Source organism: Acidiluteibacter ferrifornacis, from assembly GCF_009909615.1.
Lineage (GTDB): Bacteria > Bacteroidota > Bacteroidia > Flavobacteriales_E > Vicingaceae > Acidiluteibacter > Acidiluteibacter ferrifornacis.
Window position 1 is genome coordinate 404,034 of the sequence record NZ_WWNE01000005.1, and the last position, 57,671, is coordinate 461,704.

General features: G+C 34.1%; 44 protein-coding genes (2 of these 44 cut by a window edge). 25 read left to right on the forward strand and 19 right to left on the reverse strand.

Going from position 1 to position 57,671, the window contains the following annotated elements:
* Window positions 1–158: the final stretch of an HvfC/BufC N-terminal domain-containing protein gene (locus tag GQN54_RS06135; RefSeq protein WP_160632633.1), read on the forward strand. It extends 589 nt beyond the left edge of the window; the window shows 158 of its 747 coding nt (coding positions 590–747); its start codon lies beyond the left edge, outside the window; the stop codon is at window positions 156–158.
* Between the two features lie 16 nt (window positions 159–174).
* Here GQN54_RS06135 and GQN54_RS06140 read toward each other — a convergent pair whose 3' ends face one another.
* Window positions 175–1,191 carry a helix-turn-helix transcriptional regulator gene (locus tag GQN54_RS06140; RefSeq protein ID WP_160632634.1) on the reverse strand — a complete coding sequence of 339 codons (1,017 nt, stop codon included), beginning with the start codon at window positions 1,189–1,191 and terminating at the stop codon, window positions 175–177.
* Window positions 1,192–1,273: 82 nt separating this feature from the next.
* Here GQN54_RS06140 and GQN54_RS06145 point away from each other — a divergent pair, with 82 nt between their 5' ends.
* The 13 genes from GQN54_RS06145 (at window position 1,274) to GQN54_RS06200 (ending at window position 14,537) form a co-directional block, all read left to right on the forward strand.
* Window positions 1,274–2,677 (forward strand): RtcB family protein, encoded by a 1,404-nt coding sequence (locus GQN54_RS06145; RefSeq protein WP_160632635.1) that lies wholly within the window; start codon window positions 1,274–1,276, stop codon window positions 2,675–2,677.
* A 212-nt stretch (window positions 2,678–2,889) separates the two neighbouring features.
* Window positions 2,890–3,453: an RNA polymerase sigma factor gene (locus GQN54_RS06150; protein WP_160632636.1), complete on the forward strand. Its 564-nt coding sequence runs from the start codon at window positions 2,890–2,892 to the stop codon at window positions 3,451–3,453.
* Window positions 3,440–4,069 (forward strand): hypothetical protein, encoded by a 630-nt coding sequence (locus GQN54_RS06155; protein WP_160632637.1) that lies wholly within the window; start codon window positions 3,440–3,442, stop codon window positions 4,067–4,069. The genes GQN54_RS06150 and GQN54_RS06155 overlap by 14 nt, the downstream gene beginning before the upstream one ends.
* A 20-nt stretch (window positions 4,070–4,089) precedes the next feature.
* On the forward strand, window positions 4,090–5,043 hold the full coding sequence (locus GQN54_RS06160; RefSeq protein ID WP_160632638.1) for a hypothetical protein: 954 nt from the start codon (window positions 4,090–4,092) through the stop codon (window positions 5,041–5,043).
* Window positions 5,044–5,073: 30 nt separating this feature from the next.
* Window positions 5,074–6,054: an oxidoreductase family protein gene (locus tag GQN54_RS06165; RefSeq protein ID WP_317163949.1), complete on the forward strand. Its 981-nt coding sequence runs from the start codon at window positions 5,074–5,076 to the stop codon at window positions 6,052–6,054.
* 132 nt (window positions 6,055–6,186) lie between these two features.
* Complete coding sequence (locus tag GQN54_RS06170) at window positions 6,187–8,640, forward strand: outer membrane beta-barrel family protein (RefSeq protein ID WP_235932982.1); 2,454 nt, start codon at window positions 6,187–6,189, stop codon at window positions 8,638–8,640.
* Window positions 8,641–8,720: 80 nt separating this feature from the next.
* A complete protein-coding gene (locus GQN54_RS06175; protein WP_160632639.1) occupies window positions 8,721–9,491 on the forward strand; it encodes a hypothetical protein in 771 nt (256 codons plus the stop codon).
* A gap of 55 nt (window positions 9,492–9,546) precedes the next feature.
* On the forward strand, window positions 9,547–9,816 hold the full coding sequence (locus GQN54_RS06180) for a hypothetical protein (protein WP_160632640.1): 270 nt from the start codon (window positions 9,547–9,549) through the stop codon (window positions 9,814–9,816).
* Window positions 9,817–9,846: 30 nt separating this feature from the next.
* Window positions 9,847–9,972 carry a hypothetical protein gene (locus GQN54_RS15510; RefSeq protein WP_262885858.1) on the forward strand — a complete coding sequence of 42 codons (126 nt, stop codon included), beginning with the start codon at window positions 9,847–9,849 and terminating at the stop codon, window positions 9,970–9,972.
* A gap of 112 nt (window positions 9,973–10,084) precedes the next feature.
* Window positions 10,085–11,017 carry a hypothetical protein gene (locus GQN54_RS06185; protein ID WP_160632641.1) on the forward strand — a complete coding sequence of 311 codons (933 nt, stop codon included), beginning with the start codon at window positions 10,085–10,087 and terminating at the stop codon, window positions 11,015–11,017.
* 11 nt (window positions 11,018–11,028) lie between these two features.
* Window positions 11,029–11,799 (forward strand): glycoside hydrolase family 25 protein, encoded by a 771-nt coding sequence (locus GQN54_RS06190; protein WP_160632642.1) that lies wholly within the window; start codon window positions 11,029–11,031, stop codon window positions 11,797–11,799.
* 25 nt (window positions 11,800–11,824) lie between these two features.
* Window positions 11,825–12,817 (forward strand): hypothetical protein, encoded by a 993-nt coding sequence (locus GQN54_RS06195; RefSeq protein ID WP_160632643.1) that lies wholly within the window; start codon window positions 11,825–11,827, stop codon window positions 12,815–12,817.
* 436 nt (window positions 12,818–13,253) lie between these two features.
* Window positions 13,254–14,537 carry a DUF885 family protein gene (locus tag GQN54_RS06200; RefSeq protein WP_160632644.1) on the forward strand — a complete coding sequence of 428 codons (1,284 nt, stop codon included), beginning with the start codon at window positions 13,254–13,256 and terminating at the stop codon, window positions 14,535–14,537.
* A gap of 23 nt (window positions 14,538–14,560) precedes the next feature.
* Here GQN54_RS06200 and GQN54_RS06205 read toward each other — a convergent pair whose 3' ends face one another.
* On the reverse strand, window positions 14,561–15,442 hold the full coding sequence (locus tag GQN54_RS06205) for a helix-turn-helix domain-containing protein (RefSeq protein WP_160632645.1): 882 nt from the start codon (window positions 15,440–15,442) through the stop codon (window positions 14,561–14,563).
* Window positions 15,443–15,577: 135 nt separating this feature from the next.
* Here GQN54_RS06205 and GQN54_RS06210 point away from each other — a divergent pair, with 135 nt between their 5' ends.
* The 4 genes from GQN54_RS06210 to GQN54_RS06225 are packed head-to-tail and all read left to right on the forward strand — an operon-like array spanning window position 15,578 to window position 19,727.
* A complete protein-coding gene (locus tag GQN54_RS06210) occupies window positions 15,578–16,681 on the forward strand; it encodes a DUF2911 domain-containing protein (RefSeq protein ID WP_160632646.1) in 1,104 nt (367 codons plus the stop codon).
* 10 nt (window positions 16,682–16,691) lie between these two features.
* A complete protein-coding gene (locus GQN54_RS06215; RefSeq protein ID WP_160632647.1) occupies window positions 16,692–18,071 on the forward strand; it encodes an alpha/beta hydrolase family protein in 1,380 nt (459 codons plus the stop codon).
* Between the two features lie 44 nt (window positions 18,072–18,115).
* Window positions 18,116–18,760 (forward strand): hypothetical protein, encoded by a 645-nt coding sequence (locus GQN54_RS06220; protein ID WP_160632648.1) that lies wholly within the window; start codon window positions 18,116–18,118, stop codon window positions 18,758–18,760.
* On the forward strand, window positions 18,753–19,727 hold the full coding sequence (locus tag GQN54_RS06225) for a hypothetical protein (RefSeq protein ID WP_160632649.1): 975 nt from the start codon (window positions 18,753–18,755) through the stop codon (window positions 19,725–19,727). The genes GQN54_RS06220 and GQN54_RS06225 overlap by 8 nt, the downstream gene beginning before the upstream one ends.
* A gap of 86 nt (window positions 19,728–19,813) precedes the next feature.
* On the opposite strand, the gene GQN54_RS06230 is transcribed toward GQN54_RS06225, so the two are convergent.
* Window positions 19,814–21,337 carry a S41 family peptidase gene (locus GQN54_RS06230; protein WP_160632650.1) on the reverse strand — a complete coding sequence of 508 codons (1,524 nt, stop codon included), beginning with the start codon at window positions 21,335–21,337 and terminating at the stop codon, window positions 19,814–19,816.
* 1,487 nt (window positions 21,338–22,824) lie between these two features.
* Here GQN54_RS06230 and GQN54_RS06235 point away from each other — a divergent pair.
* The 7 genes from GQN54_RS06235 to GQN54_RS06265 all read left to right on the forward strand — a co-directional run bounded on the left by GQN54_RS06235 (window position 22,825) and on the right by GQN54_RS06265 (window position 31,355).
* On the forward strand, window positions 22,825–23,565 hold the full coding sequence (locus GQN54_RS06235) for a hypothetical protein (RefSeq protein ID WP_160632651.1): 741 nt from the start codon (window positions 22,825–22,827) through the stop codon (window positions 23,563–23,565).
* Window positions 23,566–23,588: 23 nt separating this feature from the next.
* On the forward strand, window positions 23,589–24,239 hold the full coding sequence (locus tag GQN54_RS06240; protein ID WP_160632652.1) for a hypothetical protein: 651 nt from the start codon (window positions 23,589–23,591) through the stop codon (window positions 24,237–24,239).
* 21 nt (window positions 24,240–24,260) lie between these two features.
* A complete protein-coding gene (locus GQN54_RS06245; RefSeq protein ID WP_160632653.1) occupies window positions 24,261–26,138 on the forward strand; it encodes a T9SS type A sorting domain-containing protein in 1,878 nt (625 codons plus the stop codon).
* 106 nt (window positions 26,139–26,244) lie between these two features.
* On the forward strand, window positions 26,245–28,629 hold the full coding sequence (locus GQN54_RS06250) for a tetratricopeptide repeat protein (protein WP_160632654.1): 2,385 nt from the start codon (window positions 26,245–26,247) through the stop codon (window positions 28,627–28,629).
* On the forward strand, window positions 28,626–29,246 hold the full coding sequence (locus GQN54_RS06255) for a CAP domain-containing protein (protein WP_160632655.1): 621 nt from the start codon (window positions 28,626–28,628) through the stop codon (window positions 29,244–29,246). Before GQN54_RS06250 ends, GQN54_RS06255 begins: the two co-directional genes overlap by 4 nt.
* A gap of 83 nt (window positions 29,247–29,329) precedes the next feature.
* On the forward strand, window positions 29,330–30,418 hold the full coding sequence (locus GQN54_RS06260) for an outer membrane protein assembly factor BamB family protein (RefSeq protein ID WP_160632656.1): 1,089 nt from the start codon (window positions 29,330–29,332) through the stop codon (window positions 30,416–30,418).
* A 7-nt stretch (window positions 30,419–30,425) separates the two neighbouring features.
* A complete protein-coding gene (locus tag GQN54_RS06265) occupies window positions 30,426–31,355 on the forward strand; it encodes a hypothetical protein (RefSeq protein WP_160632657.1) in 930 nt (309 codons plus the stop codon).
* A 1,447-nt stretch (window positions 31,356–32,802) separates the two neighbouring features.
* Here GQN54_RS06265 and GQN54_RS06270 read toward each other — a convergent pair.
* The 16 genes from GQN54_RS06270 to GQN54_RS06345 form a co-directional block, all read right to left on the reverse strand.
* Window positions 32,803–33,600: a cation diffusion facilitator family transporter gene (locus tag GQN54_RS06270; protein ID WP_160632658.1), complete on the reverse strand. Its 798-nt coding sequence runs from the start codon at window positions 33,598–33,600 to the stop codon at window positions 32,803–32,805.
* A 5-nt stretch (window positions 33,601–33,605) separates the two neighbouring features.
* The gene (locus GQN54_RS06275; RefSeq protein ID WP_160632659.1) at window positions 33,606–33,983 is read right to left on the reverse strand and encodes a YkvA family protein; all 378 of its coding nucleotides are present in this window, start codon (window positions 33,981–33,983) and stop codon (window positions 33,606–33,608) included.
* 2 nt (window positions 33,984–33,985) lie between these two features.
* Window positions 33,986–34,858 carry a cation diffusion facilitator family transporter gene (locus tag GQN54_RS06280; RefSeq protein ID WP_160632660.1) on the reverse strand — a complete coding sequence of 291 codons (873 nt, stop codon included), beginning with the start codon at window positions 34,856–34,858 and terminating at the stop codon, window positions 33,986–33,988.
* A 2-nt stretch (window positions 34,859–34,860) separates the two neighbouring features.
* Window positions 34,861–35,211, reverse strand: a complete 351-nt coding sequence (locus tag GQN54_RS06285) for a SpoIIAA family protein (protein ID WP_160632661.1) — start codon at window positions 35,209–35,211, stop codon at window positions 34,861–34,863.
* Between the two features lie 12 nt (window positions 35,212–35,223).
* Entirely contained in the window at window positions 35,224–36,111 is an 888-nt protein-coding gene (locus GQN54_RS06290) for a cation diffusion facilitator family transporter (RefSeq protein ID WP_160632662.1), read from the reverse strand.
* A 47-nt stretch (window positions 36,112–36,158) separates the two neighbouring features.
* The gene (locus GQN54_RS06295; RefSeq protein ID WP_160632663.1) at window positions 36,159–37,373 is read right to left on the reverse strand and encodes an efflux RND transporter periplasmic adaptor subunit; all 1,215 of its coding nucleotides are present in this window, start codon (window positions 37,371–37,373) and stop codon (window positions 36,159–36,161) included.
* 90 nt (window positions 37,374–37,463) lie between these two features.
* Window positions 37,464–41,807 carry a CusA/CzcA family heavy metal efflux RND transporter gene (locus GQN54_RS06300; RefSeq protein WP_160632664.1) on the reverse strand — a complete coding sequence of 1,448 codons (4,344 nt, stop codon included), beginning with the start codon at window positions 41,805–41,807 and terminating at the stop codon, window positions 37,464–37,466.
* A 73-nt stretch (window positions 41,808–41,880) separates the two neighbouring features.
* A complete protein-coding gene (locus GQN54_RS06305; RefSeq protein ID WP_160632665.1) occupies window positions 41,881–42,186 on the reverse strand; it encodes a DUF6660 family protein in 306 nt (101 codons plus the stop codon).
* A 1,182-nt stretch (window positions 42,187–43,368) separates the two neighbouring features.
* The gene (locus tag GQN54_RS06310) at window positions 43,369–44,178 is read right to left on the reverse strand and encodes a hypothetical protein (RefSeq protein WP_160632666.1); all 810 of its coding nucleotides are present in this window, start codon (window positions 44,176–44,178) and stop codon (window positions 43,369–43,371) included.
* 228 nt (window positions 44,179–44,406) lie between these two features.
* Window positions 44,407–45,720: a TolC family protein gene (locus tag GQN54_RS06315; protein WP_160632667.1), complete on the reverse strand. Its 1,314-nt coding sequence runs from the start codon at window positions 45,718–45,720 to the stop codon at window positions 44,407–44,409.
* Window positions 45,701–48,778, reverse strand: a complete 3,078-nt coding sequence (locus tag GQN54_RS06320) for an efflux RND transporter permease subunit (RefSeq protein ID WP_160632668.1) — start codon at window positions 48,776–48,778, stop codon at window positions 45,701–45,703. Before GQN54_RS06320 ends, GQN54_RS06315 begins: the two co-directional genes overlap by 20 nt.
* 1 nt (window position 48,779) lies before the next feature.
* Window positions 48,780–49,814 (reverse strand): efflux RND transporter periplasmic adaptor subunit, encoded by a 1,035-nt coding sequence (locus tag GQN54_RS06325; protein WP_160632669.1) that lies wholly within the window; start codon window positions 49,812–49,814, stop codon window positions 48,780–48,782.
* Entirely contained in the window at window positions 49,811–50,278 is a 468-nt protein-coding gene (locus tag GQN54_RS06330) for a MarR family winged helix-turn-helix transcriptional regulator (RefSeq protein ID WP_160632670.1), read from the reverse strand. Before GQN54_RS06330 ends, GQN54_RS06325 begins: the two co-directional genes overlap by 4 nt.
* A 348-nt stretch (window positions 50,279–50,626) precedes the next feature.
* Complete coding sequence (locus tag GQN54_RS06335) at window positions 50,627–55,321, reverse strand: metallophosphoesterase (RefSeq protein WP_160632671.1); 4,695 nt, start codon at window positions 55,319–55,321, stop codon at window positions 50,627–50,629.
* A 534-nt stretch (window positions 55,322–55,855) separates the two neighbouring features.
* Complete coding sequence (locus GQN54_RS06340) at window positions 55,856–56,707, reverse strand: DUF4249 domain-containing protein (protein WP_160632672.1); 852 nt, start codon at window positions 56,705–56,707, stop codon at window positions 55,856–55,858.
* Between the two features lie 3 nt (window positions 56,708–56,710).
* Window positions 56,711–57,671, reverse strand: partial view of a TonB-dependent receptor gene (locus GQN54_RS06345; RefSeq protein ID WP_317163950.1) — the final stretch only. 1,409 nt of this gene lie beyond the right edge of the window; the window shows 961 of its 2,370 coding nt (coding positions 1,410–2,370); its start codon lies off the right edge, out of view; the stop codon is at window positions 56,711–56,713.

Sequence of the window (57,671 nt, forward strand, 5' to 3'; positions counted from 1 at the left end):
TTAGTCATTATGTCTTTACTCGTCAGAATTATATGGTAAAAGTATACCGTTTGGAAGATTCGGAGTATCAAATCTTGTTAGATTGGAAAAGTGGAGTGTTGGATTCTTGCCCCGATACGTTTCGTCAGAAATGGAAGGCGATTGGAGTAGGGTATTAATAAATGTTTCCAATATTTAATCTTGGTAATTTCTAAGAGCTTTCCTATAATGACTTCTCAATTTTCGTTTTAGGGAAGTTGGTGAAATGATTTTAATGTGCTTTCCAAAACCCAACAGCAAGCGCTCAAGTTCTAAATTGTGATGGACTTTCATCCTAAAAATAGAGCTGCCATCTTCATGAGTCCCCAATAACTCTTGACTTTTGTGAAACGGCTTAGTAATAACATATGGAGCATTTTCTCTTCCAATCTGAAATACGATTGTTTCTGGTGGTTGATTTTTTAAAACCGTCACACCAATGGTATCTTTATAAAATTCATCTGAATCAAAATCGATTACTTGATAATCTACTTTAGTATTGTATTCGATATCCACAATTCTATCTAGTGCCAAAGTTTGAATATTGTCTACTTTGTCACCAATAATTCCAAGAATGAACCACCTATTGTTGTACTCTTTTAATAAGTATGGGGATAAATTAATATTAGAAATTTCTCTTGCTTTAAAGGATTGATAGCTTAGTGAAAGTACAAGTTTTTTTTGAATAGCCTGGTATAAAGTATCTAAAAAATGAAATCCTTTTAAGTGTTCATTTCTATCAAAATGTATAATTGGAGATTGGTGAAGAATTTCTGTATTTACCTTTTCTTCCAAACGTTTAATGACATCTTGAAGGTCACTAAATAGAGAAAAGCCTTTGAATTGATTCAACATGGAAACTGTTTCAGAAAGTACATTTAGATCATTTTTAGTTAATGGTACTTTACTAATCGAATAATCAGGATCTTCATATCTGTAATACTTTTTTTCATATACTTTAATGGGTGCATTATAGCCTAATTTATCGCTTCTCATCAATTGAATATCAGATTGAATTGTACGTTTACTTATAGTTACATCTTTTCCTTCTAAGTCATATAGCGCATCCGAACAAGCTTCAATTAAATCATTTAATGTCCACTTTTTAAATGAATTCTGTAAACATTTATCAATGGTTTGAAATCGGATTAGAGCTTTTTTGTTGATAGGCATGGCATAAAATTATAATTATTTTTTTACTGCGCAAAAAGATTGCGTAGATGGTTCTCAGCTTTGCCTTGTAAATAATAAACAAATGGAAGAAAAAAGAAAAGTAAACGGAAATGATTTGATTAAATGGGGCTTTGTACCTGATAAATGGTTTGTTGAAGCATTAGACTTCATCAATTCAAATGAGTTAACTCAAAATGAAATATTAGACTATTTAAAACAATTTAAACTACCGCCTGCACTTCCAATATTTGAAACAGCAAAACAATACAATTTAAATATTAGGGCAGAGAGTGAATTGGAAGAAGAGAACATTGCTAAAGTGAAAGAAACGATGGATGTGGTGATGCGAACACCTACTATTGTTTCAGGTACGGTGATGCCTGATGCTTGTCCTGCAGGACCTGTAGGAACAATTCCTGTCGGAGGCGTAGTTGTAACAAGGAATGCAATTCATCCAGGAATGCACAGCGCAGATATTTGTTGCTCAGTGATGTTGACTGACTTCGGAATGGCAGATCCTAAGACAGTGTTAGATGCAGCACATCAATCTACACATTTTGGACCAGGAGGAAGAGAAAGAGACGATCAGTATTACTTTAGACCGGAATTGTTAGAAGCATTTGAAAGCAATCATTTTTTGAATGAGCAAAGGTCTATTCAAGTTGCTAGAAAACATTTAGGTACTCAAGGAGATGGAAATCACTTTTTATTTGTAGGAAAGTCTAAGAAAACAGGAAATACAATGTTAGTTACACATCATGGTTCTAGAGGTGTAGGAGCAAACTTGTATACGAAAGGAATGAAAGTAGCCAATAAGTTTAGAAACAAATTGTCACCAGAAACGCCGAAACAGAATGCTTGGATTCCTTTTGATACGGATGAAGGACAAAGCTATTGGGAGGCATTGCAAATTATTAGAATGTGGACGAAAGAAAACCACAGCGTAATTCATAATGCTACAGCTGAAAAAATAGGACAAGCTGTATTAGATCGATATTGGAATGAGCACAATTTTGTTTTTAAAGATGAAGATTTATTCTATCATGCAAAAGGTGCTACTCCATTAGATCAGAAATTTATGCCAGACGTTACAGGGCCTAGATTGATTCCATTAAACATGGCTGAGCCAATTTTGATTGTAAGAGGAAAAACGACAGCAAACAATTTGGGATTTGCACCTCATGGAGCTGGAAGGAATAGTAGTAGAACTCAGCATAAAAAGTCAAAATCTGATAGAACTGTTGAAGATATTTTTATTGAAGAAACGAAAGGATTAGATATTCGTTTCTACTCCAATGAAATTGATATCTCTGAGTTGCCATCTGCCTATAAAAATGCGGCGAGTGTTCGTGCACAAATGAGTGAGTTTGGTTTAGGTGAAGTTTTGGATGAAGTAATTCCATATGGATGTATAATGGCAGGAGACTGGCAAAAAAATGCTCCGTGGAAAGGGCGAAGAGTAAAAAAGTCTAGAAACAAAGAGTAAATAATTAGCAGGCCCCGAGCGAATAATCTGGTTCGCTCGGGTAAGTAGAGGCTAAATTGTAGATTCAATTCTAACTAAGTTCTTATTTTTAAAGGATGTGATTATTGCAATCACTTAATTGTAAAAGCTTTACTGTATTTTTCATTATTATTAATCACCCCCAGACAACCAATTTAGAACTTCCTAGGTTATACATTCGAAAGCCAATCCAATTGAAAGAATTGATCTTAAACGAAGAAATACTAATTAAACATTGCATCGATAATAATCGACATGCGCAAGAAACCTTGTATAGCAATTATTACAAGGAATTGTACATCATTTCGATGCGCTATTTAAGTGATCATCACGAAGCTGAAGATGCTATCATTCTAACATTTACAAAGGTTTTCAATAATCTAAAATCTTTTTCCTACCAAGGCAAAGGAAGTCTGGGTAAGTGGATTCGGACAATAGTAATTAATGAATCAATTAGACTGTTGAATAAACGGAGTCAATTTGATTTTGAGAATGAATTGCACACCATTGAAATTCAAAACAACTCACCAAATAGTGTGGAGCAGATGCAAGCTTCGGACATCTTAAAAATGATTGAACAATTACCTACAGGGTATAGAACCATTTTTAGTTTGTATGTGATTGAAGGGTATTCTCACAAGGAAATTGCAACACTTTTAAAAATTAGTGAAAACACTTCAAAAACTCAATTGAAGAAAGCTAGAACTAGTTTAATGAATAGTATAAATAACGAAAATAGATCCTATGGAACCATCTGATTTTGATGATATAATAAAAGGTAAGTTCGGGCAAGACAATGATTTGTATTCCAATGAAATCGAACACTCTAAACCTTACGTTTGGACTGCAATTCAGCAAAACTTAATTGCAGATAAAGCTCCAATTAGATGGCATCATTTGGCGGTAGCGGTAATTCTATTGTTTATCTGTACTTCCTTTGTTATCTATCTTATTCAGCATCAACATCATAAAGAAATGAATCAGCTTGCCAAAAGCATGAATGTAATGAACTCAAACTATTTAGCTCAGTCTAAGCAATTGCAACAAAAAGAAGAACAATTGAAGTGCCTTGAGGTTGATATTCAGTCATTAAAGCAAGATGATAAATTCAAGTCGAAGAAAGATTTGATCGTATCTAAACCGCATTATGTGTATCTAACAGATACTATTTATGTGAAGCAAATTAAATACATAACACAAATCGAAAATAGAGATACATTGGGTGTTTCATTGGCTAATAATGATACAATTATTGACAAAGAGTCGATAAAGCCGCACCAAATGATTTATCCAGTTTATAAAACGAGTAAATCAACAAAAGTGGAATCAGAGAATCTGAAAGTGAAGATTAACTCATTTGCTTCTAACCAATAATAACCCTTAAAAACAAAACGATGAAAAAGACTTGGATTTACTTAGTAGCTGTATTATTTCCATTTATTGGGATTTGTCAGCAAATACCAGATTCTGTAACTGTATTTATTGATAATAGAATAGAAGTAGTGATTGAGTTGGATGATTACATCAAACTAAAAGAAAATAATGATGCAGCGACTATTGTTAAGAAATTTCAAGCTCAATTACCTAAAATTATAAACGAGCTTCAACTCGATAAATCTGAAATAGTAACATATATAAATGATAGTCTTTTAACTATAGAAGATGGGGAGCAAAGAAAGGTCTTTTTAAATACTGAATCTTCCCTAATTAATACCGGGGTAAGAGATAAGGCTATTCTTAGATACAAAGGTTTAGAGATAACCATTTCAACTAATGATTTAGAGATAATTTTAGATATTGATATGGCGAAATGCGTACAAATGGTTGTTGATTCTTTACCAGAAAAATCACGACTTTCAAGATCATTGTTTTTTCAAATCATTGATAGCAAAGTTATTGAAATAGACGGTCAGAATAGAAAAAATTCATATAATGATGTGCTTGCACTTCAAATGGGTACTGGTATTAGTTTGCTAAAAAACACTAGTTTAGTTGATCTCACTTTTTCTATGGATTTTATATTCTATAAAAAAGGTAAAATTTCTCACAATGGCTATGTTTCTACGAATCTGATGTATGATTTTGTAAATAATAGAGAGATGAATATCAATACGTTTTTGAATATCGGTTATCGTTCATATTATTTCAATAAAGAAGATGAAGAGCATTTTGTTGGATTAGAATTTGGTTATTTAGTTTCTCGTCAAGGTGATTTATTTGATAAGAATACTTTTCGATTTGGACTTAGTAAATCTATCAATAGTCATTTTACATTTTCATCACAATTATATATGGAAGACAATTTTAAGCGTTTTTATCCGGGTGTGCGATTAGATATAAAATTCTAAATTCAATAACTATTGCTGTAAATTTGCCATGTGACTAATCATTCAACTCTAAACAGACTTCTTTCTCGACTGAATTATCCACCAGTAGTTAAAACCGAAACCATTCAAACGCTTTGGAGTGGATATGGGAAAATTTTAAGACTGCAATTTGATGAAAGTTCTCCAAAGTCTATCATTGCTAAATTGATCAATTTACACGAAGCAAACAGTCATCCGAGAGGATGGAACACTGATCGATCGCATCTACGGAAAGTAAAATCGTATGAAGTAGAAATGGAGTGGTATAAAAACTGGGCTTATCGATGTGATGCATCATGCAGAATCCCAAAATGCTATGCCTCTCAATCTACAGATGATCAACACTTGATTATTCTAGAAGACTTGGATGCTTCAGGCTATCCATTTCGAAAGTCCAATTTAAACGTTGAGGAAGCGAAAGTGGTTTTGAAATGGTTGGCCAATTTCCATGCACTTTTTCTGAATGATTCTCCTACAGGATTGTGGGAAGAAGGAACGTATTGGCACCTAGCCACTCGACCTGATGAGTTTGATGCTATGGCAGACAGTCCTTTAAAACAGAAAGCTTTTCAAATCGATGAAATCCTTAGAAATTGCACCTATAAAACCATCGTACATGGAGATGCTAAGGTGGCTAACTTTTGTTTTTCTAAAGATATGAAGCAAGTCGCAGCTGTGGACTTTCAGTATGTCGGTGGCGGTTGTGGAATGAAAGACGTGGTGTACTTTTTAGGCAGTTGTTTATCTGAAAAGGAATGTGAAAGGCTCGAAGAACAATTACTGGATTACTATTTTCAAGTGTTGAAGTCTAAATTAATGCAATCTGATAAAGTGATTGATATAGGAGGACTAGAGAAAGAATGGAGAATCCTATTTCCAATCGCCTGGGCGGATTTTACTCGTTTTTTATTGGGTTGGATGCCAACACATCAAAAACTGAATGGATATAGTGAGCGGATGGTGGAGAAGGCTTTTTCTCAAATATTCTCTTAACTTACATAAAACCCTTCTATTTCTTATTTCAACTTTTTTACTCACCACATTAAACCTTTTCAATTTTTGAGGTCTAAAGAACCGAACAACTTGAACCTATTGAATAAATAGAGAGTAAGAATTTCTATTTCTATGATTGAATCGCATTTGATGTACAGCAGAAATCTGGGTTCCTTTGCACTCCAAAACTATTTGAAGATTATGAATTTCCCTTTTAAACAATTGCTTTCATTTATTGCCCTTTTCATTTTAGCCATTTTTGCAAACGCACAAGGTCCTTCAAAAACCATCATATCAGGTAAAGTGATTGCAGAAGGAAGCAATCAAGCGGTTATGTTTGCTACAGTCATGGTTGGAAATACAATCACAAAAAAGACTATTGATGGTACAACAACTTCTGAAGATGGGACTTTCAAACTATCAACTGCGCTTCCTGATAGCTTTTACTTGCAAATTAGTTTTATTGGATTTAAAACCAAAACCATCGAAAACCTAAACATATCGAATGGTAGAGTAAACGTCGGAACCATCCAATTGGAACAGACAGCTAACGAGTTGGATGAAGTGAAAGTAGTAGCTGAAAGGTCTCAAACGGAGTTTAAATTAGATAAACGAGTCTTTAACGTAGGGCAAGATTTGAGTAGTACAGGTGCTAGTGCTGTTGATGTTTTGAATAATGTGCCTTCTGTTGATGTCAATATTGAAGGTCAGATAAGTTTAAGAGGTAGTCAAGGGGTTCAAATTTTAATCAATGGCAAACCAAGTATTTTAGCAAGTGATGAAAGTAATGCTTTAGGGACTATTACTGCTGATATGATAGAGAAAATCGAAGTAATTACCAATCCATCTGCTAAGTATGATGCAGAGGGGACTTCCGGAATCATTAATATCGTGTTAAAGAAAGAGGAAAAGAAAGGGATGAATGGATCCATTTCAGTTAATACTGGAATTCCTGATAATCACAGTGTCGGTATAAGTTTAAATCGTAGAACAGAGAAATTCAACTTATTTACTCAATTAGGTGCAGGATATCGCTCAATGCCAAGAGATAATGAGGATGTTAATCTAAATTACTTGAACAATTCCTTGATTGAAAGTGAAGGTACTGACTATCGCAATGAAATGTTTTATAACATCACTTTGGGTACTGATTACCATATAAATGATAAGAATGTAATAACGTTATCAGGAAATTTCGCCTACGAGGTAGAAGATCAACCCTCCCTTACCAATTTTAGTAGCTATGAAAATGGTTTATTGGTTTCTCAATGGTATAGAGACGAAAAAACAGAAGCAACTAACCCTAAATGGCAATATGAATTACAGTACCAAAGGGAGTTTAAAGACAATAAAGAACATACGTTACTTTTTAGTGCATTGGGTAGTTTTTTCGGTAAAGATCAATCTTCTGAATTTGAAAATGTAACCACTTTTGGTGATGCCGTAGATCCTTTCCAACGAACTGAAACAGCTTTTAGTGAAGCCAATTATACTTTTAAAGCCGATTATTCTAAACCCATTAACGACGAATTCAGTTTTGAAACAGGTGCACAATATGTCATTACCGATGTAAGCAATGATTATGCGGTATTTGATTTTGTTGACAATGGATTCATTCCCGATTCCTCATTAACCAATCTCTTCAATTACAATCAAAAGGTATTGGGAGTATATGGAACTGCGTCCTACGAAAAGGATAAGTGGGGAGTAAAAGCAGGGCTAAGAGCTGAAAATACGGATTTATCAACGTTATTGACCAACACCAATGAATCCAATAGTCAGGATTATACAAATCTTTTTCCCACCTTGCATGTATCCTATAAATTGACTGAAACTTTGTCTTTACAAGCAGGGTATTCCAAGCGAATTTATCGTCCACGTTTGTGGGATTTAAATCCATTCTTTAACATCAGAAACAATTTCAGTATCCGTACAGGTAACCCAAACTTACAACCAGAGTTTACTGATTCTTATGAAGTCACCAGCATTTTTATACAAGAAAAGTATTCCTTAAATTTTGGAGTGTTTCATCGAAGAACGACAGAAGTTATTGAGCGAATATCAACATTTCAAGACAATGTGAATATTGTAACACCAATGAATGTTGGAACCAACCAATCTACTGGTTTAGAATTAAATGCAAAGTACAATTTAAGTAAAAAAGTAACTTTACAAGGAGATGCCAACTACAACTTTTTTAAAAGAATTGGAGATTTCGAAGGCACTTCTTTTGACTTTAACGGAGATCAATTCAATTCGAAATTAACCACCAAATTTAAGTTGAAATACAACATTGACTTTGAGGTAACAGGAAACTATCGTTCTCAATATAAAACCGTTCAAAGTGTAGTTTCACAAAATGTGTTTATGGACTTAGGAATACGTAAGAAAATTATCAATGGGAAAGCAGTTATTAGCGCAAGTGTTCGCGATGTATTCGCATCTCGTTTTCAAGAAAGTGTAGTCAATCAAGAGGATTTTTACATCTATAGTTACGGTTTAAGAGGGCGATTTATCACCTTAGGTTTCAGCTATGGTTTTGGAAAAGGTGAAGCTATGGAATACTCAGGGAGCAGAAGAAGGTAATTAACTTTCTAAAAACTATTCGTTTTTTAATGATAGGGAAAGCTGAATATTCCAACTATATTTGAGGCTTTACATTTTAAATGGAATCACTTATCCTTGTTTGTTTTTATGCATTTTTGGCCATTTGGGTGGTTTCTTTATGCAATAACTTGATCTATTTCATTACCACAAAAAGTGATGAGTTTGATAGTGCCTTTTTCAATAAAACAAGGAGTTTTTCTGAAGCTTTAGACGACTTACATTACTTAGAAAAAGGGCTGAATAAGCAGTTTAATTCAGCTAGAAACAAGATTCACTTTTACAAGAGAAATGCAGAGCTAACTCGAAGAAGATACAGCTATTATGCAGATAAAATAGAAGACGGTTTTATTCGGCTGTATCTAAGTCAATATTTGACAAAGAAAGAAGTTTTTTCGAAGCTAGACCGACCTGTTAGGTGGCATTTCAATCTGGTTTTTGTATTTGTAGGTATCATTATCGGAGCATTAATACTTTATAGTGGTTACCTCGTATTCTTCGATTTTAATCCTATTACAATTCTCATAAATAGCGTGATTGCTGCGTTTTGTGTTTATATCTACATGTATATTGTTTCTCTTAATATGCTATTTTTCTACTTCTTGGTTAATTTCATATTATATGTACTTCAAATTGATTGCAGTAAGCTTTACAAGAATTTGGGCATCATGAACTTTTTAACTAAGAATTGGAGTGGTTTCAATGGTGGTGGAATGGCAATAGGAGCAGGAGCAGTTGGAAGTTTTCACTCCTATGCCGGTGATGGTTTTGGAGGTTACGGAGGTTACGGAGGTGGTTCCTTTGGTGGTGGAGGAGCAGGTGGAAGCTGGTAGACAATGTGTTAATAATCTGTAAGACCTTCAGATTAAAGTTCCGTTTTTTTGGTGAATGTCTGCTTTAAACCAATACTTATTCAACCATACCATCACATTTCAAGTCTCAACGAAGGAAATCTATAAAAAGGACGTCCAAGAGTATGAACCCATTAAAATAGATGTTATGAAAAAGTTTGCAGTAATTATTGGGCTGATTAGTTTATCTACATTCGGATATGCGCAAGGTCAGCGACCAGATCGTCCACAACCACCATCAATAGAAGAACGTATCTCTATAGCCAAAACAGAGTTAAGTCTGACAGATGAGCAGGTAGTTCAATAGAAAGAAATTCACTCCAGGTACGAATCAGCAATGAAAGATCGCTTAGGTGGTGAAGCTGCTCGGGAAGAAATGACAGCTGAATTAAAAGCTACTTTAACTGAAGAGCAGTTAACCAAATTCAAAGAACAACCAAAAGGTAAACCCCAAAGACGGTAATAGAATTAGCCTGTTGATTATTGCTCAACAGGTTTTTTTGTTTAAGATTAAGTCAAAAAAATGAGAGTTTTCACTCATTTTGCGAAGGAATATAATTTTTTAGCTTTCCGCTATGAAAAGCCAACTCTTAACCAACCTCAAAAACAACACACTTTTTTACAGTTCAGCAACACTACTTATTGCAATAGTATTTGTAAATCCATTTACCACGGATATAGCCAATTACCTTGAAACACAAATCGATTCTATAACACTTAGTTTAGGAATTCTGTTGGAATTAAAAGCCGCAGCAAGTTCCACCAGTCCTAGTCACATTCCTTTGATTTCAGGAATATCAGCTAGCACATTGGACTCTTTATCCACAGCAATTCAATACCTCAGTTATTCAGATTTATTAGTAACAGTGCAGTTGGTACTGATCGCATTAACCAAGTCTATGTTGATTCCTGTAACATTGGTTGCTGCTTTACTGTGTAGTTTGATCCCCAAGTATAAATCGGTTTCCTTAAAAGTATTGGTGTTGTTATTATTGATTAATCCAGGTTTGCCAATGTACGTTAGCGGCATACAATACATTACTAAAGAAGCCAAACTAGACATCGGGAATGACTTATCGAAAGAGCTTCAAGAAACCCAAGCACATTACAAACAAAAGGAATTAGAGCACGCTGCCAAAGAGGAGGAACGCAAAAAAAGTCAATTGGAGGAAGCCGAAGCCCAAGGTGGAGATCATGTTTCAAAATTGAAAATATTCGAAGACAAAACTGCCGACGACCTTTCCAAGATTGGCTCTAAAATAGAGGAAGACGTTTCTGAAGCTTATTTGGTGCTAAAAACTGCTTGCAAAGCAATTACAGTTAAAACAATAAACTTGTTTACGGCGATTTTGATCCAGTTCATTTTGTTGCCATTTCTCTTCTTTTATGGATTATTTACCTTGTATCAAAAGTTTCTAACGGGAACAACTTCAGATGCATTTCTTGAGAAGATCGTTCTATTAGAAACCCTTTTCGTTACCATTATCAACCTATCTCATTTTTTTTAAAACTAAAAGTCATGAAAAACAGAAACACCTTGATTCATTCTATTGTAGTTATTGCAGCTATTTTACTTTCTTCTTGTAGTACTGGAGAAGCCCCTGTAAAAGAATTGGCACCATCTAAAGCTGAAACTAAAGAAATAGCAGCATTAGATTCAACACCAGTTGCAGTCAAACAAGCTTTAGGTATTGATGTTTCTCACTTTCAGGGAGCAGTAGATTGGGATGAAATCAAAGCTAATAACATCACTTTTGCGTATACTAAAGCCACCCAAGGCGCAACATATATAGATTCAAAATTTCACCAGAATTGGAGTGAAATGGCTGCAGCAAATATTGCTAGGGGAGCTTACCATTTTTATTCAACAGAGAGCGATGGTAATACTCAGGCTGAGCACTTTATAAACACCATAAAAGAAGTAAAAGCAGGGGAGATGCCTCCTGTGTTGGATTTAGAGCAAGGCAGTATAAAAGGGACTATCGCAATGAATCAGTTTCATCTGGAGGTATTGAGCTGGTTAACCATTGTTGAAGCTAAACTGGGTGTAAAACCCATTATTTATACCAATAATCCATTTGCAAATCAGTATTTAATCAACGAAAAATTTGCAGATTACTCCCTGTGGATTGCTGAATATGGTGTAGCAGAAGCCAAAACACCTTTAACTTGGAAAGACAAAGGATGGTCTATATGGCAAAGAACAGAAAGAGGTAATATAGAAGGAGAAATTGGGAACGTAGATCATGACATTACCAATGTAGCATTGCATACATTACAAATAAAATAACTCATATATATCACAAATCAGCATAATGCTAACAATTTCAGACAATTATAAAGCGGTAGTTAAAGACTATCAAAAAGAAGAGTTGAACCGGTTGGGTAATAAAGAGCAAAACATTGCTCGGCTCCAAGAATGCTGTAAAGAACTTCTCTCGAAATTGGCTAAAATTCAATCTAATGGGGGTATGGTTTATTGTATTGTAAATGCCGCAGATTATGGATCTGACCTCTTTTCTTTAACAGCAAAAGCAAAAAATAGCATTGATGATTTGGAACCTATTATTACTGAAATAGATTCAAATATTGATAGTTGTGTAATCAATAGCGAAGGCAGAAAAAGTATTTTCAACACCCCTTCTAATCAATGGCAATTGTTAAACAAAGCCTTTAATCTAGATTTTGAGATCACTTTTTCGCCGGACGGAAAAATGAAAGTAAGTTACGACCCATTAATGCATCCACAAGATGAGCGTCAGCCAATAGGGGAGTCTTACTATTTAGTTGTCCAAAATTGGGACTATGAGCTAACATTGAATAAAGTAGAAAATACATTTAATGATAGTGTTTTTATAAAATTAGAGTCATCCGACAATTCTGCACGAAATACCATTATGATTAATTGGGCCCAGATAAAAACGCTAGATGAAAAATCATTGCAGCTCAACCAGAATTATAGAGCGTATTTATATGTAAAACTGCACAATACCTACAAAAGAGAGGTAAATAATTTTGAAGACTTTTTATCTTTAGGATCGTTTCCATTTTTCATCAACAAGAATTTACAAGCAATCTCACAACTATTGCTGTATCAACAATTCGAAACGTTTAAGTATAAGCTCATTTATTGCACCAACATAACCAATAATTTACTTAATTGGGTGGTACGCAAAAAAGCCGTGAACTCATTAATTTCTGACGAATTAGTGACATTACTTACTAAAAACAAGAAAGAAATGAATGAGTTAAATGCATTAACCGTTGATTGTTTGTATCAGTTGATTCGATTAGAGTGGGTTACATGAGCTATAAGTAGAGTATATTTTCATTTAATTGAGAGGATGGTAAAAGAAAAGTTAATAATTCAAAGGATTATAGACAATCAGTGGCTTTATCCCTATCCTGAAATACTTCAATAAGATAATTTTCAATTATAGCCCAAAAAATACTATTTCCATTTTACAGTAAGACTTTTTATCGATAAGTAGATGAGCTAAATTTATCATTGCTTTTAACTTAAAGTCAGCTCCTTTTATTACAAAGGATTACTCGTTTTAAAAGTTAAGCTTTATTAAATGTAATCAATGATCCCTAATGCAAATCTGATTTTTTTTTATAAAAAGGAAATTAGCAACTTTAACTCCTTAAACTCAATTTTCTCTAACTATGTTTGTAACATCCTTTAGTTTAATTCTTTAAAAGATTTATCTATAAGTCCTTTTAAATTAATAAAACCCACATATGATAAAGATGTTACTACATATATTCTCTATTGTTTTCTCAATAGCTTCTATAGCCCAAGAGTATTCGTTTAAAGCGTTTGAGAAACGTTTTATTCAAGAGTATGAAAACTTAAATATACCACCGATTCGAATTGCTTTCTTGGAAACGCTCGCCGACATCCCTGAACAAGAACAATTGGCAAAGCAAGAGCGATTCTTTAGAAAAGTACTTGAGGAGTATAGAAACTATAATCTTAATGATTTAACTGAAAGTGAAGAATTGAGTTTGGCTATTATTAAATATGAAGCAGAAATAAATTTAATTCGAATTCAACTTTCAAAGGAATGGGATGGAATGCTACCTCAAGAAGATGTTTCAATTATTCAAGTTGATCATGGAAAAGAATGGTATCAGTATCTATTAAATAGGTGGGTAGATCTTGAAGTAAATCCTGATAGTTTATTTGCCTTTGGAAAGCGTGAGGTAGAATTTGTAAAAAGAAAAATGGAAAATATCAGAGAGGAACTTGATTACAGTGCTGAAGACTTTATGCAATACTTAAACGATAGTTCCTTTTTCTTAAATGATGTTGCAGAAATTCAAAGGGAGTTTGAATTAACTCAGCAAAGAATGCGCTTAAAATTTGCAAATCTATTTCCTTTTACTCGTGAAATGGAAGAAGCCAGAATTGCTCAAGGAACTGATTCAAATTTGGCAAATGTCCCAGCTTTTTATAACGAAGGTACCTTTTATTTCAATTACTTTAATCAACCGTTTAACAAAAGACAAATTGAATGGATATATGCTCACGAAGCATTCCCTGGACATCATTACCAAGGGTTTGTCAATGGAAAAGTAAATCGATCAGCATTGCTTGATTTATTTTGGCACCCCAGTTTCGCCGAAGGTTGGGGAGCTTACGTAGAGTATTTGGATATCTACTCAACACCTACGGATGAATATGGAAAGTATGAATGGGACTTGATTCGTTCGGTTCGCGTGGTGCTAGATGTAGGAATCAATTATTACGGTTGGAGTGACAGACAAGCCTTTACTTATTGGAAAACACACATCAAGAATCAAGATCAGGTAGCAAGGCGCGAAATAAGCAGAATGAAACGATGGCCTGCTCAAGTCATAACGTATAAATATGGCGCTCATGAAATGTTGCGCTTATTAGCGAAAGCGAAAGAATCTGAAAACTTCCAATGGATAGATTTTCACCAAAGATTATTGGAAAATGGTGATGTTCCAATTTCCATTTTAAGAGAGAAGTTTGAAAAAGGGTTCATAATGAAATAGGACAATTACAAATCATTATTATTTTAACCACTATGTTTATAAAAGGTTAGGTAACTCCTAAGCTTTTTTCTTAAATTCTTGGCATCAGAATAACCAATTTCATTGGCAATTTCCTGATATGTATAATCTTGTTGGAGTAATTTTTTTGCCTCCTTTAGCTTTAAGTTCAATATGTATTGATAGGGTGACTGTTTGTAAATGGCTTTAAACGATCGAAGAAAATGATACTTTGAAAGACTGCTAAGCTGCGCCAATTCTTGTAAGTCTATGCTTTCAAATTTATGGTCGTGGATATAATCCCTTGTTTTTGAAATTCGTCGGTATAACTCTTCTTTAGTGTGCTTTTTGGCCACCTCCAACTGACCTAGAATCAGCTTTATTTCTTGTTGGTCGTAAGCCAAATGTTCAGCCAGCTTTAAGTAAAAGGCATGCCACCAATTGTCGTCTTTTTCACTTTGGTTTAATAGCATGGGGATGTATTGGTTTAAAAACTTTGAAGTAGCTATAGGTGATAGTAAACGATATTTACTAGTAGTTAGATAAACTGATTCATTATTAAATTCCTGAGTCAACTGTTTTTCTAATGGCTTTCCAAAACCATTAAAAACATCTTGAATCATTGATATTGGCGGATAGATGCAAACACCATTGGTTGGCTCTTTAGATTTTACTGTTGTTTCTATTTGTTGACCTTGACCAATAATTATAAATTCACCTTGATCGAGCTTATAATAAGAATCACTTACTTTATACCTTTCTGCTCCCTTAATGACTAGTTTTATGGAAAGCGGTGCATTGCTCTCCTTCTTCTCAAAAAGAGTTACAGAAGATTCAACACAGTTACTTTCACCCCAATCTTCGAGTACTTGATGATGAAGAACATTAATAAAACATTGCTGATTCATGAAGTAAAGTTATTCCAAATGAGTATTTGAAGTATTTAAAATTGTATAATTGGTGATTGTATTGGTTAAATGGTTTTTTAGCAACATTTACCCCTGTTGCAAAAAGGAGGGTTATTTATTTTGCTTAAAAAAAAGATGAAGCCAATTGTTTTGCTTTGCGCGACTTTATTTTGTTTAAATATCGACGCTCAATTTCATACGTTAACCCTCCCTAAAGCTAGCCCCGAGGCAAAGATAGTTCAACAAATAGGAGTTACTTTTATAGAAGTTAATTATCATAGTCCAGCAGTTAATGGGAGAGATGTATGGAATAATCCTTATATTATCCCTCAGAATGGAAACCCGATACCTTGGCGAGCAGGAGCGAATGAAAACACCATTATTAGTTTTGATACTGATGTGAAAATAGAAGGTCAAGAATTAAAAGCAGGTTCATATGGTTTTCATATTATTCCTAATGGTCATGAGCATACCTTACTTCTAGCTAAACCTGATAATTTGTGGGGTAGTTACTATTTAAACCTTATTACAGATGTGGTACTTCAAGTAAAAGTTAAGGATACTGTTTCTGACTTTTCAGAACGTTTAAAATATGAGGTGATTAACCAAACTGAAAGCACATGCCAATTGGCTTTAAAATGGGCAAACCGCATGATTCCTTTTACCATTGAGGTTGATTTAAAACAAACAACTATAGAAAAATTACGCTATCAGTTAAATGGAGAGAATACCTATCAATGGGAGGCTTGGAATGATGCAGCTTTATGGTGTCTGCATAACAATACTAATTTAGAAGAAGCTTTAACATGGGTAAATCGATCAATTAATGGAGGGTTTGGAGGGTTTGCTGCACATCCAAGCTTTATAAACCTAAGCACGAAACTGGAGATTTTAGATGCTTTGGCAAGAGAAGAAGAGTTCAATAATACAATAAAAAGCCTTAATGAAATAAGGTATTCAGCATCTGAAGCTCATCACATGGCAGTCACTTTGATAAAGCTCAAACAAGATAAAGCAGCGATTAATTTACTCAATCAAGCCATTAAAAAAAATGAAAAGGATTGGGGTATGAGGCTTTATCAAGGAATCGCCTACTATTATTTAGGGAAAAAGTCAGCTTCTACTTCAGCTTTAAAGCAATGTGCAAAAATTTGTCCTGAAGGTTTTAAACCTCGCTTAGAAATGATCAAACAACAAATAATAAAGGATGAGTATCAATTTCCTCAACGAAAATCTTAATCTCACAAAAATGAAAATTATTATAACATTAATTGGAATTACATTACTTAGCTCTTGTCTTTGGGCTCAAGAAACTGGATTAAAACGAAGAGCGGCCTTAGGCTTAAGGCTATCGCAAGTAAATGACTCTATTGCTAGGGCAAACGGACTGGATGAGACCAAAGGAGTATATGTTAGCAATGTACTAAAGGGAACTACTGCAGATAAAGTTGGGATTAAGGAAGCTGACATCATCACACAACTTAATGGAATCAACATTAATTCAACACAAGATATTGTTACTGAAATAGGCCAATACCGAAATGGAGATAAATTAAAGGTGGTTATTTACAGAAATGGCAAAAGATTAGTAGCAAAAGGAATTGCCCATGCAAGACCTATGGAACAATCAGACCTTGCTGAAGTTGTATACAGCAGCGTAAGCTATAAAGGCAATCAATTGAGAACCATACTTCACCATCCAAAGGGAAAGGAAAAAGCGCCGGTAGTTTTCTTCATTCAAGGATACCCTTGCCAATCTATAGACTTGGCCTATTCATCGCAACAACCTACGCGTAAGCTAATCGATGATTGGGTAGCTGCAGGTTATGCAGTGTATCGAATAGAGAAGCCGGGAATGGGCGATAGCAAAAGTGAGAAAAACTGCTTTGACATTAACTTTTTAGAAGAAGTTGAAGTTTTTAGGAACGGTTACATGGACTTGCAAAACAAACCTCAAATAGATGCGGATAATATCTTTCTGTTTGGTCATTCTATTGGTGGAATCGTAGCTCCACTAATTGCTTCAGAATTTAATCCCAAGGGTGTTATGACATACGGAACTTTAGTCAATACTTGGTTTGAGTATATGCAAGAACTTACCCGAGTTCAAGGACTATATTTTAACCGAAGTGATATCGAAATAGAAGCTGATATTCGGAATGCCACACCTTTTTGGTATGAAATGTTAGTGGCTCAAAAATCGAACGAGGAAATATTGCAGAATGTAGAAATCTATAAGTTACTAGAGCAGGAGGGAACCTTAGAAAATTTTAAAAACGGTCAATTTATTCACCGTCATTACACTTATTGGGTGAGTATACAGAACTTGGTATTATCAATGGAATGGGCAAAAGTAAAATCCAAAGTGTTGGCCTTGTACGGTGAATTTGATATAGAAGCATTAAATCCTGACCATATATACGCCATAGAAAGGATAGTAAACCGTCACCACCCAAATCTTGCCAAAGCGAAAGTAATCAAAAATGCAGATCATGGATTCGTAAGATTTAAGTCCATGGATGAGAAGATCGAAGTGATGAATATGGGGCAGTATTGGGACTATATGGCAAACCATTACCATAAGGGAATTGGGGAGACTACCATCAACTGGATGAGCCAATTGAAATAGTGTTGAAGTTTATATTCATATGCAATCTTAGTTTTGTTGCTCTTATGAGTAAAGCTCAAGAGTGTATTGTTGGGCAATACCAAGAAGTTTTTCTAAACCTAGCAGAATCGGATAGGGTAATTCAATTTAGAAAGGATGGCTCTTTTACTTATGAAGAATGGGATGACACGGGAGACTACTTTGGTATGGGGTCTTTTTACATAAAAAGAGATTCACTTTTCTTAAACTTTCAGCAAATTAGAAAGCAAGAAGATGCAGTAAAAATAGTGGCTCAAGAAAACCAAGATACAGTTTCCTCAATTCTGATTCACAATACCTACTTTAGAGGTGAACTTTGGCCATTTAACTACAGAATTTTGCAAGGTGATTCTTTAATTGAAAGAGGAAAAAGTGATCTCTTGGGAAACGCTTTTTTTAAATTAAAAGTCAATCAAATTATTGATATAGTGGTTTATTCTTCTAATTCAAAGTCAATATTGCAACAGCCTGTACAATTTAAAGTAGATGCTACTCCAAAGAACCAAGACTTTGTTATTTTATTAAATGTATTGCCTAAAAACACACAATTTATTCAGGATATTGTGAAAGCTTGCCCGATAAAAAGATACCGAAGTGGCCGAAGGTTCTATATTAAAGAAAACCAAGCTTGGAAGAAGTTTAAGAAAAATGGAATAGTTTACAGTGAATAAATTAATTATAACCCTTATTTATAGTAGTTTATGCTTTAACATAATTGCAGATGAAGCCCCTTATAAAATGCATGAACTACTTCTAAAAACCAATTTAGTTGCTCATGTTCAACTAAGTGCTTCGGAGGATGATTTTTTTAGACTTGAAGTTTTATCCGTTTTGCATCGAAAGCAAAGTGGCATAACAGAAGGAGATTATTTGAAAGTAAAGCATGATTTTAATGTTGTTTGTCCACCGAGCTTTCCTAAGCAGTTTGTAATTGAAAAGAAGAAGGCTCTAGCCTTTTTGACTTATCATAAAGGGCAGTGGCATTTAACTCAAGGTGAAATTGTCTTCCTTAAAAATGATACAGCTGAGTTTGATTTTTATGAAGAAGGATATGTATACAGCGCTCCAATTTCTGAATGGAAGAAATCAATTACAGAATACCACCAACACTTTACTTTAAATCAAGAAGGAAAAGTGATGCCTAAGCTTAAATCAACCGATTATCAGTCGAATAAGCATACCGCACTTACTCAGCTACAGTATATTTCTCTCAATCTTATGAAACGTAATTCCCTTGTAAATTATCCTAATTTACAAGAAATTGACCTAGTTTCGGAGGTAGAATTTGTAGAAAAGCAAATACCGGATCAAAATAGAATATACCTTTTTGCAGCAAAGCCTTCCATTACGGATTCCATACAGTTGCTCATTCAACAAGATCTACTGGCTCAACTTGAAAAAATATTACCTGGCTTTAGGGAAAAAGGGATCTACGGCAGTAACTTTTATTCATTGGTTATCGAAAAAGATGGGCGCATATCCAAAGTTGAGATCAATCGTGTGATTGACAATGCTATAGGCGAAGAGATTGAGCGATATTTTATCAATCACAATCAATGGAAGGCAGCATTGAATGAAAAAGGCGAAAAGATTCGCTATAAACAAAGAATGGTACTGAAAATAGAACCTAAAAAATAAATAGTATGAAAAGGTATTCTGTTATGAAAATCACTTAGAATCTAGAATATCAACTGGTTAAATTCAATTAATGGCCTACTGAGCGACTATTGAAGTTCATAGGTGTTCCCAAACCACTCTAGTTTAGTTAAACGACTTTTACCATCCTGCTTTTCATAAATAAAGATGAGCTGAGGAATATCCGAGGAGAGCACACCTGTTTTAGAATGATAAAGTTCAGTGTGTAATTCAAAAAAGCTTCTCAATTTCTTCTTTACTTCAGCATAGAGTTTGCCATCTTCCTGGTATATTTTAAGCTTGTATCCTTCTACTTTGTATTTGCCAACTAACTTATTTTGAGTGCTTAAATCTGGTTTCTGCTTTTCATAAGATATTAGATTATACTCCTTAATAGCTTTTAACCAAGGATCGTGTTTAGCGAGATAATTATCAAAAGTATAATTTATGCTAATCTGAGGCTGAATCGTTTTTCTATTGTCAAATTTAAAAGAGGTTGGCCAAAACAATTTAGTTAATTGCACTTCTAGCTTCGAACTAGGAAGAGTTATCGTTACCCGATCGCCAACCGTATTGGGGCCTTCACCCGTTGGTTCACCGATTAGAGTAGCTTTGGTATTCAATTGTAGAACTGAGGTAAACTCGAGCAATACTCCTTTTGTGCTGCGACTTGTTAAGACAAAGAGTTTGCCTTTTTGGTTAATGGTCTTCGATTCTCTTAAAAGAGCAGTTAAATCATTCAACATAAAACCGTTTCCACCACCTCCGTAACGATTATCTATTATTACCTTTTCGACTTTCCCGCTTTTAATTCGGGCTTCAATTTCTTTTACAAAATCTGAAAATGAGTTGCCCTCTTTTTGATCTTCAATAGCTTTTAATTGAACGAAGAGGCTTTTACCATCATCCCAAAACTCCATCCAATAATTTTCCTGCTCATGATTGCTTTGGCTATCTGCTAAACCCACTTGACTAGCAAGCGTTCGCTCTAATTTGAGGTAGGAAGACAAGTCCCCAAAAGAAACGCTTTTAGAAATGCCGGAGGAGGTGAGTAAATCGACTTCCTCCTCTTTTTCAATCGCCCCAGTCCATTTAAGAAAGCTAGGGAGCTGGCTATACAAACTAAATTGATATCGTTGATAATAAATATTATCAGCGGGAATAACCGTTTGAAGCTTTTGGAATAACTCATCAACTTTGTAATGCCCAATTTTCTCAATCTTCTCTCCAATTAAGTCTTCGTATGGTTGGCTAGCATCACAAATATAGAGTCCATCAGAGAAGAAGTAAGTTTTTAAAGGTAGAATAGGAGAGGAGAGAAACTCTTGAAAGGGGTAAATAAAGCAATCGTTGTCATTTGTTAACACTAGTAATGACATAATTTCAACTGACATTTCATGTATTGAAAGAGAAGGCGCTTCTGACTTTAGTCGTGCCAGCGTTGTATTAAAATCGTTTTCATTTATACGGTCTTTGGCATTTGGAAAGATCGAGTAAATTTGAGTTTTCAAAAATTCTAAATCAGTGTTCCAATCAATCGTTTTGTTTGGTTTTTGGGCAATTACACTAAAATTTATCATTATCATTAGAAAACTGGCAGTTATTGTCTTCATTTTTTAAGGTAAATAATTGAAACGATATGCATAAACGTTATAGGGTCTAATTTTAATTCTAAATTACTCTATATTGACTGTCAATTGAAAAGAGTTTAGGTTAAACGGTTTATAAGATTGATAAGCATATGTCAAGTCTTTTCGAATGAATCTGAGATTACAATTTGAAGGTATAAAGTCAGTGTCCTAAATTCAGCAATAGATTATCAAATTTGTATGGAATTAATAAATCTATTTAACATAATAATGAACATTTTTTTCATTTGCTTAGTTAACAAAGTTCGATCCGTAACAGCAGAATAATTAGCTGGAGAGGTATGACCAAGTCATCAATACAAATCTGCAGGAACTAATCAAAAGATCTGTTTTAAAATAGGGACAAAATACATCCATAAAGAATTAACAGGTTGGGCAGAAATCATTTTTGTAATGGAGAATAAACACAAAAAAGAACTGATCAAATTGTTTGGTTCCAGTTTTAGTAAAAAGATTAAGGTGCTTGATATTAAAGATCATTATGTATACGGTGACACAAATCTCAAGAAAATCCTTCAGCAGAAATTAAAACCATATTTATAAGTCAAGTTCCTGAGCGTATTTGAAATTTTACATGCAATTGGCCAGAATATTTAATTCTCGGATGGTGAGCTGTAAATCTCTTAAGACCTCAGAATACTCGGTGCGGCAAATAAAAGCTATCGATATCGGACTGATGCTTCGGCTATGCTCAGCAGTACAGTCCGAGAACTGCTTTTGTGTGGTATAAATTAAATCTGCTTAAACGCCCGTAAATCCCTTAACATAATATCTATCGATATAGAACAAACTATTGTTTGTCGCAATATCTGATATTATGTATATATTCCGCTAATTGCTGAACTACAGAATATCCATTAATATTTTGTCACATTGAGCGAAGTCGAAATGTGTCTTATAATGTACTGCGTTATTTTACTTAGCTTAGGACTTTAAGTATTTTTTCTTTTAAGAGGGGAGAAAAATTTTATCAAAACAAACTCGTAAAGGTTGAAAATTTGAGACCGCTTCTGGGCAAATTTTTAACTTTTACATACCCCTTTCTTTTTTGCGAGAAATGGGTAAAGTGCAATTGATGACAGTTAGCAATGCTAGCGTAATTAAATTGTGCTATACTTATTTAGAAGCAGCGTGAGGGATAGAAGCAAATTACCATGTAATGCGGATAGCCCGACCTTAAGGACACGCCCCAATAATTTAAGTTTGGCTTACCGTAGTAAGTTAAATAAGTTTATTCGACACTGTTTTAAACAGTAAAAAAATATAAGCAAACACAGGAACGATACAGTAAATGTTTTTAGCACAGGTTGTTAACATTCTAAAAAATAGATTCTTATCTAGTTTCAATCCTATTTTACTCAATATTGAGTAAACTTTCTTTTTGGAATTGTTTATATTTTTAAGTGAACAACCAATTATCAATTGATTAATCACTTAAGCAATATACAATTATGAAGAAAGCACTAGTATTATTAAAGCTAATATTAACGGTTATTATTAGTAATGCTCAACAAGAAGTTGTTTCAAATGGCTGTTTTAACATGTTAGCTAAGTCAAAAATTACTACAGATGGAGCAGTTTATGAAACATGGCTAAATAACAATTGTAACAACATTGCATTTTTAGAAGATGCGAATTATAAAATAAAATTTGAGTACAGAAAAGACGATGGTAAAAAAGCTAGATATCCATCAAGTTTGAATTTTAAACACAACATCTTTTTGGCTCCAAATTCGAGTATAAGTTCGTCTGAAGTTAAAAGATGGAATGGTACTAATCGTACTTTTATTTCTGTTTATAACGAGTCTGGGGGTATAAATATTGGCCCAAATTTTGAACCATCTAACAATCTTCCGCAAGGATATTTAGAGCAAAACGCTTTAGTGGATAGTGCCAAAGTTTTAATAGACGCTAAGCAAGGAGTAAATTTTTACTTACAAATTACCTATAACTATTGGCGATATGGATTAGATAGGGCTGTTGTAACCTTAATAGCAGAAAATACTACATCTAATAAGTTTAAAGAAGGCTATGAAATAGATTATTCTATTAATTTTTATGGCAAAGAGTATTCGGGTTCATTAGCTATAAAAAAAGTAAACCCCAATAGCACTAATGAAGAAAAAAATAAATTGCCGGTCGTATTTAACTTTACTCCACAAGCATATTATAAAATAATCAATTCATTTTAACTAACCATTCAAATAACATACTAATGAAAACGATTCTCTTACAACTTATTGTTTATTTATATTGCTTTACACTAAATAGTCAAGACGATAAGGATTACGGAAAGGCAGATCTTGAGTTTTGGCAAATGGACAGTTATTACACCATGGTTGATGGTGAAATGAAAGAAAAAAGTTATGAAAAGCAATACGAAAAAAATGTAGTATTTACAGCAAGTGATTACGAACATTGGTACAATGAAGAAAGGCAAGTCTATTACCATATCATTCAGTTAACACATCACTCCGAAGAAGTGCGTAGCGGAAACCAAAACCTGTTAATCGACCGTAGAATTCGCATTATAGTTCCCGATCAACTGTGGAAAGTTGGCAGCACTTTTACAGTTGATATAGCCGGAGCACCAAACTACCCTCAAGATGGTGCATGGGCAAGTTTTGGAGTTAGTAACCCGGATCCCGCATCATCCATGTATGGAGAAACAGCATGGTCTTATTGGGGAAAGTATATGGACAATGGAGGAAAAATGGGACAATTAGTAATTACAAAAAATGATGAAAAAGCAATTTCAGGAACATTTTATTTTGAAGCAGGATTTAACGGTTGGAAAGAAAACAGACCGGAATTTAAAAATGCCAAAATTACCAATGCCTCTTTTAATGTTTATTTAGATAAATAATATCACTAAAAACTTATAATCATGAAAAAAACATTGATAATATTTTTATTTTACATCACTTCATTACAAGCTCAAGTCCCAACCTTTGAATGGGCAGCCTCTATGGGAGGGTTAAGTAGTGCTGATCGTGGTTCTTCTATAGCAGTAGATGCTTCAGGAAATGTTTACACAACAGGAATATTTGAAGGAACTGTTGATTTTGATCCAGGGACAGGGGTCTTTAATCTTACTTCAGCAGGGAACTATGATATTTTTATCCAAAAATTAGATGCTTCTGGCAATTTTATTTGGGCAAAAAGAATTGGAGGAAGTGGATATGATAATGGTTTAGAGATAGTTGTGGGGTCTTCTGGAAATATCTTCTGTGTAGGAGAATTTCAAGGAACTGTGGATTTTAATCCGGGAACAGGCACGTATAATCTTACAGCACAAGGAGGATATAATATATTTATTTTAAAATTAACTAGTTTCGGAGATTTTGTGTGGGCAAAAAGTATGAAAGGTTATGGACATCCTGGTTCTGTTATTGTAGATGCCTCAGACAATATATACACAACAGGGAGTTTTCAAGATACTGTGGATTTTAATCCGGGAACGGGTGTGTATAATTTAACATCTAATGGAAGTAGTGATATATTTATTTCTAAATTAAACAGTTCAGGCAATTTTATTTGGGCGAAAAGTATGGGAGGGAATGGAATTGATGGTTCCCAATCAATAACTTTAGATGGAATGGGGAATGTATATATATCAGGTTTGTATGAAGGAGTTGTAGATTTTGATCCAGGAATAAACACTTACAACCTAACATCCAATGGATATTCTGATGTTTTTATTTGTAAATTAGATGTTAATGGAAATTTTTTATGGGCAAAAAGTGTGGGAAGTAGTGTGTATTATGATGAATCAAGGTCATTGGTCTCAGATGTTCAAGGAAATTTATATATAGGAGGGACATTTTATGGAACTGTTGATTTTGATCCTGGAGTGAGTATTTATAATTTAACATCAAATGCTTTTGATGATATATTTATTTTAAAATTAAATAGTTCTGGAGATTTCGTATGGGTAAAAAGTATAGGAGGAGGTTCTAGCGAACATATAAATTCAATGGCATTGGATACATCGGGAAATGTTTATGCAACAGGCGAGTATTCTCTTACCGTTGATTTTAACCCTAATGCCGGAACATATAATTTAACATCTAATGGAGGTTATGATATATTTATTTTAAAATTAAATAGTTCTGGAGGTTTTGTTTGGGCAAAAAGTATAGGAGGAACGGGATTTGATAATGGATTTTCCTTAACTACCGATATTCATGGTAATTTATATACCACAGGAGTTTTTAGCGAAACAGTAGATTTTGACCCAGGTATAGGAACTTATGGACTTACCTCCAATGGAGGCGGGGATATTTTTGTTTCAAAATTTAGTCAATGTATAATTAATACCACAATCACAGATAATTCACCATACTTAACCGCCAATGCAACTAACGCAAGCTATAAATGGTTAGATTGTGATAATAATTATACCATAATACCAGGAGCAACTAACCAAACATTTGTAGCAACTGCCAATGGAAATTATGCTGTTGAAGTTACTCAAAATAATTGTACAGATACTTCATTATGTGTTAATGTTACAGGAGTTGGAATAAATAAATTAAGCAATAAAAATGAAATTACTGTTTATCCCAACCCAAGTAACGGTATTTTTATAGTAGAACAACCTGTTGTTGCGTCAAGCTCTTACATTGTTGTTGACTTATCCGGAAAAATAATCCTACAAAACACAATAACAAGCACACGTGAAGTAATAGATTTATCAGCATACAGCAAGGGAGTTTATTTTCTAAGAGTAGGAGCCGATGTGTTTAAATTGTTAAAGCATTAACACCTGTAAAAGCTGAAATTATAATGATAACTAAATAGTTATATTTGTAAGGCAACTTAAATTTATATATGTGAACAGAGCAAACATCATATTGTTAAATTATTTGTTGATAGTATTATTATGTTTTTATTTTAAACCAACAATAGCTCAAAATAATAAAATCGATTCTTTATGGAGCGAGTGGAAAAATGATACCAATTCCGATACATTAAAACTAAAGGCATTAACTGATTTTATAAAACAAAAATACAGGGTGTTGAACCCCGATAGTGCTTTATACTACGCTAAAATAGGATGTGACTTTGCCAAAAAGAAACAATTAAAAAAAGAGTTAGCAGCTTTTTTAAGCATCAAGGGAAATGCCTATAAACTTAAAACAGATTATACAAAAGCACTAAAAAAATTTTTTGAAGCAGTTGAGTTGAATGAGAAGATAGGAGACAAGTATGCAAAAGCAAACTACCTAAGTGAAATAGCTAATATTTATTTAATTCAAGACAATTATTCTGAAGCGTTTGCTTATTATTTTAGTGTATTAAAAATGAATGAAGAGTTGGGAATTGATAGTAATCAATCTATTCCTTTAGGAGGAATAGGAAGTGTTTTTTTTGGATTAGGAAACTATGATAAAGCTTTTGAATATAGTTCTAAGGCATTAAGTGTGGCTGAAAAATACAATAATAAAAGAGAAATATATGTAAACCTTTGTAATATAGGAAATGTGTTTGCCCAAAAAAGCAACTACACCAAAACAATTGAGTATCATTTAAAAGCACTTGACATACTTAAAAAATTAGGAGACAAAAGAAATGAAATCATACTCCTTACTAATATTGGAACGAGTCAACGAGAATTAAACAACAATACTGAAGCACTAAAGTATTATAAATTGGCATTAAGTTTAGCTGAAGAATTAAACGACATAAGAGGCAAGACATTGGTATTAGAACACTTAGGATGGTTTTATAAATCTATTTCTGATTACAAAAATGCAGAAAAGCATTTTCTACTATTAGAAAACATAAGTGAACAATCCAAATTAGACCTTCGATTACAAAACGCTTGTTATGGATTGACAGAAGTTTATAAATCAACCAACAGAATTCAACTGGCTTTTAGTTATTATCAAAAATACATTTTGCTTAAAGATAAAATACAAGGAGAAGATGATTACAAAGCAACTGTACAACAAGAATTGCAGTACGAGTATGAAAAACAAGCAGCCATAGACAGTCTGGCGAATGCCAAAGAAATAAAAATAAAAGAAGCCGAAATAGCCCAACAAAAAGCAGAAGTAAAAGCCCAACGAAATCAGCAATATGCTTTATATGGAGGTGTAGGTTTGTTGCTTGTTTTTGGTGGTATTATGTATAACCGCTTCCGAGTAACTAACACGCAAAAAAACATTATAGCAGAACAAAAGAAAGAAGTTGATATCCAAAAAATTGAAGCAGAAACCCAACGAGACATTGCCCAAAAAGAACATGCCGAAGCCGAAAAACAAAAACTATTAGTAGAGGAAAAGAATCAGGAGATAATGGACTCCATACAATATGCCAAGCGATTGCAAGATGCCATACTACCTCCTCAACGAATAGTGAAAGAATATTTAGAACAATCATTTATTCTGTTTCAACCTAAAGAAATAGTATCGGGCGATTTTTATTGGATGGAGGTAAAAAATGAGTTAACCATGTTTGCCGTAGCCGATTGTACGGGTTATGGAGTTCCCGGAGCAATGGTAAGTGTAGTTTGTGCCAACGCACTGAACAAATCGGTAAACGAATTAAACTGTAAAAATCCGGCAGATATCTTAAATAAAACACGAGAATTGGTAGTAGAAACCTTTACCAAAACAGGCAACAAAGAACAAATAAAAGATGGCATGGATATTAGTTTATGTGTATTAAACGAAGTAACAGGCGTGTTACAATGGAGTGGTGCCAACAATCCGCTATGGATATACAGAGAAAAAAACAAAGAAATAGAAGTAATAAAGCCAGACAACCAGTCAGTAGGTTTTGATGACAGGTTATTGCCATTCAGTTTTCATGAAATTAAATTACAAAACAAAGATGCCATCTATTTATTTTCTGATGGTTATGCCGATCAGTTTGGAGGCGAAAAAGGAAAGAAATTCAAATCGGTTCAGTTTAAAAACCTGATAATGCAAATAGCTGAAAAGACTATGGACGACCAAAAACAAGAATTACTGGATGTATTTGAGAAATGGAAAGGAAATTTAGAACAAATAGATGATGTAAGCATCATAGGCGTTCGGTTTGAGAAAGAAAACGAATGCCCTTTTACCCGCAGAGAACTGGAAATAATTGTAGAGTTAAATAAAGGATTATCAAGCAAAGAAATAGCTGAAAGATTACATCTATCATCTAACACTGTTGATACTCACAGAAGAAGAATTATAAGTAAAACTGAGTTAAAAAGTACAGCTCAAGTGGTCAACTATTGTAAACAAAATAATTGGATATGATTTATAAAATATTATTATTGACAATGTTGTTGTACTCAAGCGTACTAAATGCCCAGGTTGATGCCAAACCACTTAATTATTTTTCTCAAGAAGAAATAGACTTAGCCAACACCGCTATTAGTGCTGATTATATGAGTTATCAAGAGAAAAAAGCATTCATGTGGATGAATTTGGCAAGAATGCAACCTCAAAAATTTATTGAAGTAGTAGTGTTTTTTGCCGAACAAGAATATGGTAGTGCTTACAAAAGTAATCGATACGTAAAATCCTTACTTAAAGAATTAAACAAACTTAAACCGCTTCATGCTCTTCAACCAAATGAAACAATGTTTAAGTCTGCCAAATGTTGGGCAATAGAAGCAGGAAAGCTGGGAAGAATAGGACACAATAGAAAAAATTGCAAAAAAATACATGATGCAGAATGCTGTGGCTATGCTGATGAAAACTCAGGGTTTTATCATTTAGTTAGTTTGTTAATTGATGATGAGGTAGCTGACTTAGGACACAGAATTATACTTTTATCTGATCAATATTATTTCGCAGGAATATCGATACAACCACACAAAATATATGGAAAAAATATAGTAATAAACTTTAGTAGAACTGAAAAATTATAAAAAACGAATTGCCGATTAACGGATATATCAAACCTATCAATATGATTTTCTGGCATTTCATCTAACAATTAAAAAAAGAACAGATGAAAACAACCATTTTAACAGCCATTATGGCATTAATAACCCTTTTTAGTTATGGGCAAAACAATGTAGTTACACTATATGATGCAATACCAACCTATAACGCAGTAATTTATAACTCAGATGTATATATTCCTGTAGGTAAGGAAAGGTATAACATTGAAGAATATCAAGCATTTAATATAGGAGAGCCGTATGCAAAAGGGAAGTATAAATTTCCATTTTTAGAAAAAGGAAAACCTTTATTTGACGGAAAAGAGTTTGCTTATATACATTCAAGCGGAAAGCTGAGTAAATACAATCTTAAAACAGGCGAATACGTATGGGAATCAGCGTATAAGAATTCCGAATGGGCTGCTCAAACCCCACCAAAAGATTTAAGCGAAAAATATATCGGAGTGGGTGTTAGCGACCGAGTAGCAGTTTTTAACAAAGAAACCGGAGAGCTTTTAATTCAAGTATCAGGTAAAGGAATTTCAGAAGGATTTTCCTTGTCGGGAGATGAAATACTAATTGTTAGTAACTACAACGGCAAAAACATAGCTTATGACATTAAAACCGGAAAGGAATTATGGAGCAAAAAAGTAGGATATACCGGAGGTTTTGGAAGCACAACAGAAGGAGATAAAATTTATTTACCATCTTTTGAGCCTTATCTATTTTGTTTGGATAAAATAACAGGCAGAGAAATATGGAAAATAGATATGAAAAATCTTTCTAATGGCTGTGGCTCTGGATTTTCTACTCCTCCATATATTGTAGGAGATTATTTATATACCATACACAGAGATAAAGGAATTTTTAAATTTGATAAAAACACAGGGAAAGAAATATTAAATATCAATGAATTTGGTGAAGTAGTAGGAGATTTAGTACCCTACAAAAACTATTTTTTATTCATAGATGTAAGTACTCTTTATGTTTTTTCACCCGATAAAGATGAGATAATTCAATCTGTTGAGTTACCCATAAATGTTCGAGCAAATTTAGAAGTTGTAGGGGATTTTGGTATTATTACCAATTATAATTTTGATGAAGAACCCTACCAAAAAGGAGTAATGACTATAAATTTAACATCACTTATAAAATAAAAACACCATGCAAACTAAATCTTTTATACTACTATTTAATTTATTCTTTTTTCAAATAGCTTTTCCGCAAACAGCAGAAGAATTAATCTTAGAATTTAAAATAGAAGAACGTGAAGAATACCACTTTGATAATTATGTTGATGAAATAGAAACTTTTGAGGAAGACCCAGAAACGCTTGAGTTTTCACATGCAATAGCATATACGATTTTAGAGTTTTCTATAGATGCCGAAAAAGAAGTCGTTTCCAAAAATAATTTGTATTCCGTTCCATTAATTTTAAAACAACATACCGAAGATGGAAGCATCATAGCGTTTGATGGATTTTATGCCAATTTTGCTAAAAGCAATAATAAAGTTGAGTTGGTAAACCTTTCTCCTCCCACCACGCATTATTTTTCTAAAAATAAAGAAGGACTATTTGTATTACACCGACTTCAATACAGTTATGTAAATCATCTTCCCAACCAATATCACCAACAACTTACTACTACTTATAACAACCAAGAAATTGAAACACATTATTCCAATCTATTAAATGAGTATATGAGCTTAATGGATTCTAATTACCTTTATTTAGATGGACAAGAATTTACAGACACGCTTGTGTTGGAGTTCTTTGTTGAAAATAGTTTTGAGCGAAAATTTAACCACGAGGATAAAATTATCCACCAACATGTAAAAGCTTATAACGACCTAGAAAACTTACAATATTGGGGTAACTTATTTGAAATGACCGAGGATTTTTCGCTAAACGCACAATCAAGAGAAAAACAAGAAAAACTAGTGGCACAAGATTTTATTTTGGTGTTTAAATACGATAACTCTTTTCCAAAACCAATTTTTGAGTTAATAAAAATTATTCCACCAACGAGACTTGAATGGAAATCAATTACTGAAACAAAATATTTACTGCAATTGGATATGAAAGAAAAATAATTTTCTACCAAAACTAAAATAATAGAAAATACAGGAATATTAAAAATCATTTTTAAATAAAGCCTAGAAATTAAACAATTTGTTATTACAAAGTCTCTTTCTAAACATAGATTAGATTCTTATTTTTTTAATAAATGCCTTTCATTTTGTTTTTTTCTAGTATGTCTATTACTTATTCTTTATGGTTGTTATATATGGAATTTGCTAACCGAATTAAATAATTAAAATAGAGAATCTTTAAACATTATGTTAAATAGAGCGTAAGCCAGAAAGAAATGCGGGCAAGCGTGGGCTGTGAAACGTGAGTTCACGAACACCCGAAAACAATAAGAAACAGTGAGCTAATGGACAAATGCTTAGTAATACATTAAAGGCGTTTACGTTTTTCTTCGCCTAAGTGGAGGAACTACTTTAATAGTAGTACTTGCATTTGTACAGAGAGCATTGCAGCATATTTCTTTCTTGATTTTTTGGTTCGTTTTGCATCAAGGCAAAATGAACATATAATTAACGCCAGTGAACGCAGCATAGAAAAATGCGAAACGAGTTTACGAGTTCATGAATACCGCTAAAAAACAATAATAATGACATGAATAAATAAAGCCTTAAAATTATTAAGGCAAACGTATTTTTTATGCAAGTGAAATACCAACATAAAATTTTTGATCGAGGGCAAAAGAATAAATATTTAAAGATGTATTGGCAGAAGCGGCTGGATTTGTGCTTAAAATTTTTTGTTATTTCCAAACAAAAATATTTTATAAGCAAATAACGTTGCTGTGCGGCTATTTAGCATAACGACTAATTATAAGGACAAAATGATATACCGCTTAAAAAACTAAGCTTCCTGAGAATCGCGTATTTTTAAATTATAGTACAATCGTCTTGCATAACGAGAATAAAAAAGGGTGGCTTGTGTGAGCTATTTACTTTGCTGCCATAAGCAAAGCAAGTTGAGATTTAGTATTTGTTGGTTTTGCTGAAAGCAAAGCTTACAAAAGCTTAAATGAGACGCAGACATAATATCCATTATAGCCTGCCTGCCGAGCGGTGGCCATTGCAACAGCAGGCAGGTTGACAAAAGCATAGAGTTATATATTCCTTTAGAATACGTGCTGTATTTTCCTTAACATAATCGCTATCGTTATCGAACTAAAGTCCGAGAACTAATATTATGTGTAAATACTCGCAAAAACTCGTATTACGGAAATTACTACTTTTGTCCTATAATGTACTGCGTTATGTTAAATAACGCAGCCTTAAAATTTTGGCGGGCTTTTTCTCTCTTAAAAACTCCAAAAGCATGACAAAATTTTTATGCGGGGCTTGGTTTAATTTCTTTTTAAAAAGGAGGGAAGGTTTTTCTCTTTTATCATGTGTTAGCATGGAATACTTTTTTGACGCAGCATAGCGGAGACAAAAGTGTATGGAATAGGGGAGGAATAATCTATTTGCTTAACTTCAATATCCTAAAAGCTCCTTTAACTACAATTGCAAAAATGATTAACCCTATAACTAAATCAGGATATTTACTTTGAGTAAAGTAAACTAAAACACCTGCTACAATTACTCCTGTATTAATTATTATATCATTAGAGGTAAAAATGGCGGATGCTTGCATGTGGGCTTCCTTACTTTTTGATTTTTGAATTAAATACAAACAAACCGAATTTGCGATAAGAGCAAGAATTGAAATGCCTATCATTTCTTTAAATTCAGGAGTAACAGAGCTAACAAATACTCTTCTGAACAATTCAGCTAACCCTATAATTGCCAACAAAATTTGAAAATAACCACTCCACTTAGCTACTTTCTTCTTTCTTATTAAAGTTCTACCAACCGCCATTAGGCTCATTGCGTAGACTAACGAATCTGCCAACATATCTAAGGAGTCGGCAATTAAACCCATAGAGTTTGATAACCAACCATAGAGTAACTCAATGATGAAGAACGCAAAATTGATGATTAGAACTACCCACAGCATTTTTCGTTCATTATGATCTGAATTATTAACCACTTCATAATTTACATTCTCACCTTCTGAAGTGAGTGTTGTTCCCAATTTTAAATCTTCTAAACTATCTAAGATTTCCGAAGATTCAATTGAATGGATTACTGCTAAAGTCCGATTGGGAATATCAAAATTGAGCTGCTTGATGCCCTCTAAACTTTCCAATTTCATCCGAATCATTTGTTCTTCAGATGGACAAACCATTTGGGTTATATTAAAAGTTGACTTTTTCATTTTCCTTAGTAGTACTTGCAATAAAAAAGAAACCCCATTCCTATCCAAATAGCCAAAACGATTAATACTCCATAAAGGCTTTTCTTTTTATTCCACTTATACTTTTCTGCCTTCTTCTTGGAGGTTTCAATTACAGCTTTTGGAATAGTTTTAATTGAGAAATAGATTCCTATTGGCAAAATTAAAAGATCATCCAATAACCCTAAAATAGGAATAAAATCAGGTATTAAATCAATTGGACTTAATGCATAAGCAAGCGTTAGAAATATTAAAAATTTGGAATAAGTAGGAATTCTTGAATCAGAATAACTAAGGTGTAGAATCAATAATTGATGCTTTATACGTTTTATAAATTCGTTAACTTTTTCTTTTAGTTTTATCATTCTTAATCTAATCCACAAGTTTCCTTATCCAATTCAGTTTCTACCGTACAATGCTCAAAGTGGTAAGGCTTTAATTTGTTTTTAATTTCAGTTTTAACTGTTAGAAGCTGCGCTAAATCAGAAATATGTTTCAATTTTAAATGTGTGCTAAATACGTGGTGTTCGCCTTCTTGTGACCAAATATGAGTGTGATGGATAGAATCCACATTTTTAATTTGTATTAATTCCTCTTCAATTTTATCTATGCTTATATCATCAGGTACACCTTGCAGAAAAATGGTTAGGGTTTCTTTCAATCGTTTTACCACATTGAATAAAATGTAAGCGGTAATAAAAAGAGATAATGCAGGGTCTAAATAAGGAGATTCATAAAATTTTAATACAATGGCTACAATTAAGACTGCTGCCCATCCTAAAACATCTTCTAACAAATGCCACGAAACTACCTTCTCGTTTAGTGTTTTTCCTGAACTCATTTTCCAAGCTGCATAACCGTTAACGGCAACACCAATAATTCCAAATACGATCATTCCGTTTGCATCTGATAGTTCAGGCTCAATTAAACGTTGAATGGCTTCATAAATCACATAGACTGAACCACCAATTAGCACCAAAGAATTTATTAAGGCTCCTAACAATGAAAAGCGTTTGAAACCGAAACTGAATTGCTTATTTCCTTCTTGCTTCGACTTCTTATCTAAATACCAAGAGATACCCAAGGAGATACTATCGCCCAAATCATGTACAGCGTCTGAAATAATGGCAACACTATTCACGTAAAGCCCGCCAAAAATTTCAAAGATGGTAAAGCCAATATTCAATAAAAAGGCAGTTCTTAGGTTTTTGCCCGATTGATTTCCGTGATTATGTCCCATAATTACTCTTTTATCCAATTCTTAGCTTTTGAAACATGACTTTCCTTAAAATACCGGATGTCGGCATTTGTAAAAGGTTTCATCAGCTCAGTCATAACTTCTTGCCAATCCGAATGGCCTACAATTGCTATTTTGTTGAACTTTTCTTTGTTTTTTATATCAAATTTAACATCTCTCCAAAAGGCACTCAACGACCATCCTTTAAAATCCTTCATCTGAAAAAGCCAATTGATGTGTTTGTGAATTGTGATTTTTTCCCTCAATAGCGGCAATAACTGATCGTAATCTTTATCTGTCAATTTATCTGTTGCTATTGTATAAATATTTTCTTTTCCTGTTGTAATTTTTATCATTGGTTTAAATTTTTAATTCGTATTTGGTTCAATGTGAATATGAACATTTAATATTTGAGGAACGCTTTCAATAATTTTGTCTTTCACTTCATGAGCAATTTCATGGCCATCTTCTACAGTTAATTTGCCATTTACCCATAAGTGCATATCTATTTGATAGAAAGAACCCATCTTTCTTGAATGACATTGTTCTACTTTAAAAACCTGTGGATTTTTTTTCGCTATTGTTTTTATTTTGTCATGCAATTCAACACCCATAGCTTCGTCGAGCAATTCGCCTACAGCAGATCTGCCAATTCCAAAAGCATGGTAGATAATGAATAATGCAGCAAATAAAGCTGCCCAATCATCAGCAACTTCATATCCTTTACCACCAATTATTGCAATGAAAATTCCTATAAAAGCTGCAATGGAAGTAATTGCATCTGACCGATGATGAATCGCATCTGCTTTCAGTATTTCACTATTCGATTGTTTAGCTTTTTTTAATACAAAGCGATACATAATTTCTTTGCCAAAAATTACAAAAATTAAGATCAATAAGGTAAAAGGTGCAGGTATTTTATGCGGGTTTTGGATGTGTTGAATGCTCTCTTTTACAATGAAAAATGCAGCGGTTAATAAAGCCAATGAAATGAATAATGCAACTAAAGCCTCAATTTTACCATGACCATAGGGATGGTTTTCATCGGCAGGTTTAGCCGACCATTTTAACCCCACCAATAAAAGGGAAGAAGTTACAATATCAGTTGCAGATTCAATCGCATCGGCAATTAAGGCATACGAATGCCCAAAAATCCCACCAAGTAATTTTATAATAGCCAATAATGTACTCACTACAATTCCAATAATTGTCGTCTTAATGCCAACTTTTGAAACTTTAGCGGAATTATTACTCATAAGGCATTGTCATTAATTTTACTTTTAAAATTGAACAATAATATTTTTTAATGGCTATGTTCAGCTTCTCCCTTTTGCATTTCGGCTAAAATATAGTAAGCATTATTCCAAGCTACCTTCGTTGATTTTGGGATTACTTCAAGCGGTTTTATTTCTGTCCATCCATCGCTTGTAAGTCCTGCAATAACTTCAATCGGAGTAAACTCCCATTCATCTTCAGATTCTTTCTTTGCAGAAAAAATATAATCTTTACCATTGTCTCTTATCACTGCGGCTTCGGGCAATGCCATTCCCATAGAATCAGCGGTTAATATTTTTCCTCGAACATACATTCCGGGTAAAAGCAAGCCACTTTTATTTTCTATTTCTGCATGAATGTGAATGGCTTTAGGATTTTGCTCAAAATTCTTTCCAACCGAGTAAACAGAAGCGTTTAACTCTTTTTCGATAGATTCTACCTTAAACCTAATTTTTTGCCCTTCCTGAACCTTTGCAATATCCTTTTCAAACACCATAAAATCAGCATGAATGTGTTCTAAATTCACAATCTCAAAAAGTTCCGTTTGTGGAGTAACGTATTGTCCTGTTTTAATTTCTACCAATCGAACATAACCTTCAATAGGAGAACGAACCGCTATTTGTTCGATTATTTTACCATTTTTAACTGAGGTTGTTGAAATTCCTAAGAGCTTCAACTGTGCAGCTAAACCATTAACCAAGGATTTTTTTGACTGATAGTCAGACTTTATGCGTTGTAATTCTTTGCCGGAGCCTACCTTCTCATCATAAAGCTTTTGTTGTCGATTGAACTCTAGCTCTAAATATTGTAATTCATTCCAATTGCTGTTGTAATTGCTTTGTAATTGAATTAATTCGGGATGATTGATATAAGCTAAAACTTGACCTTTTTCAACTTTGTCGCCTTCAATCACTTTAATGGAGCTTATGTTTGCTCCAATAATAGCTGTAACACTTGCTTCATTTTGCGGTGGAACTTCCAATTGTCCGTTGGTTTCTACATAGGCAGCCACACTTCGTTGAGGAATGGTATCTATTTTAATTTCCAATGCATTAAACTGAGTAATGGAAAAATGAACTCCCTTATCTTCCTCATGATTCTTTTTCTCAGCCATTTCTCCATGACTTTCTTCTCCGTCATGGTCATGTCCATGGTTGTTTTCTTGATTTTCCGAACTTCCGCAAGCAATTAAACCAAATAGGAAAAAGACTGCGAATAATTTATTTATATATATTGTTTTCATCTCTTTATATTTTATTTTTGTCAACTTCGACTCCGCTCAGTCTGACAAAAGCATTTCTTAATAATTTTTAATTCTACATTTCTCATTTTATCATTGAACATTGATAAAATATTCTAATTTAAATTGGCTGTTTAGGTATTCCTGATAAGTCTGCCATCCATCTCGTTCAATTTCAATTGCATCTTTTACCAATTGCAAGAAGCTGATGTAATCTATCGCACCTTCACGGTAAGCAATTGAAGCTCCATTTCGTTGTTCTTTTGCTAATTCTAAGGCTTCTTTTTCGTAATAATTCCAAGCTTCTTTCCATTTCAAATAATTCTCTTGGGCTTGTGCATATTCGCTTTTCAGCTGAATAGTAGCTTGTGATTTCCGCTCTTCTGCAATTTTGCTGTTAATTTTAGCAGATTGAACTTTTCCTTTATCTGTATTGAAAAACAAGGGAATGTTTACGCCTAATTGATACTGATAAAAGCCACTTTCTCCTGAAACTTCCTGCACGCCATATTGAAGGTTTAATTGTGGAAGGTAATTAGACTGAGCAGCTTTGATGCTTTGCTCTGCAACTTTTACTTTCTGATTTTCCATTAAAAGAACCGGATGGTTTTCTATGGAAGGGTTTAGCGAAATCGTAAGCGGAGCTTTTTCAATTGTTGGTTCAACAGTATAAAGTGTATCGCCTAAAAACCATCGATTAAATTGTTGAATTGCAATTTGATAATCTCGAAATGCCTGATTCTTCTCATTGCTTATCTTCTTTGCTTGATTGGAAGCAGATAAGTAGGCCAAATGAGAAGTTGCCTCGGTTTTATATCTAATTTTGGCTGCACGTTCAAATTCTACAAAGGTAGAATCCAACTCTTCATACAAGTTATATAACTGCATTTTAGAATATAAGCTCCCATAATCCTGTTTTACTTGAATGCTTAATTCCAAGTTAGAAAGCTCCAAATTACTTTTAGCCAAAAGCACCTTTTCCTTTTGCAGTTTGCTTTTCGCAGGAATCGAGAAAACATCCATGTTTTGCTGCTGAATTCCAACAACATTCTTAACTCCTTCGTTAATGCCGTTTAATTCTTCGCCACCTGTAAAGACAGAAGTTTTACCAAAATCCCAAGTCGTTTTTTTCAGTGCTTCTTGATTTTCGACTTCCAATTGCATGGCTTTTAAAGTAGGGTAGTTTTTCATCACTTTATTTACTGCCACTTCCATGGAAATTGGAAGCAGAGTTTGACTTTCCTGAGCTTGTAGCTTATTAGATTGAGCAAAACAAAAGACAAACAACAAACTTGCAATAATCGCTGTTGGCTTAGTTGCTATAGAAGAATTGTTTCTGTTTTCTACCCAACGATAAAGCAATGGTAAAATAAATAATGTCAGCAAAGTAGCGGAAATCATACCTCCAATAACTACTGTCGCCAAAGGCTGCTGAACTTCAGCTCCTGCCGAAGTAGAAATAGCCATAGGAAGAAAGCCTAAAATATCTGTTAGAGCCGTTAACATAATGGGGCGAATTCTTCTTTTAGCACCAATTCTAATTCGTTCATTCAAATTGGTTTCTCCTTCTTCTTTTAGTTCATTCCAACCGCTAATTAAAACCAAGCCATTCAAAACCGCTACTCCAAACAACACAATAAATCCAACACCTGCCGATATACTAAAAGGCATATCTCTCAGCCACAGCGAAATAATGCCACCAATGGCAGCCAACGGAATAGCCATGTAAATCATAATAGTTTGTTTAATTGATTTTAATGCAAAAAAGATGAGTAAGAAAATCAATCCCAATGCAATGGGAACAACAATTTTTAACCGATTGGTAGCACGTTCCAAATTTTCAAAAGCACCTCCGTATCGAATGTAATATCCGGCAGGTAAATCCAATTCGGCATCCAACTTTTCTTGAATTTCAGTAACCAAAGATTTTACATCTCTACCTCTTACATTAATCCCAACATAAGTTCTTCGGTTGGTATTATCTCTACTAATTTGCATTGGTCCGGGTTCGTAACTAACCTTAGCCACTTCATTCAACGGAATTTGAGAGCCATTTGGTAAATTAACGTACAAGTTTTTCAAATCGTCAATCCCTTGTCGGTGGCTATCGTCTAAACGAACTACCAAGTCGAAACGCCTTTCTCCTTCAAAAATAACCCCTGCTATTCCGCCTGCAAATGCCGATTGCACCGTAGTATTCAGTTCAGAAATCGTTAAACCATATTGAGCTAATTTTTGGCGGTTGTAGTTTACTGTCATTTGAGGTAAGCCGCTTGTTGCTTCTACTTTCATATCGGCGACTCCTTGAATGGGAGCAATTAATTTCCCCATTTCTTCTGCTTTTTCTGCCAACACTTCTAAATCTTCACCAAAAAGTTTCACTGCAATATCTTCTCGAACTCCGGTTAACAGTTCATTAAATCGCATTTCAATGGGTTGTGTAAATTCATAATTTACTCCCGGTACTTGCTCTATTTTTTCTTTGATTTTATCAATCAAATCTTCTTTGCTTTCCGCTGAAATCCACTCATCGGTTGGTTTTAGAATAATAAAACAATCTGCAATATCCATCGGCATAGGGTCAGTCGGTACATCTGCAACACCAATTCTGCTAATCACATGAACAGCTTCGGGGAAGTTTTCTTTGATTATTTTTTCAATTTTGGTCGTGGTTTCAATTGTTTCAGAAAGGGAGCTCCCGGGTTTTAATATGGCATGAAATGCAAGGTCGCCCTCATCTAACTGCGGAATAAATTCGCCACCTAATCGGGAGAAAATGAATACAGAAATTCCTAATAACACAACTGCAAGTCCAATGATCCATTTTGCTTTTCCTAATGCTTTACCTAAACTTCTTTCGTAAATGTTCTCAACTTTAACAACGAATTTATCACCCCAAGAAAGTTTGTTGTTTTTAGGAACTCTTATAAACCAAGCTGACATCATTGGAACGTAAGTCAAACAAAGAATCATTACTCCAATCATGGCAAACATAAAAGTCAATGCCATAGGTTGAAACATTTTGCCTTCAACACCTTCTAACGCTAAGATTGGAATGAAAACAATTAGAATAATCAACTGACCGAAAAAGGCTGAGTTCATCATTTTTGATGCTGAACTTTTTGCCACTCCATTTCGAACTCCTTCGGTTATTTCCTTTTTCTTTAGCACTTTATCATGAAGAAAAAAGACCGTACTTTCTACAATAATTACTGCTCCATCAATGATAATTCCGAAGTCAATCGCTCCTAAACTCATCAGGTTTGCCCATACATCGAAAACATTCATTAAAATAAAAGCAAACAGTAATGACAATGGAATTGTTGAAGCTACTATTAAACCGCCTCGCCAATTTCCTAACAAGAAAACCAACACAAAAATGACAATCAATGCCCCTTCAATCAAGTTTGTACTGACTGTTCCTGTGGTTTTAGCAATCAAAGAACTCCTATCTAAAAAAGGCTCAATGCTTACGCCTTCGGGCAACGATTTTTGAATGTCTTCAACTCTTAACTTAACTGCATCAACTACTTCGTCAGAATTTGCACCTTTCAGCATCAGAATCATTCCCCCAACAGCTTCGCCTTTTCCGTCTTTGGTCAAAGCTCCATATCGAATGGCTTGACCAAATCTAACAGTGGCAACATCTTTTACAGTAATAGGTAAACCATTTGCAGTTGTTACAACTATGTTTTCAAGGTCTTCAACACTTCTTGCCAAACCTTCGCCCCGTATAAAATTGGCTTGGTGGTTCTTTTCAATATAAGCTCCACCTGTATTTTGATTATTTAAATTCAGGGCTTCCATCAAATCAGCAATGGTTATTCCTATCGCTTTCAATTCTTCGGGATTTACAGCAACTTCATATTGTTTTACACTTCCTCCGAAAGCATTTACTTCAACCACTCCTTTGACCATTGCCATTTGCCGGCGAATGATCCAATCTTGTATTGTTCTTAGTTCAGTAGCGGAGTATTTACCTTCAAATTCAGGAGCAACTTCTAAAGTGTATTGATAAATTTCTCCTAAGCCTGTACTTATTGGCCCCATCATTGGCTCTCCAAAGCCTTGTGGAATTTTTTCTTTTACCTCAGTTAGCTTTTCAGCTACCAATTGTCGAGGAAGATAATTACCAAAATCATCTTCAAAAACAATGGTTACAACGGATAGTCCAAATCGGGAAACGGAGCGAATTTCAGTAACTCCGGGTAAGTTTGCCATGGCAACTTCCACTGGATAAGTTACAAACTGCTCAATATCTTCTGTTCCTAAGTTAGGAGCTTGTGTAATTACTTGAACCTGATTATTAGTGATGTCAGGAACGGCATCAATGGGTACTTTGGTAATGCTCCATAATCCTGTACCAATTAAGGCAAGAGTTAATAAAGCAACCATAAGCTTGTTCTTAATTGACCAAGCTATGATATTATCTATCATAATGTTTTGTATTTAATTCAAAAAAATTAGAATAAGAAAGCACAAAACGTACTTCCCCTATTTAGTCTTTGAATTAAACGATAGGAGGGCGAAGAAGAGAGATTGAAATATCGTTTACAGCAAATGAACGATACTGAGAAACTTGTTCGTTTAAAGCTGCAATATTTGCCAATGGTTTGTTGTTGGCAACAATAGTTACATGAACATGGCAGCAATGACAGTGACAAAATGGTGTACAATTATCTGCTTGTCCTTCGTGATCATGTTCATGTTCTTGAGACAATTCAATAGATTGATTTTCAATAGGTGCAGCATCAGCACAAGGCAAGGTTGCCAAGCACAAAAAGAAAACACCTAAAATTGCTGCAAAAATTTTCACAAAGGCAAAGGTAAACAATTTGGAAAAAACTAACTTAATATTATGTTAAATAAAACTACTAATGTAAAAGCGTTAGCCTGAAAAAACAGCGGGACGGCGATGGCAGTGAATGGACAAATGCTTAGAAATACATAAAAGGCGTTTACGTCTTTCTCCGCCTTAGCGGAGAAATTACTTTTATAGTAATTCTTGCATTTGCACAGAGAGCGAGGAAGCATTGTTTTTTCTTGATTTTTTTGTTTCTTTTTTCATCAAAGGAAAAAAGAAAAATAAATAATAGTTTCAATATAAGGCTATTATTTATTAGAATTTATCGAAGCTTTAGCTGAGTAAACAGGGCTATGACCGATTTTTTAAAATTTAAAACAATCTCGTTATTTCAATTCTCATAGTATCAACGAAAATTTGATAGCAACCGAAATCTAAAAAAAGCGAGGAAAAAAGCAAATGTGTTTGAAATCTTTTTGGGAGGCTTCAGCAAGGCAAAGATGAAAACTTATTTGATTAGCGTCGGCAGAAAAACCTTGGGGCGGCAAAAAGAAAATTAAATCAATTTGAGCGGTTATTTACCGTAGGCGAAGACCCGTTAGCCAAACGGGCGGAGACATAACGACTAATTATAGGAAAAAAGTAAACGAATGTTCATTTTATTCTTTTAAAGAAGCGTGGATTTGTGCGAGCTATTTACTTGGCTGATAAGAGCCAAGCAAGTTGAGTTTTAGCATTTGTTGGTTTTGCTGAATACTTCGACATGGCTCAGCAGAACAGCAAAGCTTACAAGAGCTTAAATGAGACGCAGACATAATATACATTATAGTTGACAAAAGCATAGAGATCGAAATTACTTTTGAATAAGCGCAGTATTTTCTTTAACATAATATCTGTCGATATTGAACAAACTAACGTTTGTCGCAATATCTGATATTATGTATAAATTCAGCTTATTGCTGAATTACAGAAAATTCTGCTTTTGTCCTATAATTAATATTATGTTAAATAGGTATTTTGAATTGCCACCCCATCATTAAATTGCTATTATAACTATGTATTTAATCAGATGCATTTAGAACGTTCGTTAAGAATACTTTCGAATCATTAAATAACGAAACTATTGTCTCTTAAGCCGTTCCATTATAAAGGCTAAAAAAGAATAATTAATACAGCCGCTAAGCTAAGGTGATTCTACTTCTCCTTTTTTTTATACAACAAATAAGAAAATCCAATTCTTAAACCAGGTATATATCCATAATCCCTGAAGAATTCATTCACCTGTTCTCCACGTTCATCAAAGTTCAAATTTTCCAATATTTGTTCGCTGCTGCTGCCTGTAAACTGTGTATTGGCTAAAAATTCTATACGATTCAGGAGGTTTCTATCATAATAGGTTTCAGTTGTAGCATGTAAATTGGCTGTAAGCCCAAGTTCTATATTCATAGACCATTTGGGGTTTTTAAATTGAAATTGTCGACCAACCTTCAGTCCCATTTGAAAAAGCGAGGTTTCCATTGCTACCCTATTATCTAAATTAATAACGAAGCTACCAATAGGGCTTCTTAATAATGTTAAAACAGAATCCAAGAGTATTTGCTCACTACTGGATAACTCTTCCTGAACTAAATCGTTGTTTAGAATTTGATCATAACTTCCTGAGGCATTTAATTGTATGTATTGAAAATGAAGTCCAAAATACCATTTATTTTTGTGGAAATTTCCTCCAAAAGCAACTACGCTCCCATCATCTGTCAATTCTTGTAAAAATTCTTTCCTCGACTGGAATTTTGAAGGTACATTTATCCAATCATACAGCTCGTTATTATAAGGTGAATCTACTATTCCATACGAAAGATCGGCTGAGAATTTGGGATTAAATTGATAATTTACTCCAATATAATGCTGCAACGGAAATTCAGTACCTAATCGTAATCTAAGTTCTTGACCGTATCCATCCAACAAAAAAAGAAAGGCGGCAATTAATAACAGGTTTTTCTTCATCATTCAGTAATTTGAAACCAAATATAATATTCCTTATGGAAATATTTTGGGAGTCAAGTCATTAATTCTAGTTTCACTTCCACCCTTTCACAAAAAAATCCCGGAAAAACTAGTTCACCGGGACGTCATTAATCGCTTTTTTGATTTTTATTTATTCTTTTTCAAAAAATCTGTTATCTCTGAAGGTTCTGCTATTCCATTTTTTTGTTTTGTGTCTAACAAGTTGATCTATAAATAGCTTTCTACAATCTTGCCTGACATGCGGTTTAAGTTAATCTCAACTGCTTTTAAAGCTAACTGCAGGTTGATTAAAGTCAATTCGCTACTCAATAAACTTTGTTGAGTTAATCTAAAATCATAACTGTTTATTGATCCACTTTTCAGTTGACTCTCCGCTATTTTATACACCTTACTCATTTCATCAACATTGTTTTTTGCTATCTCAATTTGTGTTGTCAACACCTTGTATTCATTGTAATAAATTAAAGAATTAGCATTAATTTGTTGTGTCACTTGTTGCTTGGTCAATGATGTGTTTTCGCTGTATAACTTGGTGTTTTTTATCTCCCGATTGGTTGACCCTCCGTTGAATAAGTTAAAACTGACGGTCACTCCTACTATGGGTCCATAATTCTGGCTAGAATTAGAAAAGCCAATTTCAGCAGTAGACCTAGAGTATTGATATCCTCCAAATAAATCAACTTTTGGCATTCGACTTGCCTTCGTCATCCGCAACTCCGTTTCTGCAATTAACTCTTGTAATCGTTGTTGTGCTATTTGTTGGTTGGCTTGATCGATGTTTTGAAGCAAGCTATCTTTTGCTGGAATAGCACTGAAGCTAAACTCTTTCTCACTAATGTTTAACTCCTGCTCTAACGCATTGTTCAGTAGATTATTAATAGATATTTGCAACCCCGAAATGGTGTTTTGCTGCTCCAATAAACGAATGCTGTCCGTTTGGTAATCCACCAATGCCTGACTATAATCAATTGCTTTTGAAGAGCCTATTTCCTTTCGCTTTCGTTCTAAATTCAAGCGATAAGAAGAAATATTCAACGATTGCTGATAGTTGTTTAAGACTTGTTTTTCGTACACCATTTGGTAATATGCTGTAACGATATCAGAAACAGTCTGCTCGATATAAAATTTTGAATTTATTTGTCCAAGTCTTTCTAGGTAACCCAATTGATCTCTTTTGGCATAAACACTAAATCCATTAAAAACGGTCCAGTTTGCTAAAGCGGAAACGCTTAGGTTCGTATTTTTTGCATTGCTTCCCTCCCGCACTGTTCCATCTGCAAATTCTTGCCTGGTGTTGTTAAAAGAATTGGAATAAGTTCCATCTAAATCTACACTAGGCAACATACCAGTATTCCCAATTACATTGTTGTTGGTTGCTATTTTAGCCTCATTTTTTACAATGTTAATTTGGTAATTATTCTGCATAGCGGTATTTACAAATTCTTGTAAGGTTTGCGCTGTACAATTGGTCCCTACCAAAAGGGCTACTATTGCGATTATATTAACTGAAATCTGCTTCATCTATAATTTTATTCTCTTTACTTGCAATGTATGTGTATAGCGATGGAATAATGAACAAGGTAAGCACCAAAGCCAATATTAAACCTCCTATAATGGTTAATCCCATCGGGATTCTACTCGTGGAAGAATCGCCCAATGCCAATGCGATTGGCAATGCTCCCAATATGGTTGATAAACTTGTCATCAAAATAGGACGGAAACGTTCGGCTGCAGCTTCGGTAGCTGCTTGCATTAAGGATAAACCTGCATCGCGTTTTTGATTGGCAAATTCCACAATTAAAATTCCGTTCTTCGTTACTATTCCGACTAAAACCACCATCCCAATTTGACTGAATATATTAAGTGTTTGATCGAAAAACCATAATGTAAATAAGGCTCCGGCCAATGCTAAAGGAACGGTTAACATAATGGTTAATGGGTCTCTAAAGCTTTCAAACTGCGCCGCTAATGTTAGGTAAACCAACACCAAAGCAAATAAAAATATAAGGTTGGTACTAGTAGAGCTTTCCGCAAAATCGGAAGCTGTACCGCCCAATGCTGTGCTAAACGATTCGTCTAAAACTTCATCCGCTATTCGTTTCATTTCATCAATTCCATCGCCTAAAGCATAGCCCGGAGCTACATCAGCTTCTACGGTTGCAGAAGTATAGCGGTTGTAGCGCAACAAAGATGGAGGGCGACTAATCAAATCAATGTCCACCAAATTATCCAAGGTGATCATATCCCCTGTTTTGTTCTTTACACTCATTTTATTTAAGTCTAAAGGCTCATCTCGTTTACTTTTAATGGCTTCCGTCAATACATAATATTGCTTTCCATCTTTAATGAAATACCCCATTCGCTGTTCACTTAAAAACGTCTGAAGGGTAATGGCTACATCTGAAATACTCACGCCCATTAAGAGCGCTTTATTTCGGTTGATGTTGATTGTCACTTCTGGTTTGTTGAACTTTAAATCAACTTGTGAAACACTAAAAACAGGACTTTCTTGAACGCGATCCATAAAAGTAGGCAGCGCTTCTTTCAATCTTCCTAAATCTGGAGCTTGTAAAATAAATTGAATCGGCAACTTACTTCCTCCTCCTCCACTTGTTTGGATAGTAGGGTCTTGAATAACAAAAGACTTCGCAAAAGTATATTGCTTTAACTTCTGATTAATCTCATTGGCAATTTCACTTTGAGTGCGTGTTCGTTCACTTGGAGGAACTAAAGTGGTTCGTATAAAAGAACTATTCACTGAAGTAGAAGCTCTAAAAGTAGGCGATGTCACACCCAATAAAAATGCTTTTTCAGGCAGCGTATCCATCATATACATCAGCTCCAATTGGTATGCATCCATCGCATCATAAGCAGTTCCTTCTGGAGCCGTAGAAATAATTCTCAATTGACTCTTATCTTCTAAAGGAGCCAATTCGGATTGCAGTTGTGATCCTACCAAGAAAATACTGCCAAACATTACCGCAAATATGGGAAACGCCAACCAACGCTTTTTCATAAACCGTTTAAGCGCGTTTTCGTAACGTTCTGTAGATACGTTCACTATTTTACCAAAAGCGCGCATTAAGGCATTTTCACGTTTACTCTTTTTCAATAATCGTGAACTCATCATTGGTGTTAATGATAGCGTAATAAAGGTGGAGATGACAATTGCTCCCACCACTACCATTGCAAATTCTCTAAACAACTGCCCCGTTAAACCAGGCATAAAGAAGATGGGAATAAACACACAAACCAATGTGATAGAAGTCGCAATAACAGCAAAATAAACCTCTCTAGCTCCTAAGAACGCCGCTTTCATTGGATGCATGCCAGCCTCAATTTTAGAATAGATGTTTTCCATTACCACAATGGCATCATCTACTACTAAACCAGTTGCGAGTACTAATCCCAATAATGAAAGAACATTTATAGAATACCCAGCAGCATACAACACACTAAAACTTCCAATCAAAGCGATGGGAATTAAAATAATAGGGATTAATGTTGTTCGCCAGTTTCTTAAAAAGAAAAAGATGACCATCAATACCAAAACAAACGCCAACAGAATAGTTGATTTAACCTCACTAATGGCCTTTCTGATGGATTCGGTCTTGTCCATCGCTACATCCAATTGAATGTCTTCAGGCAGGTCTTTTTTAATCAATTCCAATCGCTCAAAAGCGGCATCTACAATTTCAATATAATTGGAGCCTGGTTGCGGTTGAAGCGCAATTCCTACCATCGGAATTACACCATTTCCTCTCAATAGTGTTTGCTCAGCTTCAGCACCTAAACGAGCTTTACCGATATCTTTTAATCGAATTAAAGTGCTGTTTTCTTCCTTAATAACGAGGTTGTCAAACTCCTCTACCGTATATAATCGTCCGATTGTTCGAACCGTTAATTCTGTGGCAGTTCCTTCGATTTTACCAGATGGCAACTCGATATTCTGCACATCTAATGCGTTTTGTAAGTCCATCGGGGTTATGCCCAATTCTTTCATTTTGGATGGATCCAACTCCAAACGCATGGCATATTTCTTCTCTCCCCAAATCCGAATACTACTCACCCCAGGAATCGTTTGTAACCGTTCCTTGAAAATGTTATTACCAATTTGAGAAAGCTCTAACAAACCCCTTTTATTACTCTGAACGGTAATGGACAAAATCGTCTCTGCATTGGCATCCGCCTTATTCACTGTGGGCGGATCAGCATCGGGTGGCAGGTTTTTTATGGCTTGTGATGTTTTATCTCGGACATCATTCGCCGCGTCATTTAGGTTTATTTCTGGCAAAAACTCAATGGTAATCGTACTCCTACCATCTGTACTGTTGGAACTCAATGTTTTAATTCCATCAATACTATTGATTTGTTCCTCTAAAGGCTCAGTAATCTGTGATTCAATAATCTCTGCATTGGCGCCGGTGTAATTGGTTTGCACCGTCACTACGGGTGGGTCAACGCTTGGGTACTCTCTAACGCCTAAAGAAATGTATCCTACTACTCCTAGTAGAATAATGATAATAGCGAAAACACTCGCTAGTACAGGCCTTTTTATACTAATGTCTGATAAACTCATTTTACTTCGGCTCTTTTATAGAAATTGACATTCCGTCTTTAACGGCTAATAATCCTGTAGTTAATATAACCTCTCCCGCCTTTATTCCAGTCAAGACATGCACCTTGTCGGCTGTTCTATTCCCTAGTGTCACTACTCTTCTTTCTGCTTTACCATTGTTATAAACATAAACGGTTTGTTCCGTAATCGATGGAACTACTGCTTGTGTGGGCACCAATAATGCATCGTCAATCGCATTGATAGGAAGAATGACTTCAGCATAAGTACCTGGTAGCACCGATTGATTTTTAGTCAGTTCCAACATGGCCCTCACAGTAATCATCCTCGTTTCTTGATTTACCGATGGACTAATGGCATAAATGGTAGCCGCAAGACTATCACCGTCAACCACTACAATTACCTTTTTGTCGATTTTAATGCTGTTTTTATATGCTTGAGCTACACTAAAGTCAACTTTTATGTTCTCATTAGCCGTCAATGAAGTAATTAGATCACCTTGCTGCAAGAAAGCGCCTTCACTGAAGTTTCGCATGCCCAATTGGCCTGAGAATGGCGCCACCACATTGGCTAAATTGATGTTAACTTGCAATTGCTGCATTTTTGATTGTAGGGTTTGAACTTTTGAATAGGCCAAATCAACTTCTTCTTGACTACTTCCACCCACATCCAACAGCTGTAGTTTTCGTTGGTATTCTTTTTCTGAGGAGCTAAACTCTGCATTTACACCAAGCAATTCAGCCTTCCAGCTTCTATCGTCTAATCGAACTATGGTTTGACCTTTCTTAATGTTTTGACCTTCCTTAAAATAGATGTTTAATACTTGTCCAGTTACTGGAGCCATTAGGTCCACTTGCTCTTCAGCCATCAAATTTGCTGTTGTCACCAACTCGCTATTAAACGACTGTTCTATTACTTTATACGTTTCTACATTTAAAGTTTTTGTTTCAGTAGCTGAAGAAGCCGCTTCATCATTTCCACAAGATGTAATGGATAGCATTAAGCTGATCGCAGCAATGGATAATGTTACTTTTTTCATTTAGTTTTTTTAATGGCGTGAACAATATATTCAGGGTCAGGAAGGGTGTTTATGGTCGCAAAAAGTTTGTCTATTCCACTTTTAAAAATCGCTTTCTCTTCACTGCTGAAGTTATGAAACAACAAAGCATCGGTTTTGGCAATGCCTTCCTTTATAATCGGGACGAGCGCTTTTCCTTTTTCTGTCACTTCTAGTATTTGGCATCTTCTGTCGTTGCAATCTTGTTTGCGTACTAAAAGATCTCTTTCGGATAAATAATCCACTACACGCATGGTAAAAACCTTGTCTCTTCTGATGGCATCTGATAAATCTTTCTGTGAAACTGCTCCACTGTTTTCGGTGAGGTAGATCAATGGTACAAAGTAGCGTTCCAAGCCGTGTGGCTTCATAATGGCCGATAAGGTACTCAGGTAAACCTCTGATATCCTTGACATTTCAAAACCATAAATTTTAAGTTTTTCCATTTGGTTAGATTGATTACAATTGAAACCGTTACAAATGTAACTAAACAGATTTCCTGAGCGGTTTTCTGAAAGGATGTTTAATATTTTTTAAGGTTTGCCTTTACATTATGCTGAAACTTCTATTGTTTAAATTACCACATAGCCATAACCAACTTCTATTTTTTGTAAGTATAAATGAAGGTGGACATCGACACAGAAAAAAATGCAAATAGACAGTTGCTCGGAATTTACCCATCAAAAGGAGGATTTTATAGATTTTGGGGATGATTAGAGGATCAATTCAATTATATACCTCACTTGCTAAAGAATATTATTTTGCTAGAGATTCAAATTTATTGTTTTATCCAACTATGCAAATGCTAAAATTTCTTCAGCCTTGTAAATTGCCTCTTTCAATGAGTAAGGCTTTGATTTATTCAGGATATAAGCATTGGTAATCTCTTCAATGAGAACATTTATATAAAACAAGTCACGATTTAACTCGGTCTGCTTCTTCAGGATACCTTCCAAAATAGCCTTAACTTTTTTGTAGTCTTTTTCAACAAGATTTCTCATCCAATTTCTATAAAAAGAACGTATCTCATGCTGTTCATAGCTATCAAATTCTTCAATGTAGCATATTTCAAATAGTTCCTCAAAAAGAACTATGTCAACAAACTCTGAATACTCCGTATCTTTCAAATAATCGAATTTGTAATTTTTTTCTTTCCTAACTTCATTTACCAAATATAGGATAGCTTCATGATGATTGGTTTTGAATAAAACATGGAGTGCATCTTCTCTAAACCTGCTCTCTTTTTCAGTTGCTAGAAAGTCAATTGAATGTTGTATTATATAGTCCAATTCAATATTATTTTTCAATAATAACTTAATTGCTCTCCACCCTTCCCAAGTATCCGACTTATCCGCTATTATTTTGATAGTGGGAATTCTCTTTGTTTTTACCAAGAATTCCGTTACAATATCTGAAAAGAATAATAGACGGGTGTGAGATAAAACATAATCTTCAATTTGAGAGTAGGTGTCTTCTAAATTATGATTGATAGCATATTCAATATGTTTTTTTAGAACTGTATCAAAAAGTACCTTGTTCTTTAGGTCTTCATTAATTTGATGATTGAACTTTTCATCCTCATTGATTGCTAACTTTATTCTATCATAAGATTTTTCTTCTTGATTTTCAAAACGCTGAATCTCATAAAATTCTATACTATCTAATAAAAAGGACTGTGGAAGATTTATTGAAAAGACCTTAAATAGCTCGTGAATTAGTTTAAATAGACTCCAGTTTTTTTGAACTAGATAAAAATTGTCATTTTCTGAATGCTTTATGTTTTCAAAGTCAATGTCTTTTATTTTATTTATCGCCCAACTTTCTATTTTATTTTTCTGTAAATCAGATATTTTCAAAGGATTAGTTTCCCTACTTTGAGCTTGATTATATTCTGCTAAGATTCTATTATAGATTGGTATATCTGTATCCAAATACTTCCATACTACTTCGAAACTTTGTTGTTTCGATTCATCTGAAGGGCGTAAAGCATCACTAATCAATTCATAATGTATTGGCAACTTTTTATGATGCCCATTCTTTTCATACCATTGTTTATTAATATGGTAATATTCTTTCCAATTTAGCTTTGGGCCATGTTGGTCAAAGAACTCCTGAACCTTCTTTTCAACATTTTTTTTATCAAATAGGGCATCAAAGTCTTCTTGATATCTTTTTTTTTCAGCTTTTTGGTTTTCTTCTATTTCTGCATCAGTTTTCAACGATTTTTCAAAACTCATTCCGAGCTCTACAAGTGAATTTTCTAATTGAAAAGCTAAATCACTTTCAGACTTACTGCTTAAATGAAAACGCAGCCAAGCTAAGTCTTTCTCATCATTCTTAGTTTTAACAATATGCTCAGCAAGCATTTGAATAGATTCTTTCCTGATAATTTTAGAAATGAAAAAATAGAAATCGTCAACTAAATTATTCTGAGTTAAATATTCAATAGCTTCTTTATGTTTGTTGCTTTTTTTAGTTATTTCTACAAGAAAATCCGAACGTTCATGAAAACGGTAGGAATTCTTAATGCCTGAAAGAAATTTAAAGTAGTTGCTTTCATCTTCAACAAATTTTACGGCTCTTTCAATTATTTGAGATTCTGGAAAAGTAATATAGGAATTGCTCAATTCATCATTCAAGTATTGAGTTAAGTACTTATTAAATAATTCGAAATCTTGTAATCGAGCTATAATGCGCCAACAGCTATCTCCATTACCTCGAATTGTTTTATCTGGACTATCTTCTCTTTTATCAACTTTATGTGACCATCTAAATTCCTTGTCTAAAAAATCTGAAAATTGATTTAGTTCTAAAGAGTCAAATCCATGTTCAATAAATCTTAGCACCTCCCTATTTAGTTGAGCATTTGAACTATCCTGCACCAATTCAAAGAGACTTTTAGCAAAATTTTCATCCATATAAAATTGCTGCTCAACTGAAAGTTGAATTAAATCTGAAGCGAATCCAATCTTTCTATTTTTATTTTTTAGATACTGAATAATAAATTTTTTCAGATTCTCATTGATTTTTTTGGGTAATTGAAATTCGAATAATACCATTACAGCAGATTGTCTTGCTCTAAAGTGCTTCTTTGAATCTTTAATAATTCTAACCAAATAATCATGAATATTTGGCGTATTTGCGAAGGATGCAATTTGTGAAATTGAAACGGAACGATTGGTTGTTATCCAAAGAGTTTGTTTAATACAGACTTCTTTAAAATAAGATGTAAAAATAGCCTCTTTTACCGTTGGAGAAAGACGGTTGGAGTCCAGTGAAAACAAAATATCTATTTGATTTTTTTTGACCCAATCAATTAGCTTGATAAAGGTTTCGTTGTGTTCAATTAAATCTAAAAGAAAGGTAAGTGTATTTTGAAAACTTGGATGAACAGCTTCTACTTCGGGTATTTTAATTGTTTCCAAGATTTCATCTATATTCAAATTAGTTAAAGAACTGGCTACTAAATACTCTTGTGTTTGTTTGTGCGTAAAACTGTATTGAGCATTTTTCGAATCTAACTTGAACAAAGAAAGTTGCTGAGCTGTTTCAACTTGTTCGTCAAAAATTTGAACTAACTCACTTTCATTCAAAGTGTTTTTGTGCATTAGCTCTAAAGTAATAGCTGCTTTTCTGAGAGCATCAGTAATTTTAGATACAATGAACAATTCCCTCTTTTTGAATTTATTCTTGTCTGCTTCTAATGAGAATTGAATATAATCCTGCCAAAGAGATAAGTAGGTTAAGTCATCATCACTTTTTTTTATGAGTTGAGCAAAACGATTTATAAAAAATGGAGATTCAAAATAGCCTTTTAAAAAGGGAAATTCTTCAATTTTTGAGTAAGAGATATCGAATTCATTCTTCAATATTGATTCCGCTTGATATTCAGAGAGCGAATGGAGGTAAAAGGTTTTGAAATCGCTAAACTCAACTAAGTATTTGTGGTAAATATTGGTTCTACAGCTAAGTACATAGCGATAATTCTTTTTAGAATGCTTGTTAATAAATACTTCTAAAGCTGAAATTAAATCTTGGATATCGGCCACTTCATCCAATCCATCTAAAATGAAAGTTATTTGTGGTATCTCTTGCCAGTTTTCCACCTGAATAAAATCTTCAAAGGAGTCATTTTTCCTAAAAAACTTGAGGTTTATCAATAAGGGAATTAATTGATTCTTAACTCTATCTTCCCATAGCTTTTCAAAAAGCACCCTAAGTTCAGTTGACTTCCCAATTCCTGGGGAGCCTAAAATCAAAATTTTTGTCTCTGAGTGGATTAAATCTTCTAACTTGAATCCTAAGATAGAACTATCGTGAAATAAATTGTTGTTTTCTTTCTCTTGTCTATAAATTAACCGTGGTTCGTAAAATTCTATTTTTTCAGGTATTCTAAAATCCGATTTAACAAGACTTTCAATGTTAAATACTGAATTGACTTCTTTCAAAGTAATTCCATCCTTGTAGATTCCATTTTCTGCCCATTCTCCCGTATCATAGACAAAATTTGTTTTTTCTTGAATATTGTACCTCTTGTAAATAATTTGATCGATTTTCCAATTGCAACAATTAATGTCAAAAATTTGATAGCCAGGCATGTAACTAAATTCTTTCTCATTAGGATTATTTAATGCTGCTCTAGGTCGGAAACCCCATAAATCGACCTTGTTGCCATAACTATTGATTTTTGGCTCGCCTTTGTTACTGTGCTTATGTCCATAGAGGAGTAGCCTAATATCTTTGTCTTTAAGGAATCTTGTAATATTCTTTTTCTCTGCTAATTCATTGAGGTCATGATGAAGTAAACAAATATTAAATTCACTTTTTTTATCTATTAGATATTTATAACCATCGTGCAGTTGTTGACTTCCAAAAAAGTGCATATGCACATCAATATTATTTTTAACTCTGCTCTGAGTAGAAGAGCAGCGCCAAGAATCGTTTATTAATAAAAAACCTACTTTTTCATTTTCATTCGAATTGTAAAAATAAGTTGACCCATTATTAGAGAAACTGTAATTGTCAGTGTTTCTATGAAAACGTCCTTCAAAATCTTTAAAATGCTTGATTCTTCTATTTGAGGACGTAAACTTGGAATTATTTTTTTTTAATTCATCTTTAATGTCTTCAATTCTTAATGTACTAAGTCTTTTTTCTTCAGCCCAATCTATTTCTAACTCATTTATGTCATGATTACCAGGAATAAAGATGAAATTACTATTGGTTAAATTCAGTTTTTCTCTCATCGGTGCAATGAACTCAGCTTCAAAAAAGTCATAAGGGTTTGAAAAATCGCCTTGATAGTGTTTTTTAAGTGATTCCCCTCCCTTATCAAGTAAGTCTCCAGTTATTGCAATTATATCTATCATCTTATTATCTAATCTTTGAATCTCTTCTAGATCTTCTATAAGTTTTTCAATATAGAAATTTCTTAATTCGTCTATATTTTTATCGGAAAGATGTATGTCAGAAAGATGAACTAAACGCATTATGTAGAATTGCTTTTAAGTACTGAAAATTAAATATTTCTGAGAAAAAAACAAGTTTCTCTACCAACTTTATTTACATAAAACGCAAATGTATCGGATTTCTACAGAGTTTGTTAGTTATACTATGTTTTTTGAATATCTATAAGCGGTATCTTCTAGATTTACGAAGAATCCAAGATATTCCATACACTTACAAAAAAACACCCTCCTCACCCACCAAAAGAATGGTCATTCACAACCTCCAAGAATATGGGTTTGTATTGCTCAGAAACGGTAATATGTTGGTTATTTCACCCACAAAAAAATCCCCTTCAAGTCAATGAAGGGGATTTGCATTTTAGTTTGGAAGATTATTAATGCGCAATGATGAATCTGATGGCTTCATTCTGTAAACGAATAAAATACATCCATTTCACAGCTTTTAGTTTTCGCACGCTAATCACCCACCAAAAGAATGGCCATTCACATACTCCAAGAATTTGGCTTTGTATTTCTCAGAAACGGTAATTCGTTGGTTGTTAATTCCTACTAACTCTAAAACTCCACTTCCGTCGCTAAGTACGACCCTAAACACCCTAAACCTCCATCTATATTGGAATATACTCTAGATGGTTCTGCAAATGGATTATCTTCGATGTAATTATCTAAAGAAACGTGGTACTTAAAGTATGAAATGTCAGTAGTGTACAATACAGAAAAACCACTAAAGCTGTTAGCTCCGTCAAACCCTGAATAGAAGTTCGAGTAATTACAATTCAATCTTATTTCTTGTCCATTTACACCTTCATCTTCTTTAAAGTTATTGCAGATGGTATAGGCGTATCTCTTGTCTTTCAATGTATCCTGATAGATTTTGGTAATGCCGTGGTAGTAGTCTCTTTGGTTGGGTTGATCTAGAAATACGGTTTGAATTCGATAAATTTTCTCGTTGAATCCATTGCTTGTTCTAATGGAAGAGTCTATTTCCACTTTTACCTGATTGGGTAAAGAGGAAGGTACGGTTGTCGCAGCACTTACATAAAACCCGCCTGGAGAACTGACTTGTAGAGAATAGGTTTTACCGGCAAGTATTGAAAATGGTGCTTCGTTCCTAACAATGTAGGAACCATTTTCAATAGAGAAAGGCAAGGAAATGGTTTGACCTTCTGAAGATAATAAAACGGTAGCATCTGAAACAGGATCGTAAATATTGCCCTTTTGGTCTCCAAAATATGGCACTGATTTACTTACTACTATTTCTATTACAGAATCGGATGGACTTAAGAATCCATAAACGACCAATTTGGGATCTACTTTAGGCAGTTCTATTTCCTTCGCTTCTTTTTCACAGGAAACCATAACAGCAGAGATGATTAAAACCAACAGGGCTAACAATTGCTTTTTCATAGACTAAAATTTAAAGGAGTATGAAATAGAAGGTAATATGGGGAAAAGTGAGACTTGTTTCAGTATCGTATTTCCATTCTCGTTGGTGTCTGAATAATAGAAAAATGGATTTTGTCGATTATACAGATTGTAAAAACTAATTTCCCAGGTGCGTTCGCCCCTCTTTTTTGTTCTATGAAATTGGGCACCAATATCCATTCGATGATAAGGCGCCATCCTAAAATCATTCATAGCACTATAATCGCTAACTCGTGTATAGTAATTTCCGTTTTCTGTATTTGTACTTGCATTGTATTGACTTTCGGGTAAAGTGATGGCGTTTCCGGTTCCATATACCCAAGTGGCAGAAAGCGTTATTCTCTTTCCTTTTTCCGTGTTCTCCTTTAGTTGGTATATGCCCACTACTGAAACGTCATGTCTTCTATCGTATCTAGCCCAAAATTTTTCACCGTTGTTGAGTGAATCAAATTGAAATTGAGTAAAGCTTAAGGTGTAACCAATCCATCCAGAGAACTTACCTATTTTCTTTTGAATTAAGATCTCTGCACCATAGCTCCATGCCTGCCCCGAAGTAATGTTTCTCTCCCAATTTAAACCTTCATCTGTATTTTCATCTTCATCTTCAGATTCGAAGATATCCAATGCTAAAAAACTAGCTCCTTCTTTATAAGCAATGACATTGTCCGACTTTTTATAATACGTCTCAAAAGAAAGCGTAAGATCGTGTTTAGAAATGTCCTTCGCCACTCCTAGCGCCACTTGATTAGACTGCTGTGGAGCTACCCTTTTAGTAGCTGGCACCCACAAATCGGTAGGTAGGCCTAATCCAGTTTGTGTCAGCAAATGAATGTATTGATTCATATTGGCAAAAGAAGCTTTGATTGATAAATCTTCACCTACAAAATAGCGCCCACTGATTCTTGGCTCTAATCTAAAATAGTTCCGATCTTCGTTCAAAAAGTGA

Excerpts from the sequence above, each read along its gene's own strand:
- GQN54_RS06245 (WP_160632653.1), top strand. The coding sequence starts at position 24,261 with ATGAAAAAAACATTGATAATATTTTTATTTTACATCACTTCATTACAA.
- GQN54_RS06320 (WP_160632668.1), bottom strand. The coding sequence starts at position 48,778 with ATGAGTTTATCAGACATTAGTATAAAAAGGCCTGTACTAGCGAGTGTT.
- GQN54_RS06295 (WP_160632663.1), bottom strand. The coding sequence starts at position 37,373 with ATGAAAACAATATATATAAATAAATTATTCGCAGTCTTTTTCCTATTT.
- GQN54_RS06315 (WP_160632667.1), bottom strand. The coding sequence starts at position 45,720 with ATGAAGCAGATTTCAGTTAATATAATCGCAATAGTAGCCCTTTTGGTA.
- GQN54_RS06145 (WP_160632635.1), top strand. The coding sequence starts at position 1,274 with ATGGAAGAAAAAAGAAAAGTAAACGGAAATGATTTGATTAAATGGGGC.
- GQN54_RS06230 (WP_160632650.1), bottom strand. The coding sequence starts at position 21,337 with ATGAAGACAATAACTGCCAGTTTTCTAATGATAATGATAAATTTTAGT.
- GQN54_RS06170 (WP_235932982.1), top strand. The coding sequence starts at position 6,187 with ATGATTGAATCGCATTTGATGTACAGCAGAAATCTGGGTTCCTTTGCA.
- GQN54_RS06210 (WP_160632646.1), top strand. The coding sequence starts at position 15,578 with ATGAAGCCAATTGTTTTGCTTTGCGCGACTTTATTTTGTTTAAATATC.
- GQN54_RS06200 (WP_160632644.1), top strand. The coding sequence starts at position 13,254 with ATGATAAAGATGTTACTACATATATTCTCTATTGTTTTCTCAATAGCT.
- GQN54_RS06185 (WP_160632641.1), top strand. The coding sequence starts at position 10,085 with ATGAAAAGCCAACTCTTAACCAACCTCAAAAACAACACACTTTTTTAC.
- GQN54_RS06235 (WP_160632651.1), top strand. The coding sequence starts at position 22,825 with ATGAAGAAAGCACTAGTATTATTAAAGCTAATATTAACGGTTATTATT.
- GQN54_RS06240 (WP_160632652.1), top strand. The coding sequence starts at position 23,589 with ATGAAAACGATTCTCTTACAACTTATTGTTTATTTATATTGCTTTACA.
- GQN54_RS06300 (WP_160632664.1), bottom strand. The coding sequence starts at position 41,807 with ATGATAGATAATATCATAGCTTGGTCAATTAAGAACAAGCTTATGGTT.
- GQN54_RS06280 (WP_160632660.1), bottom strand. The coding sequence starts at position 34,858 with ATGGGACATAATCACGGAAATCAATCGGGCAAAAACCTAAGAACTGCC.
- GQN54_RS06155 (WP_160632637.1), top strand. The coding sequence starts at position 3,440 with ATGGAACCATCTGATTTTGATGATATAATAAAAGGTAAGTTCGGGCAA.
- GQN54_RS06180 (WP_160632640.1), top strand. The coding sequence starts at position 9,547 with ATGTCTGCTTTAAACCAATACTTATTCAACCATACCATCACATTTCAA.
- GQN54_RS15510 (WP_262885858.1), top strand. The coding sequence starts at position 9,847 with ATGAAAGATCGCTTAGGTGGTGAAGCTGCTCGGGAAGAAATGACAGCT.
- GQN54_RS06195 (WP_160632643.1), top strand. The coding sequence starts at position 11,825 with ATGCTAACAATTTCAGACAATTATAAAGCGGTAGTTAAAGACTATCAA.
- GQN54_RS06310 (WP_160632666.1), bottom strand. The coding sequence starts at position 44,178 with ATGAAGAAAAACCTGTTATTAATTGCCGCCTTTCTTTTTTTGTTGGAT.
- GQN54_RS06175 (WP_160632639.1), top strand. The coding sequence starts at position 8,721 with ATGGAATCACTTATCCTTGTTTGTTTTTATGCATTTTTGGCCATTTGG.
- GQN54_RS06285 (WP_160632661.1), bottom strand. The coding sequence starts at position 35,211 with ATGATAAAAATTACAACAGGAAAAGAAAATATTTATACAATAGCAACA.
- GQN54_RS06340 (WP_160632672.1), bottom strand. The coding sequence starts at position 56,707 with ATGAAAAAGCAATTGTTAGCCCTGTTGGTTTTAATCATCTCTGCTGTT.
- GQN54_RS06270 (WP_160632658.1), bottom strand. The coding sequence starts at position 33,600 with ATGAAAAAGTCAACTTTTAATATAACCCAAATGGTTTGTCCATCTGAA.
- GQN54_RS06255 (WP_160632655.1), top strand. The coding sequence starts at position 28,626 with ATGATTTATAAAATATTATTATTGACAATGTTGTTGTACTCAAGCGTA.
- GQN54_RS06265 (WP_160632657.1), top strand. The coding sequence starts at position 30,426 with ATGCAAACTAAATCTTTTATACTACTATTTAATTTATTCTTTTTTCAA.
- GQN54_RS06275 (WP_160632659.1), bottom strand. The coding sequence starts at position 33,983 with ATGATAAAACTAAAAGAAAAAGTTAACGAATTTATAAAACGTATAAAG.
- GQN54_RS06325 (WP_160632669.1), bottom strand. The coding sequence starts at position 49,814 with ATGAAAAAAGTAACATTATCCATTGCTGCGATCAGCTTAATGCTATCC.
- GQN54_RS06220 (WP_160632648.1), top strand. The coding sequence starts at position 18,116 with ATGAGTAAAGCTCAAGAGTGTATTGTTGGGCAATACCAAGAAGTTTTT.
- GQN54_RS06290 (WP_160632662.1), bottom strand. The coding sequence starts at position 36,111 with ATGAGTAATAATTCCGCTAAAGTTTCAAAAGTTGGCATTAAGACGACA.
- GQN54_RS06205 (WP_160632645.1), bottom strand. The coding sequence starts at position 15,442 with ATGAATCAGCAATGTTTTATTAATGTTCTTCATCATCAAGTACTCGAA.
- GQN54_RS06330 (WP_160632670.1), bottom strand. The coding sequence starts at position 50,278 with ATGGAAAAACTTAAAATTTATGGTTTTGAAATGTCAAGGATATCAGAG.
- GQN54_RS06260 (WP_160632656.1), top strand. The coding sequence starts at position 29,330 with ATGAAAACAACCATTTTAACAGCCATTATGGCATTAATAACCCTTTTT.
- GQN54_RS06190 (WP_160632642.1), top strand. The coding sequence starts at position 11,029 with ATGAAAAACAGAAACACCTTGATTCATTCTATTGTAGTTATTGCAGCT.
- GQN54_RS06335 (WP_160632671.1), bottom strand. The coding sequence starts at position 55,321 with ATGCGTTTAGTTCATCTTTCTGACATACATCTTTCCGATAAAAATATA.
- GQN54_RS06215 (WP_160632647.1), top strand. The coding sequence starts at position 16,692 with ATGAAAATTATTATAACATTAATTGGAATTACATTACTTAGCTCTTGT.
- GQN54_RS06140 (WP_160632634.1), bottom strand. The coding sequence starts at position 1,191 with ATGCCTATCAACAAAAAAGCTCTAATCCGATTTCAAACCATTGATAAA.
- GQN54_RS06160 (WP_160632638.1), top strand. The coding sequence starts at position 4,090 with ATGAAAAAGACTTGGATTTACTTAGTAGCTGTATTATTTCCATTTATT.